The following is a 57,671-nucleotide window of genomic DNA, read 5'->3' as shown; positions in this document are numbered from 1 at the left end:
CGGAGCCGATTATCAAGGCCATGTCCGGTTTATCTGATCACAGCACTTCCAACCCCACTTCGATTGCTCAATATGCTGCAATTGCCGCACTTACCGGAACGCAGCAACCCGTCGAAGAGATGAAAAAAGCATTTAAAAAACGCCGCGATTATGTGGTTGAAAGGGTAAATGAAATCCCGGGATTCTCCTGTCAAAAACCCGATGGCGCTTTTTATGCCTTTATCAACATTCGGGAAGCGCTGAATCAATCGGGCAAATACCGCACACCGGAGGAATGGGCGGCCGCTCTCCTCGAAAAAGAGCTGGTTGCTGTTGTTCCGGGGGGCGGTTTTGGCTCAAGCGATCACATTCGCATCTCCTATGCCACTTCACTGGAGCAATTGGAGCAGGCACTTGACCGGATTGAACGATTCGTCAAGGAAAATCGCTGAGCAAAAAAGCAGCAGCCAGGGTCATTGGTTGCTGCTTTTCCTTTTCATGTGAATTTGACTGGGACAAAGATCGGTGCTGCTGTTCCGCCGAAGGGTTGAACGGTGACGGCGATCATTTTGAAAGTGGCAGCAGTCCGGACCGGAAAAGACTGAATTACGGAATTTGATATATTCTAAAAACAAGGAATTTAAAGATAATTACCGAAGCTGAAGGATAGGGCGGTTGTTGAAAAAACCCTCACCGGATTGTGAGGGTTTTGAGTGTACGGGTGAGTCCTTCTGAAAAAAACGGGGTGCCTCTATATCACTTCGCGTATTAAACTGATCACTTTTCCCAGAATGGTTACCTCAGGGAGACGGATCGGTTCCAAACGATCATTTTCCGGTTGCAGGCGAATATGGTCTGCTTCTTTGAAAAAGCGTTTTACCGTCGCTTCTCCGTCAGGAGTCATGGCGACCACGATATCCCCGTTTTCTGCTACTCGCTGCTGACGGACGACGACATAATCCCCGTCGAGGATTCCTGCGTTGATCATGCTGTCGCCCCGGACGGATAACAGAAAGACGGTTTGATCCGGACCGACGAGACGCAACGGAAGCGGATAGTAATCTTCTATGTTTTCGATCGCCGTAATCGGTTCGCCGGCCGTCACTTTCCCCACCAGGGGAACCATGACCGTTTCTACCTGATTTTTAACGGATAGATCAGGGCGATTTAAAAGTTCGATCGCGCGTGGTTTGGTTGGATCCCGGCGTATGTACCCCTTTTTTTCCAGGCGGGCCAGGTGACCATGAACCGTTGAGCTTGAAGCCAGCCCCACCGCTTCCCCGATTTCGCGAACCGATGGCGGATATCCTTTTTCCAGTACCTCTTTTTGTATGTATTCCAAGATCGCTTTCTGTCGCGGCGAGAGTTTTTTCATGGTTTTCTCATCCCCCTATATGTACTGAGACACGTTCCCTCTTTTTTCTATTTTAAGTATACATGAAAACAGAAAAAAGAACAAACATTTGCCAGAATGTTTGTTCTCGAAACGGGAAGGCGATCAAATATTCAATCGGTCTAATGCGTCATCTTTTTCGGAATTGATGACGTGGGTATAGATCTGGGTGGTCTGAATGCTGGAATGGCCGAGGATCTCCTGAACCACGCGCAAATTTTCCCCGTTGGACAGGAGCAGTGTCGCCAGCGTGTGCCGCAGCTTGTGCGGGGAAATGTTGGCGGCTTTTGGGGGGAGATTGGCTTCGGCGACATATTTTTTGATGATTTCAGAAACCCCTTTACGGCTTAAGCGCTGAAGATTTTTATTTAAAAACAAGGCCTCACGGTCAGAGGGCGGAACCCCTTCTTCCGGCCTGAGCGCAAGATAATCATTCAGGGCGGACACCGCTGATTGATTCAATTTGAGCATCCGTTCTTTGCCGCCTTTACCGATAATGATGACGCGAATCAGATCCCCGTCGGCCTGAATGCTGTTGCGGTTGAGTCCGATCAATTCGGAGACCCGCATCCCGGTGTTGAGAAACATGAGAATAATCGCCAAATCCCTCATTTCCATCCAGTCGCGGCTTTTTCTGTTTTTTTTCTGATGATAGGAATGAACCGCTTCGATCAGCCGCAAGGCTTCTTCACGGGTCAAAAAGACCGGTACCTTCTGTCGGGAACGTGATTTTAAAGTGGCATCCTCATATTCTTCCATCGGGTCCCGTTCCAGGACATGCGTTTTCACCAGATAGCGGAACAGCGAGCGTAAAGAGGCCCGTTTCCTTTGTTTACCGCTGCGTGAGTTTTCGCGAAAATGCTTCCGCTTGACCCATTCTTCATTTATTTCCCCTGTTTTGGGGTCCTTTTTCTTCAATTTGACATAGACCGTTCGTTCATAACCGTTTTCAATATGGCGAAAGAATCGCTTGATAGTCATCGGATCCGTTTGGTATATCGTTTTGTTCCGCGACTTGAGAAAATCGAAGAACAGGGAGAAGTCATAAGCATAGTTGGCGATCGTTTGTTTGGAACGGTCCGCACTGATCATTTCCAAAAAAAACTCCTGCACTTCTTCGGGAAATTGGGCGACAATCCGGTTGATATTTTCCGGCAGGCGCCGTGAGACAATGACGGGTTCCAAATTGGCACCTCCTTCGGCAAGTGGAATTCGGAACTTGGTCTATTCATTACTAAATCACTTATGTAGAAAACGGGATGAAATGTCATATAAAAAGCCCGCCAAGGTCATGAGAGACGGGTTATGTCCATTTTAACACGGATTGCAAAAAGCGAAACGCCTCGCAAAGTCGAAAAATTTTTTTTCATCCACTGTATTTTGCGTCTTTATCTTCGGCGTGTACGAACATATTTTCGTCTTGTCGCCTCCCTGGCAGGAAATTATAACCAATACCGAGAAATAAAATTAAATACAAAAAAAGGAGGGAAGCAGATGAATCGGGTATCAAAAGAAGAATTGAATGAATTTGATTGTTTCTATGTCGAGACAAGGTTAAGAGAGCAATATAAAATAGAAAAAATTGAAACGGGTTTCCGTTTATGCCGGGTGGCCCCCTCCTCATTTACAGTGCCGATCACGGATTACGGCAGTCGGAAAGCGAACGGAAAGCATCTTTCCCAATCCGGGGAGTCTTTGATCGACGGGATTGTGAAAGGAGCTTTTTTCGCTTTTAGGTCATCTTCGGATTCACGAAGCGGCTGGACGGAATCAAAAGGGAAAATCGAACGTTGCTTTGTTAAACAACGGATCGGAAAACTGGAGATGATCGTTCATCTGCTCCGGGTTCCGGGACGAAAAGTGCCGCTTGCCGACTATATGGGAGATGATTTTACCATTCATACAAAAAACGGATCATATCCTTTCAAAATCAAAGGAGAAGAATGCTTCTTTGAAGGCTTAAAAGTTCACTCCATTTTAACCATTCTTCGTCCCATGAAACTGGAGATGGATCCGCTGGAACTGATATTGGGAGAGAAGAAATTGGAGAGGGCATTGGAAGTCGTGATGCCGACTCATCTTTACTATAACCGTCCTTTTTTGGTGATTGCAGAAAAGGCAGATGGGAAAGCCGATTTCCGCTTTGTGTTTGAGGAGATCAAGGAGATTCGCGTCAATCAGCCGGAAAAAGCGTTCATATAACTTTGTTTTGTCCGCTTTCATCTTTTTTTGAAGCGGACCATTTTCTGCTGAAGGCATAAAATATGATAAGCAATCCATGCTAATAAAAAAGAGACTGTCGGGTTGGAAATAGTCGGATTTTGTCCGTTACATAAAGACATTTTGCGGAAGATGTGTTAGAATGTCTTTAAAATCCTTTACATATCAATATTTTCGCTCTGGCTGATTGTCTTTCTATCACGGACAGATGTACATTTCCTTAAAAGGGGGATCTGCTTGTGGCAAGCAAAAAATTAGCTGCTTTTTTACAGGAGAATTTGGAGGATCTCAAGAGCAGGGGGCTTTACAATGTGATCGACCCGCTGGAAAGCCCTAACGGCCCCGTGATCAAGATTGGCGGCCGTGAGTTGATCAACTTGTCTTCAAACAACTATCTGGGGTTGGCGACTGATGAACGGCTGAAAAAAGCGGCCATTGAAGCCGTCAAAGAATACGGGGTGGGTGCTGGCGCTGTTCGCACCATCAACGGAACATTGGAAATCCATGTGAACCTGGAGAAAAAGATTGCCGAATTTAAACACACAGAAGCTGCGATCGCCTTTCAATCTGGATTTAACTGCAATATGGCAGCGATTTCAGCAGTGATGGATAAAAACGATGCCATTCTGTCCGATGAGTTAAACCATGCTTCGATCATTGACGGCTGTCGCCTTTCCAAAGCGAAAATCATCCGCTTTAACCATTCCGATATGGATGATTTGCGGGCAAAGGCCAAAGAAGCGAAAGAATCAGGCCAATTCAACAAAATCATGGTCATCACTGACGGTGTGTTTTCCATGGACGGCGATATCGCCAAACTCCCTGAGATTGTCGAGATTGCCGAAGAATTCGATTTGATCACCTACGTTGATGATGCACATGGTTCCGGCGTGCTCGGGAACGGTGCCGGCACGGTGAAGCATTTTGGCTTATCCGATAAAATCGATTTCCAGATCGGTACTTTATCCAAAGCCATCGGGGTCATTGGCGGTTATGTGGCCGGAAAACAGGATCTGATTGATTGGCTGAAAGTGAGAAGCAGACCGTTCTTGTTCTCCACCGCGTTAACGCCGGCGGATGTGGCTGCCTGCACGAAAGCGATTGAAATTTTGATGGACAGCACGGAGTTGCAGGAAAAGCTGTGGAATAACGGCGATTATTTGAAAAAAGGATTGAAGGAACTGGGCTTTGACATCGGCCACAGCGAAACGCCGATTACACCGTGCATTATCGGAGACGAAGTATTGGCACAGCAGTTCAGCAAACGTTTAAACGAAGAAGGAGTTTACGCCAAGGCGATTGTTTTCCCGACGGTACCGAGGGGAACGGGCCGGGTGCGCAACATGCCGACGGCGGCACACACCAGGGAAATGCTGGATCAAGCGATCTCCATCTATGAAAAAGTGGGGAAAGAGCTGGGAATTATTTAAATCGAATTCGCAGGTTGGGTTGGTGGAAGTGTTATGAAGAGAATTCTTGTTACAGGTGCATTGGGGCAAATCGGATCTGAACTCGTCCTGAAGTTGCGCAAGTTGTACGGGGCGGACAATGTGATCGCGACCGATATCAGAAAAAACGATACGGAGATTGTCCATTCCGGTCCGTTTGAACTTCTGGATGTGACCGATGCCGACGCCATGTATCAGATTGCGAAAAAAAATCAAGTGGATACGATTATTCATCTGGCTGCCTTGTTATCGGCCACGGCTGAGTCCAAACCGCTGATCGCCTGGAACTTGAACATGGGCGGACTCGTGAATGCGCTTGAAGTGGCCAGGGAACTGAAGTGTCAGTTCTTTACCCCCAGTTCGATCGGGGCATTCGGGCCGACCACGCCAAAAGATCATACTCCGCAGGATACGATCCAAAGACCGACGACAATGTACGGGGTAAACAAGGTGGCGGGCGAGTTATTGTGCGACTACTATTACCATAAGTTCGGCGTCGATACGAGAGGGCTTCGCTTCCCGGGGCTGATCTCCTACATGACCCCGCCGGGAGGGGGAACCACGGACTATGCAGTGGAGATCTATTATGAAGCGCTTCGTTCCGGGAAATATACTTCTTATATTGCCAAAGGGACTTATATGGATATGATGTACATGCCGGATGCACTCAATGCAATCGTTGCGCTGATGGAGGCCGATCCTGCAAAGTTGAAACACCGCAATTCGTTTAATGTGACGGCGATGAGTTTTGAACCTGAGGAGATTGCTGCCGAAATCAGAAAACATCTTCCGCACTTTCAATTGGATTATGATGTTGACCCTGTTCGGCAGGCGATTGCAGACAGCTGGCCTAATTCGATTGATGCCACTGCGGCAAAAGAAGAGTGGGGATTTAAGGCGGAGTACGATTTGCAGAAGATGACGGAAGACATGCTCGCCCGGCTTGAACAAAAAATCAGTCCGGTGGGCACGTGAAAGAAATGAAAACCACAGGTGAAGGGTTAAGAGGCAAATCTCTTAACCCTTTTTCTGTTGCCGTGAAAGAGAAGCCGCTTTCACTTGCGAAGAAAGCCGCCTTCTGAATGAATCGTTTGTCCGGTGATCCACCCGGCCTGATCGCTGGCCAGAAATCCGATGAGCCGGGCCGCATCTTCGGGAAGGCCGATTCGTCCCATCAGAAATTGGGGGCGCAACTGTTCTTTTATTTCTTCTGTCATCCACCCGGTATCTGTTGGGCCGGGATTGACTGCGTTCACGGTGATGCCAAGCGGAGCAAGTTCAGCGGAGAGAGTAAGGGTGAAGGCCTCGATGGCTCCTTTGCTGGCGACATAGGCCAATTCGCCGGGCATCGGCCCCTGTCCTTGTCCGGAAATGAGGTTGATAATTCGTCCCCAGTTTTGCTTCGCCTGCTGCAAGCGGCGTGCAAACTCCACAGAAAGCAGACAGGTGGCCCGCACATTTACATAGTAATGGTCATCCAGTGTTTTTGCATCCAGTGCCATAAAACCGTCCCGGGTGGAATGAGCGGCATTGTTTACCAAAATGGACGGAAGGCCCAAATTTTCTACCACAGCATCCAGAAGGCGGTCCGGTGCATTGGGATCAGCCAAATCCAGTTCCAAATGGCGGCATTTGACTCCGAGGGATTGAATCTCGCTGCACAAGCGATCGGGCCATTTTTCAGACTCCATACCATCATGATCCTGCCAGTAAGTGAAAAAGATATCTGCTCCCTGACCGGCCAATTGGCGGCATATCGCGGTTCCGATGCTTTTCTTACGTCCCGCACCGGTGACGAGGGCAATTTTTCCATTTAACTTAAGATTCATGATTTTCACCTCATTAACCTAGGAACCGGCTATCCACATTATAATCGATTGATGCAGATAAAAACGAGAGACGGAACAAAAGAACCTGCTTCGCCGGGAAGCAGGCTCTCGCTTTATCCTTCGTATTTGACCAAATCTTTTTCCTCGCACTCTTTGGAACAGTAACCTTGATATTTTTCTTCGCAGTCGGGGCAGCAGATGTGCTGCTTATGGCACATGTCATATTCACAGTTGATATAGCGGTCAGCCGGTTGGCCGCAGTGATAGCATTTGCCGACCACCACTTGTTCCGTTTGGTTGATCGGTACGGAAATCCGTTCGTCAAAGACATAGCATTTTCCGTCCCACAACTTTCCTTTGACTTCGGGATCCTTACCGTAGGTTACAATGCCCCCGTCCAGCTGGTAAACATCCTGAAAGCCTTCTTTCAGCATAAAGGCAGTCAGTTTTTCGCAGCGAATTCCACCCGTGCAATACGTGATAATCGGTTTATCCTTGTACTGGCTCATGTTCTGGCGAATCCATTCCGGAAATTCGCGGGTGGTTTTTACTCCGGGACGAATGGCCCCGCGGAAGTGCCCGATATCATATTCATAATCATTGCGCCCGTCCAGTACGATCACATCATCCCGTTGCAGCATTTCATAAAACTCTTTGGGCGACAGCTTTTTGCCCGTTAATTGATTGGGATCAACGTTGTCCTCAGGATTGAGTCTCCAGGTAACCAGCTCTTTCTTGGGGCGGACAAATAATTTTTTGAAAGCATGTTTTTCATGCTCGTCCACCTTAAAAGGCATGTCGTGGAACAAGGGATGCTGTTTCATATAGTCCATATATTTTTGCGTCTGTTCGACCGTGCCGGAAAGCGTGCCATTAATCCCTTCCTTGGCGACGAGGATCCGCCCCCGTACCCCCAATTCCCGGCAAAAAGCCCGATGTTCATCGGCAAATTTTTCCGGGTCTTCAATTGGAACATATTTATAATATAAGAGGATGCGATATGGTTTTGTGTTTGGTGTGGTCATCAGATCCACCTGCTTTCTTATCTGATCTCAAGTTTTGGAAAAAGTCCTGCCTTATAGTATAACAACATCGCAAGTGGAAAGCAAAGCAGAATGGAAGGAAGAGGCAGGAACATGCATAAAGAGAATGAACATTTATGCAAACGATCTTTGCCGTCGTCTCTATCATGGGAATTTCATGCATGAACGTTAAAAAGACCGGACCAACAGGGAGAAAGACAGAACATCGTGGGACTTCTATCCGGGGGGTTAGACTGAATGGTTATAACAGTAACAATTGCAGTTGTGGCAGGGAAAATTCAGCCCGGTTGCGAATGCTAATCCCTGTCATAAAGATTATTATTTATTAAAATATAAGAATTCGTTAAAATAGGGGTGAAAACGTTTTCCTGTTCCTGTTTGAATATTCATAAGGAAATCTGAATCATGGTCAGGGAGGGAAGATTTTGGCAAAGATCAAAACAGGAATCATTGGCACAGGTTTTTCGGCACAGTCCCATATGGAAGCATTGAGCCGGGTTTCGGATGCAGAGGTAATTGCCATTGCTTCACGCAACCGGGAGAAGGCGGAAGCGCTTGCTGAACGTTACGGCATAAAGAAAGCGTATGGCCGGTATGAGGATTTAATTCATGATCCGGAAGTGGAGGTGATTCATAATTGCACCGCAAACCACCTTCATTTTTCGTTGAACAAAATGATTTTGGAAGCGGGAAAACATCTGTTGTCTGAAAAGCCGCTGGCCATTTCCAGCGAAGAATCAGCCGAATTGGCACAGTTGGCGGAGCAAAAAAAGAAGGTTCACGGCGTTTGCTTCAATTACCGTCATTACCCGATGGTGGAGGAAGCAAGACAGGCGATCCAAAGTGGACACCTCGGGGAAATCCAGCTTGTTTTCGGAGGTTACTTACAAGATTGGCTTTTATATCCGACTGATTATAATTGGCGTCTGGATCCGGAAAAAAACGGGCCTTCCCGGGCCATGGCAGATATCGGGTCACATTGGTGCGATACCGTGCAACACGTATTGGGCCACAAAGTGACTGAAGTGTTTGCTGATCTGAAAACCGTACATCCGATCCGGAAAAAACCGAAACGGGATGTGGAGACTTTCCATCAGCCAGCAGAAGCGGATGTGGAGGATGTCCGCGTAACAACCGAGGACTGCGGAGTCGTACTGGTTCATTTTGCCAATGGAGCCTTGGGATCCTTTACGATCTCCCAAGTAAATGCCGGGCGGAAGAACAAATTATTTTTTGAAATAGCCGGAACAAAATCGGCGCTCGCCTGGGATCAGGAAAAACCAAACGAATTGTGGCAGGGTTTCCGCAATGAAGCCAACCGGCACTTGCTGAGGGATCCTGCACTGCTCTCCGGCTCCGCCGCGTCTTTGGCTCATTATCCGGGCGGACATCAGGAAGGGTGGCCGGACGGTTTGAAAAATTTATTGATCCGGTTTTATCAGTCTGTGCAGATGGCGAACAGGGGAGAAGATTGGAAACGGAGCCGAACTTTTGCCGATTTCCATGATGGTCATCAAATCATGAAGATCATTGATGCCATCCTGAAAAGCGATCGGGAAAAACGTTGGGTTACCGTAAGTGAATAGAAATATGCATTTTATCAGCCATGAGCCGAGGAATTTCAGCCTCATTAAACGCTCATGGCTTTCTGGCAAATTTGCAATCTGTTGTGTTACCGGTTTCATAGAGGTATAATCAGAGAAGTGAATGATGGTGTGATTTGTATTTAGCAAGGAGTTGTTTTTATGTCATATGTATTAGGGGTAGACATCGGTACAACCAGTACAAAGGCGGTCTTGTTCGATCTGAACGGGCGGGTGATCGCCAGTCATTCTGTGTCTTATCCGCTCAATCAACCGCACCCTTCCTGGGCAGAACAAGATCCCGAAGAAATTCTCCACGCCTTTGTTCAATCCGTCAAAACGGCGATTCTTAAAGCGGGTGTTTCTTCTGACGCTATTATTGGAATCGGTTTCAGTACCGCGATGCATTCCCTGATGGTGATGGATCAGGATCATCGGCCGCTCACCCCGGTGATCACCTGGGCAGACAGCCGCAGCGTCGAACAGGCGGAACGATTAAAACAAATGACAGAGGGAACCCTTTTTTACCGCCGTACGGGTACGCCGATTCATCCAATGTCGCCGCTCACCAAGATCATGTGGCTGAGGGAGCAACAGCCCGATTTATTTCAGCGCGCGGCAAAATTTATCTCTATTAAGGAATATGTGCTGCATCGTTTGTTCGGAGAGTATGTGGTTGACCATTCCATCGCTTCAGCCACAGGGATGTTTCACTTGGAGCGGAAAGAGTGGGATGAGGAGATCATTGACTTTTTGGGCATCCGAGATGATCAATTGTCCCGCCTGGTTCCCACCACTACCGTATTAAAAGGCATGGATCAAAGCCTTGCTGCGGAAATGAATTTGCATCCGGACATACCGTTTGTCATCGGTGCGAGCGATGGCGTTTTGGCCAATGTCGGAGTTGGAGCAACCCGGCCCGGTGAGGTGGCCCTGACCATTGGGACGAGCGGAGCGGTTCGCACAAGTACTGATCGGCCGGTAACCGATGAAAAGGGACGGATCTTCTGCTATGCCCTGACCGAGGAAAAATGGGTGATCGGTGGAGCTACCAATAACGGTGGAATCCTGATGAATTGGTTCCGGGATCAATTTGCCAAAGAAGACTGGGAGAAAGTGAAGCAGCAAGTCGGAAATCCTTTTGACCTCATCCTGAAAGAGGTGCAAGGAATTCCGGCCGGAGCGGAGGGCCTTCTCTGTCTGCCGTTCTTTACAGGGGAACGCGCTCCATATTGGGATGCGGACATGCGCGGCAGTTTCTTCGGAGTAAATTTGCGACACGGCAAAGCCCATTTTTTACGCGCGATTCTCGAAGGAATCTGTTTCAGCCTGCATTCCGTCACCTCCGTTTTGGAAGAACTGGCGGGTTCCATTCATGAAGTGAGGGCATCCGGCGGGTTTGTCCGCTCTTCTGTCTGGTTGCAAATCCTGTCCGATGTTTTGGGCAAAACGGTATTTGTCCCGCAAAGTCCGGAAGCCTCGGCGCTGGGGGCGGCGGCTTTGGTTCAATTGAGTCTGGGTGAAATCTCTGATCTTGAAGAAGTGAAGAAAAGGATATCCGTATCGAGCGAGCTTTTGCCGGACCAGAACAATCACGAGGTTTATCGGTCTCTTTACGCCATTTACGATCAGCTGGCTCACAAAATGAAGGATGAGTTCCGCCAAATTGCCGATTTTCAACGCAGTCATGAGAAGAGAGGTTGATTTTAACAATGTTGTTAGTCGTCATATTCGTAGCAATCGTTGCCCTTTTATTGATGATCACATGGCTTAAGCTCAACCCGTTCATTAGCTTGATCATCACCGCGGTCGGTGTCGGTCTGGCTGCGGGTATGCCGTTAGATAAAGTGATTGATTCGATCAAGACCGGATTGGGGAATACCCTCGGTTTTATCGCCATCGTTTTGGCCTTTGGCACGATGCTGGGAAAAATGATGGCGGAATCAGGTGGAGCCGAGCGGATCGCCCAAACGCTGATTAAGCGCTTTGGACAAAAAAATATTCATTGGGCTATGATGTTTGTTGCTTTTATTGTAGGTATTCCTGTATTTTTTCAAGTTGGATTTGTCCTGTTAATTCCGCTTGTTTTTACCATTGCCGTTGAAACAGGAATGTCTCTCGTTCCCATCGGACTTTCGCTTGTTGCAGGACTTTCGATCGTCCATGGGATCGTCCCTCCCCATCCGGCTGCGATGGCAACGGTGGGAATCTTCAAGGCAGATACGGGTCTGACCATTTTGTACGCTTTGATCGTCGGTTTGCCGGCTGCGATGATCGCAGGGCCCCTTTATGGTAAATGGATTGGGAAGCGCATTCATAAAACGGTTCCGGAATCGATGGCCAAACAATTGGTGACGCGTGAGCAAAAAGAATTGCCCGGATTTGGCAATACGATTTTCACCATTATCCTTCCGGTTATCCTGATGCTCTTATCCACTTTTGCCGATCTTTGGATCTCTGCCGGCAGTCAGCTCCATCGAATTTTGAAATTTATCGGGGACCCGGTGGTCGCCCTCCTGCTCGCCACGCTTTATTCCTTTGTCAGCTTGGGTAAACTGCGAGGATTTAATCGCGATCTGATTTTGAAGTTTTCCAATGATTGTCTGGCCCCGACAGCAAGCATTCTCCTGGTGATCGGTGGAGGGGGAGCCTTTAACAAGGTCCTGCTCGATTCGGGCGTGGGTGATTCGATTGCCGATGTGGCCAAACACTCCCATCTGTCCCCGATCCTGCTCGCCTGGCTGGTTGCGGCTCTTATTCGAGTCTCTACGGGATCCGCGACCGTTGCCATGCTGACCTCGGCTGGAATTGTCGCACCAATCGCAGCGGCCATTCCGGGAACCAGTCCGGAGCTGCTGGTGTTGGCGACAGGGGCCGGATCATTGATTCTGTCTCATGTAAACGATTCCGGCTTCTGGATGATTAAAGAGTACTTTGGCATGTCGGTAAAAGAAACCTTATTGACCTGGACGGTGATGGAAACGATCCTCTCCGTCGTCGGCCTGATTATAACTTTGTTGCTTTCCCTGGTTGTATAAATTTTTGCTCCCCCATCTTCCTCGGTGAAGATGGGGATTTTTTCTTGGAAAAATATTTGTCTATCGAAATATCTCTCTATATAATAGTCGTAACCATACAGAAAAGAGGTTGAGGAGGGGGGTTTTGTGAAAAAAGAATGGTCTTGCGTCATCCGGGAGGGAAGGGCAGACGATGCCGGCCGGATTCTTTCCTACATCCGGAAAATGGCGGGTGAAAGTGATTTTATTACATTTTCCCCGGACGAGTTTTGCATGAGCATGGAGGAAGAGCGTGCGTTTATCGAGGAATGTGCCAACAGCAGGAATCATTTGTTTCTGATTGCGGAAGTTGAGGGAGAAATTGCAGGCAACCTCGTATTCCGCGGAGGAAAATATTCACGTACTGCACACGCGGGTGAATTTGGGATCAGTGTCTTGAAAAAGTATTGGGGATGTTCGATTGGCAGGCGTTTGCTCCAGTATTTGATCGATTGGGCGAAGAAATCACATGTAGTCCGGAAAATCAATCTGAGGGTACGGGTCGACAATGAGCGGGCCATCCGCCTGTATGAACGAATGGGATTTGCCATAGAGGGACGATTGAAACGGGATTTTTACATAGGGGGAAAATGGTTCGATTCTTATCTCATGGGAATGAGCATCGACCCGGATGATGGTTGTGCAGAATTAAAGGAGCTGAAGTAAATGGATTCAATTGCCAAAACTCCTGAGCCTCCATACTATGCCGTGATTTTTGTTTCGGAGCGAACCGGAGAGGAGCGCAGGTATCAGGCCATGGCTGCCAAGATGGCAGAGCTGGCTCAGGAAATGCCGTGATTTTTGGGGATCGAGAGTACACGTGATGCCGAGGGTTTCGGAATAACGGTCTCTTATTGGGAATCGGAAGAAGCGATCCGCAGATGGAGGGAACATTCTTACCACCGAATCGCCCAGGAACGGGGGCGGATGGAATGGTATCTTCGCTATAAGACACGGGTTTGCAAAGTGGAAAGAGAAATGATTTTCAACGGCAGAAATAATCAGGAAAAGTAAAATCTGGATCGATCTGAATAAAGGAGAGGAGATGGACAGGAGTGGAATCGGTTGGGCAAGGAAAGCGCATCAGCGCCCTCACCTTGCAAAAAGCGAAGGTATGGACGTTCAGTTTTACCCATATGATCAATGATCTGGTTACGACCGGAATCGTGCCGGCCCTGTTGCCGATGTATCGTGACGCTTTCTCCCTGAGTTATACGCAGACTGGATTAATTGTGCTGTTTTCGTATATTACCTCTTCCGTGATGCAGCCTCTGTTCGGAGCGTGGACGGATCGAAAGCCGAAGGTGTGGATGTTGCCGTTCGGTGTCTTTTTATCCGTTCTCGGTCTTGCCTTGACCGGCATTGCTCCTTCCTACGGATGGGTATTATTTTTGATTGCCTTGTCGGGTTTGGGTTCAGGAGCTTTTCACCCCGAGGCTTCCCGGGGAACGCATTATGCATCGGGGAATGCAAAAGGATTGGCGCAAGCGATTTTTCAAGTCGGCGGCAATGCCGGGCAAGCGCTGGGCCCGCTCATGATTCCTCTGTTTTTGATTTCAACCGGGCGCAGCGGCCTGCTTTGGTTTGTGCTCATCGGTCTGATCGCGTTTTTGTTGGCAGCCCGCCAGGTTCCGTGGTATCGGGAGCGCCTGGAAGATCATGGGCGCAAGCAACAGCAGATGACCGGAAAAAACCATTGGTGGGGCGTATTTTTGCTCGTTTGTGTGATTATTCTGCGGTCTTGGTGCCAAATCGGTGTATCCGCCTTTTTGCCTTTTTTCTTTTTGCATCAAATGAACATGTCTTACGGCCATGCTGAATTATTAAATTTTCTGTTCCTCGGTGCCGGTGCTCTGGGGACGTTTATCGGCGGAGCGATCTCGGACAAAATCGGGATGAAACGGTTATTGGTCGGTTCCATGCTCTTTTCCATTCCTTTCGCTCTGCTGCTCCCTTATGCAAAAGGGGGCTATGCGTGGCTGATCCTGTTATTGTTCGGTTTTTTTGTTTTGTCCTCATTTGCCGTCACCGTCGTCTACATGCAGAGATTGCTGCCCCGCAACATCGCGATGGCTTCCGGATTGGCGATCGGGTTTGGTGTCGGTGCGGGCGGAATTGGTGCGACCCTGATGGGGTATTTAACCGACCTGTACGGGATCATGAGCATTATGTCGGTGATCTCGGTTTTGCCCATTGTTGCATCAGTGCTGGCCTTTCTGTTGCCAAGTGATCGAAAAGCTGTATGATGAACATGAAAAAGAGCAGGTTCCGAATGCGGAAGGCCTGCTCTTTTTTTACTTCGTTGTTCAAACGTCTCTCTCCATTTTCCTGCGGAGGTTTATCGAATATCGGGGGTTTTGTCGTTCAGCATGGAGGAGAGCATTTCATTTGTCAACCTGCATCCGACATAAAAAGAGCCAAATTCTCCAAAACGGGCACTTACTTCATCAAACCTCATTTCCGTAATCAATTTCTTAAAGTACAATGGATCGTCGGAAAACAGGGAAACCCCCCATTCCCAGTCATCCAGGCCGATTGATCCCGTAATGATTTGCCGAACTTTTCCTGAGTAAGAACGTCCAATAACCCCATGGCTTTTCATCATTTTCTTCCGTTCATCAACGGAGATCCTGTACCAATTGTCTTCTCCAAGCCTTCTCTTGTTCATGGGATAGAAACAGGTATATTGGGTTTTTGGCAAGATTGGCTGGAGACGTTCCCGGAAAGCGGGGTCGCTTAGGGGGTCCGTATCTGGATCGATCGTGTAAGAGCTGAGTTCCACGACAGAAAGATAGGAATACGGATTGGAAGTGATACCGGCAAAGCCCAGTTTATTAAACTTCGTTTTGATATCATTTAATTCGTCGATATTCGGGCGAAGGTGGAGAAACAACAGATCCGCTTTATGACCAAGAATGGCGTATTGCCCAAAACTGCCCTCATTATTGTTTTCCACCGATGAAAACTCCGCGATCGCATCAAGCAACTCCAGAATGATTTCCTGCCTCCCGGAAGGGGAGATTGATTTCCATTTGTTCCAGTCTATTTTGCGAAAATCGTGATAGGCAAACCATCCTTCGTAAGTTTTTACAGCTTGGCTCATTTTTTTCACTTCCTCTTCAACGATTGATTTTCCCATAACCCCTTTAAAGGTTATATTCCTTCATCCTCTCTTTTTCTTGAAAGAAGGATGTTTTTAATCCCAGCAAACCTAAAGAACCCACCATTAAGGTTGCGATCGATACATGGAGAAGAAAGGCAACCAGGTTTAACTTCGTCATAATGAGCAGCGCACCGCTCAACATCTGAAAAATCACGAGAATGAGGGTTTGAAGGCTTACTGCCCGTAAATCCTTTCTTTGCCCGCGAAACCGGGAGGTGAAGAGATACAGCTTCAGAATCAAAACAAACAACACCAAAGCCATGAACCTGTGTGTCAAATCAATCAATAAAGCAGACCCGGCCTGAGTGTAAGCTTCGGTTGGAAAGGGCCATCCCTGGAAATAGCCTCCTGCCCCGGTGAACGTAACATAGGATCCAAAATAAACAACCAAAAAACTGTAAATGAGTGTTCCCCATGTCCATCTTTTCATCTGTTTGACAGGGGCGGCATCTTGGAGGTCAAATCGCCGGTATTTGCCGGTTTCGATTTGCCGGAGTGTGGCTGTCCACAAATACAGCGAGGTAAACGCGATGAGTGACATTCCCATATGGAGAGCCAGCACCGAAGGGGGATTGTCAGTCAAGACACTGATTGCTCCCAGAAACCCTTCCCCGGCAAAGGCCAAAAAGCTGATGCCCATCAAAATCCGGATATCTTTTCTTCCCCGATATCTCCGGTATGTGGCTGCGATCAGGAAGAGCAGCAAAAGAAGATCAGCGAGTACAACCAATCGATGGATAAACTCGATCGCGATATGAGTGTTCCACACTTCCGGAATGATCTTCCCGTTGCAAAGAGGCCAATCCCTCCCGCAGCCAAATGCGGAACCGGTTTGGGTATCAATAAAACCCAGGAGATTGACCAAAAACAACCCCAAGAGTGTGGCAAAAGCGAGCGGATAAATGTTTGTTCTCCTTATGTCGGGCTTTGCCATATCTTAACACCTCTCCTTCTTTGAGGAGAAAACCAATACTAAATGAGAGAATCAACGGCCATAGTGGCAAATAAAACAGTCAAGTACATAAGGGAAGCATAAAATGCTCGTCCTGCCCACTCCGTGCGATCGTCGTTTTCACGCCACATGCGTAACTGATAGTACAAAAAGTACAAGCCGGAAAGAATGGCGATTGTCAAATAGATCCCGCCTGTATAACCGGTGAAATACAGTCCGCAGGAAGCGAGCAACAGAATGAAAGTGTAAACCAGGCATTGTTTTTTCGTCGTTCTAAAGCCCCGGACCGCCGGCATCATCGGTATGCCTGCACGCACATATTCATCATTTTTCACGATCGCCAGCGGCCAGAAATGGGGAGGGGTCCACAAGAAAATAATCGCAAACATGATCACGGCGGGCCAACCGATATCTCCGGTCACTGCCGCCCAGCCGATCACTGGAGGAATCGCACCTGCTCCGCCCCCGATTACAATATTTTGCGGTGTTTTTCTTTTCAACAACATGGTGTAAAGCACGGTGTAATACAAAAAACCGGTCAGTGACAGAATGGCGGTAAGAGCGTTCACAAACACCAGAAACCAAATCAAGGACAACAATCCCAAACCCAGCCCGAGAAATAAAGCTGTTTGCGGACGAAGCTGCCCGGCGGGAAGCGGCCTGTTCATCGTTCGTTCCATGATTTTGTCGATATCCTGGTCATACCACATGTTGATCGCAGCAGACCCGCCGGTGGAAAATGCCAAGCCTGTTGCCAGCGCAAACATGGTCCACATATCAGGCCAGCCTTGCTTGGCGACGATAGCCGCGCAGATTGCCGAAAAGATCATAAGGACGGCTATTCGTGGCTTGGTAAGCGACAAACAGGCTTTGAGTTTTTCCAAATCGGCCGACAAAAAGGTTCGTTTGGTTGATTGAACAGAATTTAACAATGGGTCAGGCATTTTTTCCCTCTCCCCTCAAACTTTCATCATTGAACTTGAGAGCCAAATGTCATCACCCAGATCGATCCGGCAACGACGGCAAACGTAAACAAAAACCCCAGCGCAATCGCAATCGAATGATAAGCCGGCCCGTTTTTTTCCGTGATATGCATGAAGAAGATTAATTGAATCAGGATTTGAAGGATGGCAAATCCCAATAAGATGGTGATGAGGCTCCCTTGTGAAAAGGGAGCTTTCACCGTAAACAGCAGTGCCAAAACCGTCAATACAATCGATCCGACATAACCGGTCACATGCGACCAAGGAAAAGTCCTTTTTGCTGGTTGCCCTATATTTTTCATTTCATCACCCCCATGAGATAAACGACCGTATAGATCATCACCCATACTACATCCAGAAAGTGCCAATATAATCCGGCGTTGAACAATTTTCGGGCTGTTGTGGGATGAATTCGGTCACGCAGCAACTGAATGCCTACGGAGATCATCCAAACAATCCCCAAAGAGACGTGAAGACCGTGTGTTCCCACCAGTGTGAAGAAACCGGACAGGAACGCGCTGCGTTGCATGGTGGCTCCTTCCGATGAGTAGGAAAGAAATTCACTCGCTTCGATCCCGACAAATATGAGACCGAGCAAAACGGTAACCGCAAGCCATCCGAGCAGTCTCCGCAGATTGTTGTAACGCATTTCACGAACGGCCAGCCCGCAGGTAAAACTGCTGGTTAACAGAATGAAGGTTTCAAGCGTAAACATGGGAATGTCAAACAGCTGTGCCGTTGTGGGCCCTCCATCCGTATGCGTGCGCAGAACGAGATAGGTGGCAAACAGGCAAGCGAACAGCACAAGGTCTGTAGAAAGGAAAATCCAAAAACCGAGAATGTTTTTTTCTTCTTCTTCCGTGCCGTGCAGGTGTTTGGATGACTTTGGATCTGGGATCGGGCGTCCGGTTGTTTCAACCATGTTACAACCCCCTTACTGCCGCTTCATTTTTCTTGATTTCTTCTACCGAAATATAATAGCCCGTGTCTTTTTCAAGCGATCGCCAGAGCATGCAAATCACTACACCGATCAGCCCGATCGTGGCTATGGTGAATTGGTTAAAGACCAAACCGAATCCGCAGATGAAAAACGCCAATCCCATGAAGAAAGGCAGGGATGAAGGGCTTGGCATGTGAATCGGCTTCAATGGTTCCTTCTGTGGCTGAATGCCTTCTTTTTGCTGCTGTTTCATTTTCCACCAGGCATCCATGTCATCGACCACAGGAATTTGGGCGAAATTGTAATGAGGGACGGGAGACGGAAGAGACCATTCCAACGTACGACCGTCCCATGGATCTCCGGTCGTGTCGCGTTCTCCATGGCGAATGCTGTAAAGGATTTGTGCCACGATAAAGAGGAATCCGATCCCCATCATAAACGCGCCGATGGTGGAGACGAAATTGAGCGTTCCCCAGCCTGATTCAGCCGGATAAGTGTACACACGCCGGGTCATGCCCATGAATCCCAACGCGTATTGCGGCATAAAGCAGACATAAAATCCAAGGTTAAAGAACCAAAACGCCCATTTGCCGAGAGTTTCATTCAGTTTAAATCCTAAAATCTTGGGCCACCAGAAATACATTCCTGCAAGCAGCCCGTACACAACCCCACCGATCAAGACCTGATGGAAGTGAGCGATGAGGAAGTAACTGTTGTGAAACTGGTAATCTGCTGGAGCCACTGCGAGCATGATCCCGGTTGCTCCGCCGACGGCAAAGCAAGGGATAAATGCAAGCGTCCAAAGCATCGGCAAGGTGATTCGGATCCGGCCCCTGAACATCGTAAACAGCCAGTTGAATACCTTCACGCCTGTGGGAATCCCAACGGCCATTGATGCCACGGCAAAGAAGCTGTTTACTCCCGGACCGGCACCCATCGTGAAGAAATGGTGCACCCAGACGAAATAGCTGATAATACTAATCATCATGAGTGAAACCACCATGGACTTGTAACCGAAAATATATTTCCGACAGAAGGTGCTGACCACTTCAGAGAAAATACCGTATGCCGGCAGGATGACAATGTAAACCTCAGGATGTCCCCAAACCCAGAAGAGATTGATGTACATCATCGGGTTCCCGCCATGCAGCATCGTAAAGAAGTGGGTTCCAAAAATCCGGTCCATCCCCAAAAGGGCAAGCGCAACGGTCAAAGCAGGGAAAGCAAAGATAATCACAATACAGGATGCAAGAACAGACCAGGTAAAGAGCGGCATCCGCATCAGGGTCATGCCGGGAGCGCGCATTTTCAGGATTGTGACGATAAAGTTGATTCCCGTCGCAATGCTTCCGATCCCGGATATTTGAATGCCCAGAACATAATAGTTGACACCCGGTCCCGGGCTATACGGCAGTTCAGACAGCGGCGGATAGCCCACCCAACCGGCATCGGGGGAACCCCCCAGCACGAAGGACAGGTTAAACAGCATTGCACCGAAGAAAAACAGCCAAAAACTTACGGCGTTTAAGAAGGGAAAAGCAACATCGCGTGCGCCGATTTGAAGAGGAACCACCAGGTTAAACATGGCAAAGATAAAAGGCATGGCCATGAACAGAATCATGATGGTTCCGTGAGTGGTAAAGATTTCATCGTAGTGTTGTGCGTTTAAAAAATGCAGATTCGGGAAAGCCAGTTGCGTTCTCATCAACAGGGCGTCGACGCCGCCGCGAAAGAACATCAACAGCGCGCAAACCAGATACATGATCCCGATCTTTTTATGATCGACGGTTGTGATCCATTCGCGCCACAACCATCCCCATTTTTTGAAATACGTCAAAGCGAACACGATCCCGACCAATGTCAAGATGATCGCAACTGCTGAGATCTGTATCATGAGATTCGCGTTCTGCAAGTACGAAATCAGACTCTTTAACATCCGCCATTCCCACCTTTCTTGTCAGTTTTCCATTGGCATTTGATGAGGCTCATTCATTGGCATTGGATGGTGCCAATATATCCCGCCGTTTTTATTTACGGTATTTTGATAAAGTGCAGGCGGGTAAGATGAATAAGACTGTTTGTTGACAACGCTCGGCTTGGCAAGTAGATCGTATTTCTCCTGGGTTAAAGAGGGAGCAGATCCCTTGACCTTTTTGACCCATGACGCAAATTCAGACTGCGGTTTGGCAACCACCTGAAAGTTCATGTGGGCAAATCCTTTTCCGGTAAAGTTTGCGCCGCGCCCTTCAAACACTCCCTCGCGGTCTGCCTGCAGCCAGAGTCGCATCTCCATTCCCGGCATGGTGTATTCTTGCCCGCCCAACTGCGGAACCCAGAAGGAGTTCATGGGGGCATCTGCGGTTAACACAAATTGAACCGGTACCCCTGTGGGAATTTCACAGTAGTTGACAGTGGCAATATTCGAATCAGGATAGAGAAACAACCATTTCCAATCCAGCGAGACAACCTGTATGGTGATGGGTTTTTGCTCACTGGGAGGACGGGTCAACGCGAACGTGTCGCGAACAGTGGCGAACCCCAATATGGCAACGATCAGAATGGGGATTCCCCACCAAATAACCTCCAAAATTTTGCTGTCTGTCCAATTTGGCTGATAAGGCGCCTGATTTCCCGGACGTTCTCGGTAACGAATCACGATAAAGACAAGAAGAACGATGACAGGAATCACGACGATCGCAACCAAAATGGCGGAAAGTAAGATGAGTCTGTGCTCTGTCTGTGCTACCGGGCCGGCAGGATTGAGCAGGATATATTTGTCGCTGCATCCGGTCAATAAGAATAAAAGAGGGGAACACAAAAGAAGTTTTTTCAGCCGGCTTGAGATCCCCGTTTTCTTCACTGGTTTCACACCCCCATGGTCAGATTGAAATTTTCTCTGCGTAAAAGAATGTAAGCGGAAACGGACAAAGAAAATGTGATTAATTTCACAAAAAGGGGCGAGTTCACGGAAAGTTGACATTAACGTCGATGTTTTGTCACTTGACTTTCCGTGACTGCTCCGAAAGTGATGTTGGAGTTCCTGTCCGAGCGGTTGTTATCGAGGTGCTACCGGTGTCGGCTTGATTTTGCTGTCGGAGAACGGCTGTTTCAATTGCTCTTTCATGCTGGTTTCCCACAACTCTTCAAGCTTCTTCATTTCCTCTTCCGTAAGCGGAGTTTTGTCAGGCGCCTCGGCAAATTCACGCAAGTTTTCTTCAGTGGTGATATTGGGGAGCACTGATTTGATCGATGGATTGGCTAACGAGAAGAGAATGGACGCTTGGCCAATCGTCCGGTCAGTTCCTTCGTACAGGAATTTCAATTGTTGAACTGCGGCCAGACCAGCTTTCATCCACTTGACCGGCCGGTGATCGCGATGGTCATGTTTGTTGAAATGTTTGTCCGGGTCATAGGTGCCGTCAAGGAGCCCCGATGCATGCGGGACACGGACAATCAAGGCTTTGTTCCGCTTTTCCGCCTCCCGGATCAGTTCTCTGGCGGGATCCTGTTCCAGCATGTTGTTGATGATTTGCGCCATGTCATACCGCTCATCGCGGAGGGTGGCCAATCCTTCATCCTTCCAGCCGATGTCCGGCCCCAATGCGACACCGTAGGAGCGGATTTTTCCTTCCCCTTTCAATCGTTCCAGCGTCTCAAGCACTTCATCGCTTTGAATTGCTTCCATTCTTGGATTATGAAGTTGGTAGAGGTCGATCACATCCGTTTTCAATCGGCGCAAGCTTTCTTCGCAGGACTGGCGGATTGAGGCTGCATCCCACCGTTGGGGCAATTCGGAGTGTCTGCCGTGACGGTCGCCCCGCTTGGCATAGATGTCGTAGCCGAATTTGGTGGCAATCACCACGTTGTCACGAAGTCCTTCCAGTGCTTCTGACAAGAGTGTTTCTCCTTTGCCTTGGCCGTACACATCGCCGGTATCAAAAAATGTAATGCCGTAATCTTCGTATGCCATGCGCAGCAGGCGTTTGCCGAGCTTGTCGTCATTTACGCCCCACCACGGAGTGGCAACGGACCAAACACCGAAGCCAACTTCGGAAACCGGCTTGTCAATACCGGGCATGTTGCGGTATTTCATTGGATAACCTCCATTCGTATAACAAGAGCGATTTAATTTATCCGTGCTTACAACCAGTGTATGAGGTGTTGAACGAAATGAATGTGATTTATTTCACAAAATGAGTTGTGTCACAAAAAATCCACAGAATGATTGTCTTTTGACACTTGGCTGCGCAAAGCGATCTCGTGTAAAAAGAAGTTAGTTACAAAAAACGGATGAAGTTGTTTTCGGGCGATAAGGGTTCTGTCCGTTTCGTGCGAGACAGAGCCGGAGCGGGATCGGTTACAACATCTTAAGGCCTGATTTTTTGGTGATTCTGCTTAAGCTTGCGAACGATTTAACAATGTGGGGGCGGTTTGGATGGATCATAAATTTGAGGTTGTTAAACATGTTCCCGTGTTTAGCGGGTTGAACGAGGAAGAATTGAAAAAGGTTTCCGGAATAGCGTTTTTGCGTCATTATCGAAAGCATTCAACCGTTTTTACAGAAGGTCAGGAACGGAGCGCCGTTTATTTCATTCATTCGGGAATCATTAAGGTTACGAAGGTTGACAATAACGGAAACGAACAGGTTATCTGCCTTTTGCCAAAGGGGGAAATGTTTCCTCACGTGGGATTTTTCGATGACATCCCGTATCCAGGAACAGCGCAAACTGTCACGGATTGTGAATTGCTGGCAATCCCGCTGGGAAGTTTTAATCAGTTGCTGAGTTCAAACCCGCAAATAGCCAAGTCAGTCATGAAAATGATGGATAAAAGGCTCCTTCAGATGCAAAGGCGTTTACACGGGGTGATCTCGGGCGATATTCATCGAAAAATGATCGTGTCATTATTGCAGTTGGTGGAGGAGTACGGAAATGAAAAGGATGGTGGCGTTTATATCTCAATCCCATTAACAAACCAGGATTTTGCAAATATGTTGGGAATGTCAAGGGAATCGGTCAACCGGGTGTTAAATCAGCTTAAAAAGGATCAACTGCTCGAGATCAGCCGGAAAGGCATCTTTATTTACAATCTGGATGCACTGAAAAGTTTGCTTTCCTCCAGTTGAGAATGATACAAATGCAGCCCTGTTTGTGAAACAAATCACATGATTGTTTACGTTTGCTCATCTTCAAATTTGTCTTGTTGTATTTTGTGGAAATTATGTGACAGAGGGGAAGGAGTGATATCGCTCACAGCGGAATGTTAAGTCACCAAAGTATAATTGGGCATGAAAAAGTAAGAGTTTGGATGTTGCATCTCTTTGGCTTTTTCGCGTGGGAGCAACTTGGGATGGGTTGCATCTTTCTTGAAACCTGCATCGTGGAAATGGAGGGAAAAAGAACGATGAATGAGATGCCTTTTCATTGCGGTCACATGATGGGGGGAGATGTTCCTTTGTGCCCTGCCCTGCAGCAATTCAAGCAAGAACATGTGACATTGAGGGAGCAAATGGAGCAGCTGTTTCAGTTGGCCGAAGCAGCAAGGGAACATCCAATTGACTGGCCCGGTTTAAAGGAGAAAGCCATTCGCTTCGAGCAGGAGCTGACTGCACATTCAGAACGGGAAGAAGAGTTTCTCTTCACATTGATGGCTCAGTACATCGGCAGAGAAACGGGTCCGATCGCAGTGATGGAATATGAGCATCAGCAAGGGAAGAAAAATCTGCAAACTTTTATCGAAAAGCTCAATCAGGCGGACGCATCTGTTCATATTGAAAAGGCAAAGGAAATCACCGCGTTTATGATTGAAGCTTATCATGTTTTGTCCCAGCATTTTATGAAAGAAGAAAATGTTCTTTTTCCCATGGCGGAACGGTTGCTTTCGTCCGAGGAAAAAGATTTTCTCGCAAAAAAACTGAAGCTTGCTTAAGCATTGGTACACAAGCTTTGGAAAAATCCGCAATAAGGAGCAGATCAGGATGTCAAGACCAAAGTATCAACCAAAACTGGATTTAACAGATTGGCAAAAAACGAATGTGAGTGAATCGGAAAAAATTTTGGGGATCGTCGCGCCTGAACTGCATTCTTTCATCGAAGAACACGCTTCATTAAGCCAATGGATGGATCGGGTAAGAGAAGGATATAACACCGAACTTTATGACAAAGTTTTAGGTGAAATCGGCCATGAATTGGATCACCACTTTTTATATGAAGAAAAATATATTCTTTCGCGTTTGGTAAAACACATTCCGGAAACCGAAGTGGGCCCGATTTACAAATTGAAGAGTGAGCATGAGATCATTCGCAAACATTATGAAGAAGCCAAGATAATGTTTAAAAATCATGATCCCGAAAATCCTTCGCATGAGCTGATCCAGAAGATGGGATTGCTTGCATATCTGTTGAAAAAACATATTGAAAAAGAGGATCATTATCTATTTCCGCTGTTCAGTCTCGTTTTGTCCAAGGATGAAAAAGAGGAAATTGCCAGAGACGTGAAAGCAGAGGAGATGCGAAGAGGAATGGAATCTGAGTAAAATCATCGTTCAGAATTGAAGGGGGATGATCTTATGTCAGTAGTGGAGATCAAAAACCAATTAAGCGGGGAGAAAGGGGTTGCCCGGTCCAAGTTGCTCGATTTTGAAGAAGGAGCGGTCATGAACCTGCAGTTAAAGGCTGGCAAAAAGATTCCCCGTCATCATGCAAACTGCCATGTGATCGTTTATGTTATAGAAGGGGAAGTCTTGTTCGGCGTGTCCGAACAGAAATTTCATATGAAATCGGGTTCATTGCTGCATATGAATCCTTTTCAGGAACATGACATCGCGGCAATAGAAGATGCGAATTTACTGTTGATTAAAGTGGGTTCACATTAGGGGCGGAATTCGCAGCAAGTATTTCTCGGGAACTTGAAGGATGAAGGATGGTTTCGCCGCTGTCTATTTGTGATCTGTTTCACAATTTGCTGTCTCCGCTTTGATATAACGATAAAGCAAGGAGCCTGAATATCGGAAGCACAGAATAAGCAACATATCAAACAGAGGAGGTATTACGATGAACAGCAGAACGATTCAGATCGTCAAAGCGACGGCACCGATCCTTCAAAAGCACAGTGAAGCCATTGGGAAACGGTTTTATCAGTTGCTTTTCGGAAGTCATCCCGAACTGTACAATTTGTTTAACCAAACGAATCAACGGCGGGGGATTCAGCAGAAAGCGCTGGCCCATTCCGTTTACGCGGCCGGAGAACATATCGACAATCTGGACGCGATCCGGCCCATCATCACACGGATTGCCCATAAACATCGGGCGATCGGAGTGGTTCCTGAGCAATATCCGATTGTGGGAGAAAATTTGATCCAAGCAGTGCATGATGTGTTGGGGAACCAGGTAAACGCGGAAATCCTCGAGGCATGGAGTGAAGCGTATCAGTACCTCTCCGATCTTTTCATGAAAATAGAACGGGAGTTGTATGAACAGGCAGAATCCCAACCAGGAGGATGGAGTGGATTCAGGGATTTCGTGGTGGATCGCAAAGTGAAAGAAAGTGACGTCATTACATCTTTTTACTTAAAGCCTGCGGATGGGAAGGAGATTGCAAGCTATTTGCCCGGACAATATCTGACCTTGAGAGCAAGGATTCCGGGTGAGAAGTACGAACATATCCGGCATTACAGCCTGTCTGATGTACCGGACAAAGATTACTACCGGATTACGGTGAAAAGAGAAGATGCGCACCATGGAAATCCGCCGGGGATTGTGTCCAATTACCTTCATCACCAGATAAATGAAGGGGATCTTCTGGCTTTCAGCGCACCGGCCGGAGACTTTGTTTTGAATACGGATGATCCGGCCCCGCTTGTTCTGATCAGTGGCGGTGTGGGATTGACGCCATTGATGAGTATGCTGAAAACAACAGCGGAACGGCAGCCGGAACGAAAGGTGACTTTCATTCACGCAGCCATCAACGGAAACGTACACGCCATGAAAGATGAAGTCTCCCGATTGGCAAACGAAAACCCCAATATCAAGTCTTATGTCTGTTATGAAAAACCGACGGAAAAAGATCGTCAGGCAGGAAGCTTTGACAAGGAAGGATTTATCGATCGCAGTTGGTTGGAATCCATTCTCCCCCATGCGGATGGAATGTTTTATTTTTGCGGACCCCTTCCATTCATGAAGGCGATTTACCGGGGATTATTGGAAATGGAAATTCCGAAAAAACGAATTCACTTTGAGGCGTTTAGCCCGATCAGTGTATTGGATGAGAAGCCGGCTGAAGTGATTCCTGCACGATAAATCGCTAATGATACTTCATATTGTGATTGGCAGTGAGGCACAAGTCAGTTGCTTCTTTCCTCACTCCCAATCACCCCAAATATTTCATGGGTCAGCCGACAAAACCATTCCGCTGCAAGAGAATCAAGCTGAAAGCGGGGATGGTGGTGCGGATAGACTGGTTTATTTGAATCTCCTGCTCCAACAAAGCAAAAAAGCGCCCGGAGCTTTTTTGAGATAATAAGAAAAATCCTCGCCGACCATGTTCGGCTTTGTCATCCTTGTATTTTCGGAGCCGAACACCTCTCTTGCCACATCCATGATCACGTCCACTTCCCGATTGTGGTTTACCACTGCAGGATCCCCCCGCTGATCATCAATCTTAATCGTTGCATCATGGATTTTTGCCAGCCCGTCTGTTAACTCCCTCAGTTTCTTTTGCGGTGTTTCCCTTACTTCTGGAGTGAAACTTCGTGTTGTTTCTTCCAAAACAGCCTTGTCGGCAATAATGATGAAAGCTGTTCCCGGTTTTTGATCCAGTAATTTTTCTATCTCCTTTATTTCTTGGCTAGATATCATGGAATCTACATGTCTTTCAATTGAAGTTCTTGTTCCACGATCAATCGAGCACGTATACTCAAAATTATTAAAATATTTAATTAAGTAAACGTCAAGTGATGAGACAGAAATCTTAAACTTGAACCGAATAAATTAATAGACAAGCAATAAGGAGGTATCCTATTATCAGAAAATTATGGGTTCTTATTGGTGGAATTGCTTTGGCGTCAGCTTTGTTTAGTCCTTCCCCGAGCTTTGCAAAAGAAAAAGAATTGATCTACTTTGAAAGTGCCCGATGGCTTCCTGACGACGATCGGATGGATACTGGAGTTTACAGAATGAACCCGGACGGTACTAACATTAAGCGAATCACCGACGGTCGAACTCCGGATCTTTCACCAGATGGAAAGAAATTGCTCTATAGCACCAATAATGGCGATATTATGGTTTCCGATCCTAATGGAAAAAATCCTGTAAAGATCGGAACAGGTTCGTACGCCAGATGGTCAAAGGATGGAAGTAAAATTGTGTTTGAAAGACATTTCGATATATGGCTGATGAATGCAGATGGCAGCGATCCGGTGCAACTCACACAAACTGAGCCTTTCTATAATTCCTCTCCGGACATCTCTCCCGATGGCACGAAAATTGTGTTTCACTCCGACCGGGATGGAAGAAACCATATCTACGTTATGAACATTGATGGATCTGATGTGAAGCAATTAACCGGAGACGCAAGTAATGAAACGGCTGAGTTTGATGCCCGTTGGTCTCCCGATGGTTCCAAGATTCTTTACACTCGTTATGCCTTTGATGGAACCGATGTGTATGTCATGGACGCAGATGGAAGTAATCCAACGAATCTTACATCTCAAATCAACGAGGATTTAGATGGTCCCGTCTGGTCCCCTGATGGAACCCGTATCACTTTCTCGGGGCCAAATGTTTTTGATGGAAACGAAAACCAGGTATGGACGATGAATGCAGACGGTTCCAATGTCCAGACCTTTGAGACATATCTGCCGAATGTTGTACTCACCGATTGGGCAGCGAAGAAAAAAGATTGAAACCAAACACTACAATAAATAACTTGAACCCTCTATGGGTTCAAGTTATTTATTTGTAAATGGGCAGCCAATTGCTGTTTGTTCATCAAAAAAATGTTTCTATATTTTTAAATCAGAATTCTATTGCTATAATGAACAGGGGGTGGATCAATGAAAATAGGAATTATCCAAACCATCATTAAATGGGTGTATCAGCTTTTTACAGGTCGAAAGAAGACTTCCAGGAAGACAAGAAAGCCCAAAAAGGGACGTCTGGTCGTAAAGCAAGCGGAAGCCATTGATGGAGATACCATTCGGGGGATCGTGAGAGGTGAAAAGGTAAAAATCCGCCTGATTTTAGTAGATTGCCCGGAGACCCGTCACGCCCAAAAGGGGAAACAGCCGTATGGAGAAGAAGCCAAACAATTTACGAAGCGGAGAATCTCTCAGGCTAAACTTGTTGAAGTTGAATTACACGGTACAGGTGCAAAAGACAAATATGGCCGTCTGATTGGTCATGTGTTTGTGAACGGCCAAAATTTAAACCGCTTATTATTAAAGAATGGATACGCCCGGGTGGCTTATGCCTACGGAAAATATGCTTATGAAGATATATACCGGAAAGCAGAAGCTGATGCGAGAGAGAAACGTCTGAGAATTTGGTCGATGAAGGGATATGTTCAAGAGGATGGATTTCATCCAGAAGTCATGCCCAAGAAAGATATTGTAGCTGATACATAAGGAAATCAGGTTGTGACGTTCGTTTATCCGTGATTTGTAAAAACGATGGATAGCAGGAAACGAATTTCACCAGGCTTGTCTATGTTGATGAGTAGAAATTAAAAAAGATTTGTCTCTAAACAGGGAAACTGAAAACCAACAACACCACGACGGATTGATATACTTACCACCGCCTGCTGAGGCGGTTTTTTTGTTCAAAAAACCTCAAAACAACAAAAAAGAGGCGTCTAGAAGCCTCATAGAGCGATGAAATTTTATTTCGAATACCCTAGGTACCCCCAAAATGAAATAGGGCATAAAAATCGAAAAATCTAAAAGTGTTCTCATTTCTTGTGATATGGAGATTTAAGATTTGTTGAGTTTACTCATCAAACCGGATCAGTTGTGGATTTTCCCGGTTCCCTGAACCCAAAATTTGTCCTTTGTGTTTTTGGTCACGATAAAATAAACAGGCGTTTTGTTATCAAAACCAATATGTCTGATGGTTCCACCGCACTCAGATATATTTTTACGGGCTATTGTGGTATCCCGTCCCCAGGAAACATTGTGTTTGACCTCTACTTTCATGGTTTGATTTTTTCGGCAAGTGACGGATTTAAAGGTAAGCGTCAAATCATGATAGCCTTTAAATTTGAAATCACGGCTTCTTATCGATTTGTTGAAGTCGTAAACAAAACTGTGGGTAGCAGCATAACTGACTAGCGGAAGCGCTAATAAAACGAGGCATACCAAGACTGAAACTGTTCTTTTCAACAAAGAAAACACCTCTTTTTTGTTTTTTTTGATTGCTAAACCTTTCACTTTCCTCTTTCTTGAATCCCCTCCTCCTTCCATTTTATTGGAAATGGATGGTAAATTCACGCTATTTTTACACAAACAAAAATTCGTATTTTATCCTCTTTATAACTTATGATAATATAAAATTATCCGAAGTTAGAAATGAGTGATCACATGAAATCATTTCGAATTCCGATTATCAAAACCGAGATAGTCGGTAATGAAAATTCAACTCCAACCCTTTATGAAAGTAGAGCAAAAAAGTATATGGAATCATCCAAATCGGCCAATACCCGAAAAGCCTATCGGACAGATTGGCAGCACTTTTTGGGTTGGTGTCAAGAACGCGACGTTAACCCGATCCCGGCTGATCCACAAAACGTATCCGACTACATCGCCGATCTTGCCGATCAAGGCTATAAAGCCTCTACCATTCAGCGCCGCATCGCTTCCATCAGTCAGGCGCATCAAATGGCAGGGTTTGAAAGCCCGACTCACACCGCAAAAGTACGCGCCACCTGGCAAGGGATTCGCCGAGAGCTGGGGACCGCACCAAAGCAAAAGAAAGCCGCCAGCATCGAAATCATCAAAGCCATGTGCCAAACTATTCCGGATACATTACTTGGCCACCGAAACCGCGCTTTGCTTTTAATTGGTTTTGCTTCTGGTTCCCGCCGCTCTGAATTGGTTTCCCTCGATGTCGAAGATGTCGAGTTTAGCGATGAAGGCGTTTTACTCCATATCCGCCGTTCCAAAACGGATCAGGAAGGCCGTGGTCGCAAAGTGGGAATCAAATATGGTTCGCATCCGCAAACTTGCCCAGTTCGTTCCCTTCAGAAATGGATCAGCGAATCCGGCATTACCACCGGAGCACTCTTTCGCAAAGTCGACCGCCACGGCAATGTCAAAGGACGCCTTACCGGAGATGGCGTTGCCTATATTATCAAGCGAATCTGTCAACAAGCAGGATTCGATCCCAAAGACTTCGCTGGTCATAGTCTCCGACGTGGATTCATTACGACTGCCCATCGCAACAAAAAAAGCGAGTACGCCATCATGAAGCAAACTGGTCATAAGTCCATTCAGACCATACGCCGATATATCGAAGACGCAGATGTATTCGCTGACAATGCAACAGACGGCATTGGTTTATAAAGTGACCAATATCCTGGCATCAATTCTTTGGGGGATGTCCGGAATCAATACAAATCTGGCCATATGAATTCTGCGTCACTTTTTTGATTCATTAATCATCAGAAATCTAAAGCAAGTGCCTCAAAGTAAAAGTGACACAGAATTCATGATCTACAACAGTTCAAATGTTGGAGGACTAAATGAAAAGGCATATATTCTCTTGGATTATTCGCTTACTGTTTGTGCTCTTATTAAGTTCCGTTGGATATTTTGGCTTTTTGCTTTGGATGAAATACGGAAAGTCCTTTTCAGGTGAGGTAAATGCTGCGATTATTGGCGGTGTTATTGCTATCGTTACAATGGTCGTCTCCAGTATAACTACTTACTATACAACGCAAAGATCAGCTATGATAACGGTTCGAGATGAATTGTTTCGAAAGAGGTTAGAAGCCTATAACAACCTACACGGCATCTTAAACAGCATCATTAGAGCCAATATCAATTATTTTCGCTACATGAGAACAGAAGAAAAGGATAGGATCGAAAAAGGCGCTGCTGAGTTTGCGACATATTATGATAAAAATACTTTTTACTTATCCGAAAAATGAGAAAGTTATGTCATAATACAAAATATTTCCTAATTGCCTTGGTTGAATTCATAAACAATCGAGATGTGAAGTGGATTGATCATTTTTTAAAGCCTGAAACCATGATTCGGCATTCAGAGATTGTCAAGAGTTGGGGAGAATTTAAAGAATCAAAGGAGTTTGAACAGGAGATTTTAACTTCAACATCCATCATTATTGCTGTTCAGGAATACTGTTTTCCGATCATATATCAAATGAACGATGAATTAGGTCTTCCCGTAATCGAAAAGGAAATACATCAATTAAATGAAGAAAGATGAAGCTTAAATCGGGGTATGGGGAGCAGTGGAACAAAAAACCGGATCAAACTTCAGATAATGATATCAGGAAAAAGGGAATTAAAAGATTAAGAAGATAGTTAACGGACGCATCGGCCTAATATAAAAAAGCCAAGGACTGAATTAAACGTCCCTGGCTTTTTTATTTGGATAAACTCTATTCCATGTGGCGAAGTTACTCCTTCAAGATCTCGCCGCACTCAACCTTGATCCACTCATTCAGGAACTTCATTTCCTGCCGATATCCTTTGTACTTGTAGGATACATAGCGATACCCGGTTCCTGTTTGATCTCGATGATCTCCCCCGGCGATCTTCTGAAATATCCCCGAAGTTCCGTCATGTCCTTTAAGATACGATCCATCACTTGATCTATCATCCATCCATAAACATCGGCCATCTTCAGATGCGAGAGCTGCTTTCGATCACGGGATAATGCCGATAGCAGAACCTCCAGATGGACATATCGCTTCAATTTCAGCATGAATTCTTGATGGCCATCATCCAGCAGCATGATGATCACCTTCAAACAAGAACGACTGGAAGATCGGTATCCGAATCATACCCCGTTTCGTCCATCCTCGCGACTTCACCCTCATCCGAATCTGCGGGTCCAAATAGAGAAAATCTTTATCTTCGCCAATCTTCCCATGCTGGACAATGGACCACACTGCGCCTTCCGAACATCTGGCGGCGGAGGAAATTCGATCAACCCTGCCGGTCGCACCCGTCCGCTAGAATCTCACCGCTTTCCACACGAATATACTCTTTCAAATACATTGCCATACTCCCTTTTTGTCTCGATGATCCTGCCTGGAGATTGCCTGAAGTAACGGCGTAATTCGGCCATTTCTTTCATGATTATGATTTTGTCCAAGACTTGCCTATAAATATCTGCAAACTTCAGATGCCCCATATGATTCCAATCATAAAACTTTCAGCAACATTATCCTTGAGTGTCTTCGTCACTTTTGTATTCTAAAATATCTCCAGGCTGACATTCTAAAGCCTTACAAATCGCATCTAAAGTTGATAATCGAATCGCTTTTGTCTTTCCATTTTTCAATATAGAAAGATTAGCCATCGTTATTCCAACCCTCTCCGAAAGTTCGGAGAGGCTCATTTTTCTTTTAGCCAGCATCACATCAAGATTGATTATAATTGCCACGGTATTTACCTTAGACCGTTAAATCATTTTCTGATTTTATATCCATGGCATTTTTTAACAGTTTTTGAAGAATAGAAGCAAAGACTCCATTCACAATGGAAGCAAAAATAATGACCAATCCAAATAACATGACACCTGGGGCACCCGCTCCCTTCGCCCAGAGATAGAACATTGGTAAGGCTGACACATACAACATACTGAATGTGAATGCACAGTATTTTATATACTTTAAAGACCTAACAGATAATTCCGAGAAAGCAATGTTCTTATCAATATAGCTTAAAAGTCTTAAAGTATGATACAATGCAACGAAAAACGGTATTGCCGATGCATACAAATCTATTACAAACAAAACTAACAACCAATCCAACCCTTTTGCTAATTCATTTGCTATAAAAGGCGACGCAATTATAGACAAAGCAAGTACCGTTATTCCAATAAGACAAACAACTATCTTTAAAAAGAGTGTTTCTGATTTCATATAAAGCACCTCCACTTATTTTTTGTCAACTTGATTTTAATGCACAATTTATCGTTTTACAATATATTTTTATCCTTTTGCGATATTTTTTATGTAGAGGCCGTGTTTTGGACAGCTTCCAGCGCATGGATTCGGTAAATAAAAAAGAAACCATCTGTTAAACAGATGATCTCTCAAATACAAACTCTTGAAACACCGGCAGTCGTATCATTCCCCGTTTCGTCCAGCCACGGGACTTTACTTTCATCCGGATCTGCGGGTCAAGGTAGATAAAATCCTTAATGAACCCCAAAAGTCCAGACATTTTAAGCCGCATTTGAGGTAAAACGTTGACGGAACTCCTTTGGAGACAGGTACCCCAAGGCAGAGTGTGGCCGCTCTGCATTGTAGAACCAGATGTAGCGGTCGATGTCTTTTTTGGCTTCCAGGAAGGTGGTGTATTCCTGGAGCCATACGGTTTCCTCTTTCAGAGTCCGGAACCAGCGCTCGATGTACGCATCGGCATCGGGGTTGTTGTAGCCTGTACGCTCTTGCTTGATTCCGGCGTCTTGTAAAGCTTTGACATAACGGCGGCTGGTCATTTGGCATCCATTGTCACTGCGGATCGTCAGGCCACGGCCTTTGACCCCATGAGGAAAACGGTTTTCCAACGCCTGGTTGACAGCAGAAAGAAGCTCATCGGTTCTGCAGAACCGTGAGAAGGAATAGCCTACGATTTCTTTGTCATAAGCGTCGATGACGGCAAACAGGTAACCCCAGCCATCACGCCCACACCATATCTTCGTCATGTCGACTTGAAAATGCTGATTAGAGCCGGTGACCGGGATCCGACCCGATTGCTTTTTTCTACTCGCCGTAACTGGTGATGAAATTGATGATGTTATTGGCCAGACGAACCGGATGATTATATAAGGGTTTCCCCTCTTTTTCCTGGTACATGGGAATCCCCTCTTGATCAAACGCCGTGTGTTTCGGAATCAAATCTGCGGGTTTGGGCAATCGGTAGACCTCCGTCGCTTCTGCCCTTTCTGTCCAAACGGTTCCGATTCCCAGACATTTTATTGCCGTCAAATGAGAGATCAAAGGTTCCCGGAGAAAAAACGGAAGCGGGGAGGGGGCAAAGGTTTTGCCGGAGAGGTGCTTGGATGTCATCAGAGAGGATTGTCCTTGAGGGGGAAATGCCCATGCTGCCGATAACCTAAGACAGGATTATCTCACTGATGGAAAGCGAATCGTAGAGCAAGGGTCGCACGAAGAACCTTTTATGCCGGATTCGCAGATAGAACAACACAACAAAGAACCTGGAACATGATTGTCCAGGTTTCCTTTTAACCCTGACATCAACTCTCTTGTCCCCGGTTGGTGCCAAACATCCAAAGCCTGATACAAAGATCGAGTAAAAATAAATCATCCGGGTTATCAAGGAGCGCCCTGTGATGGATTCGATCTTTTTCAGCCGATATAACAGGGTATGCCTGTGGAGACCCAAAGCACGTGATGTTTGGCTCACGTTACCTAGTTGAGGATGTAAAGGGACAGGGTTTGAAGCAAGTCAAGCTTCCGCTTGCGATCATAATCCACTAATGTGCCAATTGTAGATTGGATAATCTCCTGCATGTCGAGATTGTTGGCAAGAGTTAAAAGAACCCGGTAAATGCCGGTGTTTGCATAGGTGCTGCGATGTCCCGCCCCTTTCTGGCGGCGGCCGAGATCCAGTGCAATTCTCGCCTCGTCGAAACTGTCATGGAACGTTTTCACTCCGGCATGGTTTTCACCAATGCCCCAGGAAATGACCAGGCCCGGCAGCAGTTTATTTAGCCTTTTGTCTGCAAGGTCAAGAAAGTGATTCACTGAGTCATTAATCCGGTTTAGAGGTGTTTCCAGAAAGATAATCAGTTTATCCTGTTGATAGGTGGTCATTGTTTTCCGTTGCAAGGCTTCCCCGGCTTTTTTCAGTTGTTCTTCGATCAAGCGAATGATTTGGGGCAGCCAGTGTTCGAAGGATGGTTGATCTGATCTTTCCTTGTACAGTTTTTTCCAAATTTTCAGTAAAATCCAAGTATGCAAACATAGGGAACCTGGAGGTTAAAATCGAGAGACTTTGCCCGTGATAAAACCATGTCCCAAGAGTCGACTTCACCCTTGGCCAAGTTCCAGACAAACTCATCCTTCAGTCGCATCTCTGTTTCCAATATCGCGTGTTCGCGTTGAAACCATAATGCGATTGCAGTCAAGATGTGTTCTGAAACAGATTCCTTGTCATAGCTTCGAACCGATTCTGCTGATGGTCCATCCCGGGGAGTAATAAGCAAATAGCCTTGCAGCTTGTCTTCAGATTTGATTTTTAATTGCACCATGGAATTTTCCGGCAGATGAGGCGGGCATTTCTCTTGGGTTAATTTACCTGGGGAGTGAGAACGGAAGTCCCATTTCTCCAACCAGTCATTGGCATCATGGCTTTTGCCTTTAATCGTTCCGTCTTTATCCATGATTACAACAGGGCTGCCAATCTCTTGACGGATTACATCGGCGGCGTCCGACAGGGAACCTCTGTTAAGAAAAAGGTGCAGCAATTGCTTTTGCAAATCCCCGGAACGTTTTAATAACCCACGATGCCAATGGTGAATGCCACTCAATACAGCTTGAATAATATCAGTAAAGCGGATGCTCCAGGGCAATTCAACAATGGGAAACTCATGTTCTTCAGCCAGTTGCAGCACTTCCTGGGGTATTTTCTGAACATATCGGCCCAAAGCGATGGCCATCCCTGAGGCACCGGATTCAATCACATCCCGTACAAAGTTTTGAAAAACAGTGAGATCCTCGTTGCATCCGATTGCTGTACTCAAGACAAATTCATTTTTACGAATATATTTTTCGACTGGATATTCCATCACAGAAATCCACTTGACAGGATAGTTCTTTAGTTGATTTACGGCTGTTCTTACTTTTGCAGGTTTTAAAATGTCGAGTTCCAACACTTCTTTCATTGTAAACTGCATAAGGAACCTCCGTATTTATTTTTGGTTGAGTATCACCCCGGTTGTCCAAAGCTTGATGCTGAGTTCCAGCAAAAACAGATCATCCGGATCAACCAGGGAACGGCCTGTCAATGATTCGATCTTGCGGAGCCGATAAAGGAGGGATTGCCGGTGAAGGTTCAGGGCCCGTGCGGTTTGGCTGACATTTCCCTGATTGCGGATGTAGGCGGTCAGTGTATTCATAAGATCCAGGCCTCGCTGATTCTCATAATCAATCAGGGCTCCGATGGTGGATAATGTGATCTCCTGCATTTCCGGATTGCTTGCCAGGGTTAGCAATGCCCTGAAAAGTCCTGTATTGGCGTAGGTACTCCGGTGGCCGGGTCCTTTTTGACGGCGCCCGATATCGAGTGCAATTCGGGCATCGTTAAAGCTTTCACGAAAAGTCCTCACTCCGGCGTGATTTTCACCGATTCCCCATGACATGACCAGTCCGGGCAAAAGTTTTACCAGCCTTTTCTCCACCAGGTCAAGAAATTCTTCCACTGTCTGCTGGATCTGATCTGGCGGCACTTCCAGAAAGAGAATAAACCGGTCCCGTTGATGAGTGATCATTGTTTTTCGTTGCAGTGCTTCCCCGGCTTGGATCATCAACTCTTCCATGGAACGGGTCATTCCGAAAAACCAGTGTTCAAATGATGTCTCATCTGATTTCGCCTCTTTGAAGATCGCTTCCATGTTTTCAGGAAAGCCGAGAATGCAGACGTAGGGAAGTAAGACATTATAATCGAGTGACTTGGCCCGTGAAAGAACCTTGTCCCAGGAGTCGAAATCCCCTTGGGCCAGAGTCCAGACAAAATCATCTTTCAATCGCATCTTGGTTTCTTCGATGGCGTCTTCCCGTTGAAACCACAGTGCGACAGCGGTTAAAGAATGTTTCCAAAGAGGATCTTTCTCAATGGCCAAAAAAGAGTCTGCCGGGATTTCGGAAGGAAGGGAAAAGAGTAGATATCCCTGCAATTTGTTGGAGGTTTGGATCTTCAATTGCATGATGGAATCTTCAATTGCATGAAGGTTTCCAACTTCACTTTCAGGAGCGGAAGGAGGGAAGCAACGTTCCCATTTGTTCAGCAATGGTTCTGATTCACTGCTCTTTCCTTTGACCGTTCCTTTTTTATCGACGATGACAACCGGACTCCCCAATTCCTGATGAATGGCTTCTGCGGCATCGGAAAGGGTTGCCCCGTGGAGAAAAAAGTTGAGCAGTTTTTTTTGCAATTCTTCGGAACGTTTTAACGAGGCCCTGTACCAATTGTGCAAAACGCTTAACACGGATTGGGTTATATCCGCAAACCGGATTTCCCACGGAATTTCAATGATCGGGAATTTGCAGGTTTCCGCGAGATGGAGAATTTCCTCCGGAATCTCCGTGACGTGGCGTCCTGTGGCAATCACAAGGGCTGCCGCTTGTGAATGGATTATATCCTGCACAAACTTCAGAAACAGATTGACATCCTTTCCACAGCTGATTGCGGTTGTCAGGACAAGTTCGTTTTTTTGTACGAAATCCTCGACCGGCATTTCAATGACCGAGACGGACACCACGGGTCGCATGTGCAACAGGTTTTCGGCCGTCCGTACTTTTGCGCCTTTTATCACGTCGATGTTCATCACGTCTCTGACGGTTAATTGCATAACAAATCCCACCTTTCAGGCGGTATTTCCGTAAAAATCCGTATCATTCAGTTGAGTTGCAAACGGATAAAAGGTGAGGTTGCTTTCAAATGGACGGCAAGATCCACGTTGCAACCGGTCAGAACAACAGCGATCCGTCCGCCGGGTTTGGTTATCTTTTTATTTAAAAGAGCGCCGACTCCCACCGCGGCGGCCCCTTCAACCACCATGCGATGTTTCTCAAAAATACAGGCCATACCTTCAGCGATCGCCTCTTCCGGAACAAGCACCGCCTCATCCATATATTGCTGAACCATGTAAAACGTGTATTTGTTATCTTTGCCGATTCCTCCCAACAGACTGTCGGCAAGGGTATCCTGTTCTTCGATTACCAAAGGTTTCCCTGCTTTCAGGCTTTCGTACATCACCGCACTGTGTTCCATTGATACACCGATAACCTTGATGTCAGGATTGTTTGTTTTGAGAGCCAGTCCCAAACCGGAAATCAATCCCCCTCCGGATAAACCGGCAATCGCCAGATCCAAGTCCGGAAGATCATCCAATAATTCAAGGCCGATCGTTCCCTGGCCGGCAATGATATGGGGATCATCAAAAGGTTCAATCACAGTGAGACCCCGCTCATTCTGCAGTTGGTAACAGCGAGTCCTGGCGTCATCCTGTCCGTCACCATAGATTTCAAGCTGAGCTCCTGTTTTGAGGATCGCATCCACTTTAGCTTTCGGAACCCGTTTGGAGATGCAGATGACCGCCTGAATGCCCAGTTGCCTTGCAATGTAAGCTACTGCCAGGCCATGGTTCCCGGTGGAATATGTGGTAATGCCGCGTTCTTGCTCATCCGGGCTGAGACTGAGTATTTTATTGGCCGCCCCTCTTATTTTGAAGGAGCCTGTTTGGTGCATGTTTTCCAGCTTCAGGTAGACGGAGGCATCCGTCAGTGAGGACAAAACGGGCGAGTAAATCAGAGGCGTCTTTTTTACAATCGTGGAAATGCGTTTACGTGCTTCCCATACATCCCGCATGGTCACGGGCTTGACTTGTTGTGAAGGCAGATGGTTCATGACGAAGCCCTCCTTGTATGGAATGGGTGAAGCTTTTGCTGTTGCGAGCATCAATAATTTTTATAAATAGAATAGTAATTATATAAGTTATCCGAATAATATGATTGTACATAATGATAATTATAGGGTCAATTATATAAATTGACTATAACAAATCAAAAACATTCTTACAAAATAGAAGATGAGATCCCGAGGTGGATCATTTATTATTCATTTAGAAAGTTATACTGGAGCAGACAGGAGAAAGGGAGTTGAACGATGCCGGCATTTCCTCTTTCTGAATATATGGAAAGAATCAAAAAGACCAAACAAAGGATGGCTTCACAAGGGATTGAAGTGTTAATCGTGACCGACCCGGCCAATATGAATTACCTCTCCGGGTATGATGGATGGTCTTTTTATGTTCACCAGTGCCTTTTGCTGATCATTGATGAGGAACAACCGTTTTGGATCGGCCGTGGGCAGGATGCCAATGCGGCTAAAGTAACCACATGGCTCACTTCCGACAATATCATTCCTTACAGCGATGATTACGTCCAATCGACAGCCAAGCATCCAATGGATTTTGTCTCAAACATTTTAAAAGAAATCGGACAGGCCAATCGAACTATCGGGGTGGAAATGGATACTTATTACTTTACGGCCAAATGTTATGAATCTCTCAGAAACGGTTTGCCGAACGCACGGTTTACTGATGCCACTTCGTTGGTAAATTGGGTGAGAATCGTCAAGTCGGAGCAGGAAATCAACTATATGAAAAAAGCGGCCAAGATCGTGGAAAACGCGATGCGGATTGGCCTTGAATCGATCGTAGAAGGATCAAGGGAGTGTGATGTGGTCGCAAAAATCAGTCAAGCGCAAATCAGTGGTACGGAAGAATTCGGAGGAGATTACCCGGCAATTGTCCCCCTGTTGCCATCCGGAGAAAAAACGTCAACTCCGCATCTGACATGGACCGATGAAAGATATAAAAAAGGAGACCCGGTGATCCTTGAGCTGGCAGGTTGCTATAAACGTTATCATTGCCCATTGGCGAGAACAGCGGTGATTGGGGAACCGCCGCAGAAAGTGAAGGATTTGGCCGATGTTGTAGTGGAAGGAATCCAAGCTGCATTAGATGTCATTCGGCCGGGAGTTACCTGTGAAGAAGTTGAAGCCGCCTGGAGAAAAAGCATTGCGAAAAACGGATTTAAAAAAGATTCCCGAATCGGTTACGCGATGGGGCTTAATTATCCTCCGGATTGGGGAGAGCATACGGCAAGCCTGAGACCGGGTGACAAAACGATTTTGGAACCGAACATGACGTTTCATATGATTCCGGGCATTTGGCTGGATCATTATGGAGTGGAGATAAGCGAATCTTTCCGGGTAACGGAAAACGGTTGTGAGGTATTGGCTGATTTTCCGCGTCAGCTGTTCATCAGGTAGGTTGATGAGTGAAAAGGTGGAGAAGGGGGTTGGATAAAGATGATCATCTTTCATGAACGGGAAATCCGTGAGGTTGTGCAAATCAACAACAGAGCCATTGCGGTTGTCGAAGAAGGATTCACCAGTCTTGCAACCCAAAAAGTGGCCATGCCCCCGATCATGCGGGTGGATGTTCCGGAGAACAACGGGGAAGTGGATGTAAAAACCGCCTATATTCCCGGATGGGATCAGTTTGCGATTAAGGTATCCTCGGGATTCTTCAACAATTATCAAAAAGGACTGCCGAGTCTGAGCGGGATGATGTTGCTGATGAACACGGAGACGGGGATACCGGAGGCCGTGCTGCTGGATAACGGTTACCTGACAGATGTACGCACTGCTGCTGCGGGAGCGATCGCGGCCAAGTATCTTGCCCGGGAAAATCCGGATACTGTAGGCGTAATTGGAGCCGGTGCCCAGGCTCGTTATCAGATGATGGCGCTGAAGCAAGTGCGCAATTTTAAGCGGATTATGGTCTACGGACCTACTCAAAGCCGGGTTGAGCAGTATGCCAAAGAGATGGAAGAGATGCTGGGTGTGAAGGTGAAAATCGCCCGCAGCCCGGAAGAGGTAGTCAAAGAAAGTGAAGTGGTGGTAACGACAACACCTTCCAGATCGCCCGTGATCAAAGCTGAATGGCTTCATCCCGGCCTTCATATTACCGCGATGGGTTCCGATGCCGAGCATAAACAGGAACTGGAGGCCAGTGTCTTCAGTCAGGCGGATTTGTTGGTCTGCGATGTGAAATCCCAATGCTTCCGCCTTGGCGAACTTCATCACGGGTTAGAGCAAGGCACGATTTCTCGGGAAAGCGAGATTGTCGAACTTGCAGAAATCACTTCCGGTATGAAAAGTGGACGAACCGATGAGCGTCAGATCACGGTTTGCGACTTGACGGGAACGGGCGTACAAGATACCGCGATTGCAGTGTTCGCCTATGACCAGCTGTCGGCAAGGGGACTCGGGATGCGGTTTGACTAATCGGGAAAAAAAGATAAATGATCAGGGAGAGAAGACAAATGGAGCAGAAGTTTAATGAAGTGCAAGTTGGTACAAAAGCGGTCTGGGCAGGGGAAAAAGAAGTTCTTGTTCACGGAGCGACGCAAGTTCCGGTTGTGGTCAGTGTCGCTTATAACTACGATGACATGGATCACTGGTACGATGTAGCGGTTGGAAAAGCGCCAGGACACATCTATGGACGCAATACCAATCCGACTGTACAGGCATTTGAAGAAAAAGTCCGTGTGCTGGAAGGAGCAGAAGCCGCGACAAGCTTTTCGACCGGGATGGCAGCGATCAGCAACACGCTCTACACCTTTCTGCGGCCGGGAGATCGCATTGTTTCCATCAAAGACACTTATGGCGGTACAAACAAAATCTTCACCGAATTTCTGCCGCAGATGGGGATCGAAGCGGTTTTATGCACTACAGGTGACCATGAGGAAATCGAGGCAGAGGTGGCAAAAGGATGCAAGATCCTGTACCTCGAATCTCCGACCAATCCAACAGTAAAGATCACAGACATCAAACGAATGGCGAAGGCCGGGAAAGAAGTCGGCGCACTCGTTGTTGTGGACAATACTTTTGCCACTCCGATTAACCAAAACCCGTTGCAATTGGGAGCCGATCTCGTCATCCACAGTGCTACCAAATTTTTGGGCGGTCACGCTGACGCCTTGGGCGGAGTCGTTTGCGGTTCAAAAGAGCTTGTCCAAAAAATTTATCACTATCGCGAAATCAACGGGGCAACGATGGACCCGTGGGCTGCCTACCTCATCTTGAGAGGAATGAAGACGCTGAAACTTCGCGTGAAGCAGCAGGAGAAGAATGCGATGTCTCTGGCCCGGTGGCTGCAAAAACAAGAGTTGGTGGAATCCGTCTACTATCCGGGCTTGACGGACCATGTCCATCATGAGATCGCGAAGAAGCAAATGCGCGGATTCGGAGGGATGCTCAGCTTTGCCTTAAAGGGCGGCATGGATGCAGTAAGAATCCTGCTGCCCAGATTGAAATATGCCAACAGGGCCGCAAATCTGGGAGCCGTGGAAACAACATACGGTCCGGCACGCACGACAAGCCATGTGGAGTGCACACCTGAAGAACGCGCCGCAATGGGGATCCCCGACGGTCTTGTTCGCATCTCGGCGGGTATTGAAGAAACCGAGGATCTTATTGCAGATCTTGAGCAGGCATTTAAATATTTGGAAAGCCATTTTCAACCTTCATCTGTGGAATAAAAGTTCAAAACGGGCAGCAGGTGGACTGCCCGTGAACCCTAATATCCCAACTAAAGTTTCAAGGGGAGAGGCCCATTGGCAACAAGAGTTCCATCCATGGCCGAAAGAGCAGAGGCCATTTCCGACCGAATCACACAGTGGCGGCGAAGAATTCATGCGAATCCGGAACTTAGTTTTCATGAGTTTGAAACATCGAGATTAGTAGCCGACATTTTAAAAGAAATACCAGGAATGCAAGTAAAAACGGGTGAGGGTCTGCCGACGGCTGTTGTCGGCACATTGACAACGGGACAAGGTCCTGTGATTGCGATTCGGGCAGACATGGATGCCTTGCCGATCCGTGAAGATACGAACCATGCTTTTCGTTCCCGGAATGAGGGGGTGATGCATGCCTGTGGTCATGATGCCCATACCGCAATCCTCTTGGGAGTGGCGCATCTGTTATCAGATAGCTTTCAAAATGAAAAGATTCAGGGAACCGTAAAATTTATTTTCCAACCGGCGGAAGAAACGACCGATGACAAAGGCCTGACCGGTGCCCGGTACATGATGAAAGCCGGTGTTCTGGATGGAGTGGACTGTGCGATTGCCCTGCACATGTGTCCGGAAAACCCCGTGGGGGAAGTCCGGGTGCATGATGGGTACAGCATGGCCAATGTCGATGTATTTGAAGCAACCATTTTTGGTACGGGAGGCCACGGAGCGTATCCGCATTTGGGGACAGATCCTGTCTGGATGCTCGGACCTGTACTTCAGGCCTTGCATGGAATTGTGTCCCGAAAAGTTTCCCCGCTTGAACCGGCTGTAATCAGCGTCGGGCAAATACATGCCGGCTCGGCCAGCAATATCATACCGTCCGAGGTATACATCCAGGGAACGATGCGCAGCTATGATCCTGCTGTGAGGGAATTATTGATTTCGGAATTGGACAAGGCCTTTTCCGTTGTCACTCTCCTGGGCGGAGAGTATAAGTTGGACGTCAACCGGGGAGAACCGGCTTTAAAGAACGATCCGGCCGTAAACCGATGGATTGAAACGACGATTCGGGACTTGTATCCGGAATGCCGGTTGATTAAAACTCCCTTTGGATTGGGCGGAGAGGATTTTTCCTGGATGACACAAGCGATTCCGGGAGCGATGTTTTTTTTGGGATGTGCCTTGCCGGACGGAGTGAAAAAAGAGCTTCATACACCGATATTTGACATCGATGAAAGATGCCTTCCGATCGGGGCAGCGATCTTGGCCGAAACGGCCAGACGCTTTTTGACAGGGCACTATCTATTGGAGAAATGATGCTGAAGAGGTGGATCAGGTGGCACACAAAATTGCGTTGATCGGTTTTGGAACAGTGGGGCAGGGACTGGCTGAAATCCTTCGCGACAAAGGGGAGATTTTGCGCGAAAGTCTCGGATTTGATGCGAAAATTGTTGCCATATCCGATCTGATGAAAGGTTCTGTTTATCAACCTGACGGACTGGATTTGAATGAAGTCTTGCGGGCGGTTAAAGAGACGGGCAGAGTGGATGCTTACCCGGACAAGCCGGGGTTGGTGAGAGGATGGGACAGTTTTCGAACCATTCGTGAGAGCAATGCTGATACGATCGTTGAGATTACTTTCACCGATGTGAAAACCGGACAACCGGCCATCGATCATTGCAAAGCAGCCTTCGAATGCGGCAAGAATGTCGTGATGAGCAATAAAGGACCGGTCGCTTTAGCGTATCAGGAATTGGTTGAATTGGCGAAAAAGAACGGTGTGCGCTGGGGATTTGAAGGGACTGTCATGAGTGGGACTCCTGCCTTGCGAATGCCGCTCGTCTGCCTGGCCGGAAATGATATTCGTCAAGTGAAAGGGATTTTGAACGGAACGACCAACTATATTCTGACCAAAATGGAAGATGGCTTAACCTATCAAGAAGCTTTGGCCGAAGCACAAGCTCTTGGCTATGCGGAAGCGAATCCGGTAAACGATGTCGAAGGCTATGATGCTCAGTATAAAATTACGATTCTGGCCAATCTGGTCATGAATGTGCCGCTGAGAAAAGAACAGGTGGAATGTACGGGAATCTCCCATTTGACGCCGGAAGATATCATGTGGGCAAAATCACGGGGCAAGCGCTGGAAACTGATCGCTTCGGCAAGAAAAGAAGGTGATCAGGTGGTGGCAAAGGTAGAGCCGGAAACGATTCCGCTCCACGATCCGCTGGCCGGGATCATGGGCGCAACCAATGCGGTTACCTTTGATTGTGATCTGGCAGGCCCGATTACCCTTGTAGGTGCAGGAGCGGGCCGTACGGAAACCGGGTTTTCCATTTTGATTGATTTGATCAACATCGACCGTGGACAAATCTAGATTGGTGATGTTTGTAAAAACAGAAATGAAAGGTGGTTCAAAAGTGGTCATGTCTGTGGCGAAAATCCAGGGTAAAAAGATGTTTCTCGCAGGCGAATGGGTCCATCGGCACCGTCTCATCGAGGTTCGCGATCCAAAGGATAACAGTTTGATCACAACCGTTCCGGCTGCCGGGGCAAACGATGTCCTGTATGCGATCGAAGAGGCAAAAGAGGGAGCGAAAATTGCCGCAGCCATGCCGGTTCATGAGCGAATCGCCGTGTTAAACCGTGCGGCCGATCGGATTGCCGCAAACAAGGAAGAATACGCGCTGACCATCGCCCGTGAAGGAAGCAAGACAATCAAGGAAGCAAGAAAAGAGGTTGCCCGTTGCATCGAGACGCTTCGCCTCAGCGCGGAAGAAGCGAGACGGATCAATGGGGAAACGATCCCTTTTGACCAGATGCCGGGAAATGAAAACCGCATTGGATATTATTACCGCTTTCCGATCGGGATTATTGCGGCGATCACTCCGTTTAATGATCCTCTGAATTTGGTGGCACATAAAGTCGGTCCGGCCATCGCCGGGGGAAATGCCATTATCGTCAAGCCGGCCACTGTTACGCCGCTCAGTGCATTGCTGTTGGCTGAAGCTTTTGATCAGGCCGGGCTGCCTCCCAAAGTGCTGTCCGTGATTACAGGCTACGCAAATGAAATCGGTGATCCGCTGGTGACGCACCCGGACGTTCGCATGATCTCTTTCACAGGTGGAATGTCCACTGGAGAGGCAATTGCCCGGAAGGCGGGTTTGAAAAAGATCGCCATGGAGCTCGGTTCCAATTCTCCTGTGATCGTATTGAGCGATGCTGAAATTGATGATGCTGTCGAGTCAACGGTTTCGGGCGCTTTTTGGGCTGCCGGGCAAAATTGTCTCGGTGTGCAGAGAGTTTATGTCGAAGAAGCGGTCTTTGAAGAGTTTAAAGAGAAATTTGTGGAGCGGACCAAGCAATACCGGATTGGCGATAAGTTGCTTGAAGATACGGATATGGGCCCGATGATCACTGACAAAGAAGCGATTCGGGTTGAAAACTGGGTCAATGAGGCTCTGGACAAGGGAGCGACCCTGTTGTGCGGCGGCAAACGCGAAGGAGCCTTTTATATGCCGACGGTTCTGACTGATTTGCCGGACAATTGCACACTGGCCAAAGAAGAAGTGTTTGGTCCGGTTGTCACGCTGTATCCTGTTCGGGATCTGAATGAGGCAATACAGGAATCCAACCGTGTCCACTACGGTCTGCAGGCCGGTATTTTCACCCGTGATTTGGAAAAAGCTTTTGAGGCGATCCAACGAATGGAAGTCGGTGGCATTATGGTCAACGACAGCAGTGATTACCGGATCGATGCCATGCCGTTTGGAGGCGTGAAAGGTTCCGGACTGGGTCGTGAGGGAATCAAGTTTGCCCTTCAGGAAATGACAGAACCGAAAGTCGTTTGTTTCAAATTGGCCAAAAATAAATTATAAAAATGGTTTCTGCCGTTAATGTGTATGGTTTGCCTCAGTCAAAGACAGCGGCCCCCGTATCTGCGTGCGGTTTTCGGCCGTGATCAGAAAGCGCTTTCATGGCTCTTGAGCTAAGATGCAAAATCACTGAATCTAAGCTGATCCGCTGTAGAGCCATTGTAAAACCCGCATCGTTTGGCAATACATTCCGAACAGGGGTTTTACCATGGCTCACTTCTTTTTACGGGCCCATGATTTGACCGATTCTATTGTATAAATTGTCGGGTATTCATTTTTTGTTTTCATACAATTTACAGATTGATTTGTATTTTTGCTGCCTGTATTCTATGTTAAAAGAATATTTGAATAACGACAAATAATCAATCCTGTGAAGGAGGTATGAATCTTACGGAAATATCATAAAGGTTGCGTTTTCGTCCTGACCCGGCAAAGTCACATCCTTTTGTCATCGGACAGATGCTGGTGATGAATCATCAGTTTTTACTGACAAAAAAATGTAAACGCTTTCTCTCTGGTTTATCACGAATTCATCCCTTCTCAACGGGGAGAGGGATCGTGAAATCTCCAATGAAAGGATGAAGGCAATGTCAACGTCTTTAGTCGATGATGCTCCCCTGACATCATTTCATAAAAGGTTAACCCTTTATACCACCGGAGGCCCGTTTTTGGATGGTTATATTTTAAGTATTATCGGAGTTGCTTTGATGCAACTTGGCCCGCAGTTTCATTTAACTGCTTTTTGGTCCGGACTCATTGGAACATCCACCTTGGTCGGTCTTTTCTTGGGCGGATTGATTTTTGGCTATGTAACGGATTTGGTTGGTCGCCATGTGATGTACACGATCGATTTGGCGGTTATTTTAATTTTTTCCATATGGCAAGCATTTGCGGACAGCCCTTTGGAACTGGCCATTCTCCGATTTATCCTTGGCGTCGCGGTAGGAGCGGATTATCCAATTGCTACATCGTTGTTGGCCGAATTTGCTCCACGGAAACATCGTGGAATGATGTTGGGAATTTTACAGGCCATGTGGTATTTTGGAGCTTTGGTCGCTTATCTCGTCGGTTACTTATTATTGGCGACAGGACCGGATGCCTGGCGCTGGATGTTGGCAAGCAGTGCGATTCCGGCATTTGCTCTCATCTTTATGCGTTGGGGTACTCCTGAATCTCCGCGATGGCTTATCAAGAAAAATCGGATCGATGAGGCACGCGAGGTTGTTAAAAAGGTGTACGGACCGGATGCGGATATCACGGATCTGGAATCACAAACGAAAAAATGGGGATTTAGAGCATTGTTTCAACGGGAGTATTTAAAACGAACGCTCTATGTCGGGTTGTTTTGGATGCTTCTGATTACACCGTCGTTTGCGTTATCCACATTCGGGCCGGAAATCTTGCAGGTTCTGAATATGAAACAACAAGGGGCACCTTTCATTGGAACAGCCGTTATCAGCTTGTTTTTTCTCCTTGGTGATATTCCGGCGTTATGGTTAATCAATAAACTGGGCCGGCGTCGTCTCGTGATCTGGAGTTTTGCCATCATGACATTGGGACTGCTTATTATTGGTGTACTTCCGGATGCTTCAGCATGGATTATTTTTACAGGGTTTGTTATATATGCATTTTTTTCCGGCGGGCCAAGCATATTAACCTGGATTTATCCAAACGAACTTTTCCCAACCGAAGTCCGGGCTTCAGCCGTCGGTGTCGCAACGGCAATCAGTCGTATCGGATCATTTATTGGAACCTTTCTTGTGCCGTTTGGCATTGTTTCCATAGGTATTGGTCCAATGGTACTGATCGGTGCCGGTTTAACGTTTTTGGGGTTCCTGATCTCAGTCGCATGGGCTCCTGAAACAACTGGCCAAACACTTGATGAAGCAAGTTCAGCGGAAAATCCAAATTCCTTATCCCAAAAAGAGAGAGTTTTAAGCGGCAATCAGACCAAATAGTTAATCGGAAGGGCGTTGGCAGGGAAATAGAATGGAACAATCCGTTTGACCACATCCAGACGGTTTTTTTTGACCATATTTTCCTCCGAAAACCATAAACATTAATGAAGCCTTCTTCTTAAGCGGAAGAAAAGGAGGGAGAGGATGGTCGCTCTAAATCCGGATCAGATGCTTTCCATCGTTCGCAGTGGTTTGGGTCGAACTGAAAAACCGAAAAAGGTTTTGATTGTCGGCGCCGGCATGGCAGGGTTGGTAGCCGGTCTCTTGCTGAGGGAAGCAGGGCATCTGGTAAAGATTCTGGAAGCTTCGGAGAAGGTAGGTGGAAGGGTTCTCACATTTCGTTCTCCGTTTACCCCCGATTTGTATTTTAATGCCGGGGCGATGCGGATTCCCAGTACGCATCGCCTCATTTTTGAATATATACGGAGATTTAATCTGTCTGTAATTCCGTTCATTAATTCGACTCCGGAAGACTGGATCTACGTAAACGGCGTTCAGATTCGACGCAGGCAGTATCAAGAAAATCCGGATCTCCTCGGAATCCCGGTGGCCCCGAAAGAGCGGGGGAAAACCGCCGAGCAATTGGTAAGAGGAATTTTGCGCTCCGTTGAGTCGGTTTTACGGCGGTCTCCTCAAAAAGACGGGCGGAATATAACCAAACAAATGGGAATGTTTCCATTCGATACATTTTTGAAGATAAACCCTTATGGGATCACATTGTCTTCCGAAGCCGTCGAAATGATCCGAATCATTTTGGATGTGCAGGGTTTGTCTGAGCACTCTTTTCTGGATGTTATCCGGATTTTGAATGATTTTTTGGATCCACGCATCCGGTATTTGCATATTGAAGGCGGAATGGATCGACTTCCTTATATGTTTTATCAACAGTTGAAGAACCACATTCATTTTCATCGGAAAATGACCCGGATTGTGTATAGTGAGAACAAGATCACCATCCATACCCAACATACAAAAACGTTTAAACCATCCAAATACACAGCCGATTATGCGATCATCGCGATCCCGTTTTCTACGCTGCGCATGGTGGAGGTCGAACCTTTTCACGCTTTTTCATACTTCAAAAGGAAGGCGATTCGCGAATTACACTATGCTCCGGCGACCAAGATCGGAATCGAATTTCAATCCCGTTTCTGGGAATATGAAGGGATATGCGGTGGGCAAACCATTACGGATCTTCCGATTCGTTTCACATATTATCCAAGTGACAGAATGGGACATTCGGAACCGGGTGTCTTATTGTCCAGCTATACATGGGAAGATGATACGTTGGTGTGGGACAGTTTGCCTGAAGAGGAGAGAATAAGCCAAACGCTGGAAAATTTGTCGGTTATTCATGGGAATCTGGTTTACCAGGAGTTTGTAACGGGTATATCCAAAAGCTGGACTCAGGATCCCTATCTCGCCGGTGGATTTGTTCTCTTTAAACCGGGGCAGGAATCCGAGATCGAGCCATATATCTCCTCGCCGGAAGGAAGAGTGCATTTCGCGGGTGAGCACACTTCCGGGACGCGCGCCTGGATCGAAGGGGCGATTGAATCAGGAGTCAGGGCCGCTTATGAAGTTCATCACGCGAGGGAGTAAAGGCGATGGAGAGCTTTGCCTATTGACAGAGTGACAATGACAACTCGTTGGTTCGGAACGAAGTCATTTAAATTAAATTCGGGATGGAACAATGATATGATAGAAAAAAAAGGGGAGGTTTGAAATGGAAGAGATCGCTTTAACTTTTAAACCAACCATGTCCATTGAGGAAATTGGCGGCGTCATTGAGGGCTATGTGACCGTTCGGTGGAAGAAAGTACTCGAGGAAAATTACGATGTGTTTTTGCAGTCCTTTGAAAAAATAGGGGAACCCACATACGGCCTTTATGTCAAAAAACTGATGACCCCGGTGTTTGAAAAATTGCAAAAATCGGGTTTTATGGTCAAAGGACCCCTCAATCTGCATGATTCCCTGGAAGAATGGGGGACGATGGAAAAACGCGAGCGCATGCTTTGGAGTGTTGTCAAGGATCAGCATCAAGCCCCGATCGGCACTTTTATCCTCGATCTGTTTCACAACCATACCCAATTTGAGATTCCATCCATGCCACGAATTTTGGTTACGGAAGAAACCGGCAGGGAAAAGATTATTGAAGTGATACGGAAGATGAAAGAAAAGAGGCAAGGAGACTGACTTTGGTTGAACTTGAACATGTGTGAAAAGACAGCGGCAGAAACTGTGTGATTATAGCGGTTTTTGCCGCCGTTTTTGTTTCCATGTATGATGCTGCCCCTGAACGGGAAGGCGATCCGAAATGGTGGAGAAATATTCGATGGAATCGGCTTTTTTCATTGCATTGACCTTTGTTGCGGTTTATCATGAAGAGGGCTTGAACAGGAAAATCAGGGAAATCTTACATTTTGGAATGAGGAGTTTTCCGGTTACTCCGTAAACGTATATCTTAATACCAAGTTGTCGACGCGCCTCCCGGCATCAGGATTCAAGCTGGAAGGCGAACAAGCACAGATTGCCGGTACAGCTGAAAGATTCTGCTGTTTACTGATCCGAAACAGGGGAATATAGTAAAAGAAATTAATAAAAGGAGAAATGCTCTTTGAAAGCAGGATTAAAAATTTTGATCCATGCGAGTACTTGGTTTGCTCCGGTTCTTGTGCCGATTATTACCTGGCTTGTGGTCAAGGAACATGAGATTCGCAAACTTTCCTTGCAGGCGCTCGTGTTTCACATTGCTATGGTGGTGCTGATCGGACTTTCTGCTGTCTTATCCTTCCTTTTGATCGGGATTCCATTTTTGATCATTTTTGGCTTGATGGCCCTGATTGCCCCGATCATTGGAATTATTCGGGCTCTTACTGATGAACGGTTTGATTATCCGATTGCCAAATGGTTTATCCGCTAGTTTTTGCCAATTATATTGACAAATGTTTGCCCCGTGTTAAGATAAATGTCGAAAAAACTTCTGCAACTGAATAATTGACCAATCCACTGGGGGAGCCTTGTTGGAGGCTGAGATTAAAGCGTGACTTTAAGACCCTTGGAACCTGATCTGGTTAAGACCAGCGTAGGGAAGTGGAGTATTGGTACGGTATGCCTTTGGACTGATACGACCGCTTTCTCCGCTGTGGGAAGCGGTCTTTTTATTGTCTGTCCAGGCTGGACCCGTGACCCCCGGGAGTCAATGACGTTCATGGGTGCAGGACGATTGAAAGGAGTAAGAACAGCATGAAAAAAGGTCTGAAATTGACCGATATTTTGGTCACAATCGTGATTTCCATTGTATTCGGCATCATCTACAAGGTTTGGGGTCCGTTGTATTATGCCATTAAACCGTTTGGCCTCCATCTGGATCAGTTTATTTACGGGATGTGGTTCATCGCTGCAAACGTGGCCTATCTCATCATCCGCAAGCCCGGTGTGGCGCTGTTGGCTGAAATTGCGGCTTCCTCCGGAGAATTTATCATGGGGTCCGAGTGGGGGCTGGAAGTGCTTCTGTACGGGGTGGTTCAAGGATTGTTTGCTGAGTTGGTTTTTGCCGCATTCCGATACAAGCGGTTTGGTTTGATCGTGCTCTCCTTGGCAGCAGCAGCCGCTGCGGTGGGTTCGCTGATCATGGATCAGTACAAAGGATACATCGGGGATTTGGCCTTATGGAATCTGGTTCTGTATATCGTGGTTCGCCTGATCGGGGCGATTGTCATTTCGGGCGTATTTGGCCATTATCTGGTGAAAGCGCTCGAAGCGACGGGAGTGACCAACCTGGTCCGGCCGGCCTCGCAAAAAGATTATGATGCATTGCAATAGAGGAGGGATTCCCATGAATCCGGCGGCACAGGTGGTACGGTTGCGCTTGAAGTTCCCGGGAAGCGAATCCCTTTTGTTCAAGGATGTGTCCGTTTCATTTCAACAGGGGGAAAAAGTTCTTCTGCTCGGACCGTCCGGGTGTGGCAAATCGACATTGCTCCAGGTTTTATGCGGACTGATCCCCCATTCGATCGAAGTTCCGATGAAGGCGGACAAAGTGGTGATACCCCGTTCATGGGGGTATGTTTTTCAGGATCCGGATTCGCAATTTTGCATGCCCTATGCGGATGAAGAAATCGCCTTTGTTTTGGAAAACCTGCAAGTGCCCAGGAAGAAGATGCAGGAAAAAATACAAAAACTGCTGCAAGCGGTCGGTTTGGAGTTCTCCGATCCGCATGTCCCGATTCAAACTTTGTCCGGGGGAATGAAACAACGGCTGGCTCTTGCTTCCGCACTGGCTTTGGAGCCGGATGTGCTGTTTCTGGACGAGCCGACGGCGATGCTGGATCCCGCTGGCACAAAAGAGATTTGGGAGTTGGTGAAAAAGGTCGGGCACGAGAAAACGTTGATCATTGTGGAGCACAAAATCGACCACGTCCTCGATTTTGTCGGGCGCATCTGCTTGTTTGACGACAAGGGCAACATCATCGCTGACGGGCCGAAAGAACATATCTTTTCTCAGTATCGTGATACGCTTGAAAAAGACGGGATCTGGTATCCCGGTGTATGGGAAACGTATTTGCGGGATCATCAGGATCAGTTTCAATCGCCTTATCCCGCTGCTCGCGAAGTGCTGAAACTGGAGAATTTCAGAGGTTACCGGAAAAGAGAAGCCAAAATTGAAATCAGTCAAGCGCACGTGAACCAAGGCGAATGGATTGCCATCACGGGTAAAAACGGTGCGGGAAAAAGCACATTCTTGCAGGCGCTCATGCAATTGCTCAAGACATCGGGAACCTGCCATCTGAATGGGCGGCCGGTCGCAAAAATCAAAAATCTCACGGATCTGTTGACATTTGTTTTCCAAAATCCTGAGTTTCAATTTGTGACCCATTCCGTTTATGACGAGATTGCCTATTCGCTGCGCCTGAAACGGATGTCTGAAGAAGAGATCCGTGAAAAAGTGGAGGAAATGTTGCGGTTGTTTCATCTGAAGGGACAGGAAATGCAGCATCCTTATCAGCTGTCAATGGGGCAAAAAAGAAGATTGAGCGTCGCCGCGTCCATCGTCAATAAACAACCTGTTTTGCTTCTGGATGAACCGACGTTTGGCCAGGATGCAAAAAATACCTTTCGGTTGCTGGAACTCCTGGAGCATTACCGGAAGCAGGGGACGGCCATTTTGATGGTCACGCATGATGAGCGGATCGCCAGACAGATTGCGACGAGAAGATGGGTGATCGAAGACGGCAGGTTGGTGAAAGATATTGTGAATTCCCCCCGGAGTTTGGAGGCGGTCGATCATGCCGTTTGAGTTGGAAGTAAAAGAGACATGGCTGCACAAAGCCAATCCCAGCGTGAAGCTTGTTACGATGCTGGTCTTGTTTGTGGTCGTGTTGCTGACTCACGATCTCAACTTTTTGATCAACGGAACCATTGCCGCTTTTGTATTGTTCGCCTTTTTTACCGGACATAAGGTCAAGCGGTTGCTGCTGTTCATACTTCCCTTTCTGCTCATCTTTCTTTCCACCTCAACCTCGATGATTTTTTTCGGTGATGGTAAGACGACCTGGTTTGCATGGGGATGGATTCACATCACGAAAGAGAGCTTCTACCGCGGATTGCACCTGGGGTTTCGGGCATTGGATTTTGCCTTTCTCGGGTTGGTTTTTTCCCTGACGACCCGACCGGTCTTTTTGTTTTACTCCCTGATGCAACAGCTCCGTTTAAAACCGAAATACGCCTACAGTTTCATGGCCGGCGTCCGTTTGATTCCGATCATGATGGAAGAACTCCAGACAATTGGCCAGGCCATGGCTGTCAGGGGAATGGTGCGGGAAAAGGGATTGGCTTCTTTTTTTCGCAAACTGAAAGCCTACTCCATTCCGCTCCTGTCGCAAAGCATCCGCCGGGCTCACCGGATTGCGGTCTCCATGGAGGCAAAAAGATTTTCCGAAAGCGGAGAACGGACTTATTATTATGAGCTGGGGTTTTCCCGGTTTGATTTGTTGCTGGTTGCCTACTTTTCTGTTTCTCTCCTGCTCGGCGACTATTTGGCGCACATCTTTCCCTATTTCTCCGTGACAGATGTGCGCGGATCTTGAGCAGAAAGGGATTTTATGTGGAATCCGATTTTTTCATATGATTAATTTCTATAATACAAATTGGTTTGCAGAACAAACGAAATGGCAGTCAGAGAAACATCAGCATATAACGGGTTCTTAAGACTTGGCTCAACCCGTGATCAGGATCTTTTGTCAGGGGCAGAAGGAGCATCCATTCTAAGGGATTAAAATGAGACGGATGCTCCTTCTGCTTTGATCGGTCGATGACTTTGATTCCATACCGGTTTCTTCCCCAAAGCGTTTATCCCGATGAAGAGGTTCGGTGTCAGTACCGCGTGTATCAAAATGTCCAATTCGACATCTTTGAGGGCGTTCTTTTTTACTATCCAAAGGACGACAACTGGTCGAACGGGGGAGGGGCGTTGCCCATATTCATAAACCCAAAAAATACGAATAAATGAACCAAGCGCCAGAAACAAAAATGTTCCCCCGGAACAGTTAAAGCTGCCCTTTTTTTGAGGCAGCTCTTTTTCTTTTCCGGCTTTAACAAGTGCTTCATTTATTAAATGTTCTCAAACCGTTTCATCATTTTTTTGACTTAAAAGCCAGGACATTTTTTAACGGCTTTTGAAGTGCATCCACAATGGCTGCGATGATACTTGTTGCTAAAATTCCCATCAGACTTATTGATATGGGACCTGCTGCGTCGTCTCCTGTGGTTTTGGCAAGCACCATTAAGCTTACTATTCCCAACAGAATGAAAAAAATGACTGTAAAAGCACATTTTTTTATAACATTCAAAGATTGAAGGGATGATTCAGAGAAGGCATTATTTTTTTCGATATTAGTCAGTAGTTTAAATGCTTGATACAACGCAACAGAAAAAGCAATACAGAATCCGTATGCACATATTAAAAAGGGGATCAGAAAATAAGCCGTATCCGGATGTACCTTTGCATCTTTAATGGCCATCTCAGGCAACCAATAGATACATAAAGCAAGGATTGCAATTCCAATCAGAAAAATCATTACCTTTAAGAAAGTGGTTGAACCATGTGTAATTTTCATTTAAAGCACCTCACTGATTTAATAACAAAATTACTTTAACACATGATTTATCGTTTTACAATAAACTAATATCGTTTTTCATTATATTATTATTGTTACAGCTTGTCGACCTGTCGGCGATCACAGACATTGTCCCTTGTCTTTTTAGCAGAAACCAAATGGAAAGCAAATCGGAAATCCGCATGCCAGTGTTCCTGTTCCTCCTTTCGCGGGTTAAGCAGGAATCGGATGCAAGTCGGTATCCATTGAACTTGCTCCGGAATTCTCATGACATCTTTATCGTTTATCCCATCGTTTCTATATTCAAGCAACCTCACTTTTGACCGGCCATCTGATCTCCCTCTGGTTCACCATCGTGGTAAAATAGGAGAAAAGCAAACCAAGAGGACTATTCGTGGAGGAAAATGAGCTAATTGATGCTTTAATCCTGGCAGAGAAACAAAGAATTGGGAGGAAGTTTAGTTGATTTTTGATAAAAATCAGCTGAGGGCCATTCTGGTCGATGAAGAACAAGTTGCTGATTATGAAGCCGATCTTATCATTGAACGTTTGGAAAAGGTGGATCATCCTCACTTGCAACAGTGTTTGGACCAGTGGTTGCAGAACCGGATAGTTTTGGATGCTACCCTTGAGAATATTATGGAAAAGAAAAAGCGTAACTTTTGTAGTGCATTGCTTACTTTGTCTGTGTTTATGGATCATCAGGAGAAGATGGAAGAAATTCTCTCAGTTCCCACGATAAAAAGAAAAAAACACCCATTTGGAAGAGGAGGATGAAGTTCGGGTTTATTTTTACATAACGAGTTGGGAAAAAGCTACATATGATAAAAAGCTAGCCGCCTGCAAGACTTGGGAAATGATTATGAGGCCGGACTAGGGAGAGCGCATTGTACGATTCAATCTGAAGAGTCAGATCCTGAAAGTAAGTGGGTACATGTCAGTAATAACATGTGTGTCAACATTATTTTGGTGATGATAGGGCATTATGCCATGAGCCATGACATCATCATGACAAAGAAGAATAATGTATTTCAATAAGGGATGTGCCTAATGTTACATTTTGATGAGGAGAAGCTGAAGCGGATCTTTATGGATGAATTAAAATATTTGGAGCAGAGAGCGGAACATGCGGTAAAAACGTTAAAAACACTGGATGAAAAGATGCAACCGATTTTGGATCAATGGATAAAAGATCGTACCTTGTCCGATCATGCAGTGAATGGAGTTACCATCGGCATGGTATTAAAGGATTTTAATGTCATTGATATTTTTGTAGCCTTTATTTATTTGAATGACTTTGCATGTGATCGAGAATACGCCGAAGATTACTTGAAAAATCCTGCGCAGTATACATGGTTAAGATAAAGAGAAATGAGGATTGATGATGATTTTCTTTTGGGGGATCTCCATGTTTCCAGGTGGAACACGTCACAGCATGTAAGATGAACGGCTCTTAAACAACTAGCTTATTATTATGCCGATCTTGATGGATGAGGGTCATGTGATGTAGAAATAATGTCAACGCCGGGATTAAATTGACCCACTTCAGCCGGTTTAAAATTGACCCACCCCGGTGCCTCATTTAGCCTTTGAAGGTTCCCCGTAAACTCC

59 protein-coding genes, 1 pseudogene and 1 riboswitch (1 of these 61 running past the window's edge) are annotated in these 57,671 nt (G+C 46.6%); of the genes and pseudogenes, 34 read left to right on the top strand and 26 right to left on the bottom strand.

Annotation, left to right across the window (positions count from 1 at the left end):
* Positions 1-431: the final stretch of a pyridoxal phosphate-dependent aminotransferase gene (locus I8U19_RS00290; protein WP_033101566.1), read on the top strand. 760 nt of this gene lie to the left of the window's left edge; the window shows 431 of its 1,191 coding nt (coding positions 761-1,191); its start codon lies beyond the left edge, outside the window; it ends in the stop codon at positions 429-431.
* A 299-nt stretch (positions 432-730) separates the two neighbouring features.
* On the opposite strand, the gene lexA is transcribed toward I8U19_RS00290, so the two are convergent.
* Positions 731-1,354: a transcriptional repressor LexA gene (gene lexA, locus I8U19_RS00285; RefSeq protein WP_033101567.1), complete on the bottom strand. Its 624-nt coding sequence runs from the start codon at positions 1,352-1,354 to the stop codon at positions 731-733.
* 123 nt (positions 1,355-1,477) lie between these two features.
* Complete coding sequence (locus I8U19_RS00280; RefSeq protein ID WP_198054896.1) at positions 1,478-2,557, bottom strand: tyrosine-type recombinase/integrase; 1,080 nt, start codon at positions 2,555-2,557, stop codon at positions 1,478-1,480.
* Positions 2,558-2,866: 309 nt separating this feature from the next.
* Between I8U19_RS00280 and I8U19_RS00275 the strand changes: the two genes are divergently transcribed.
* From I8U19_RS00275 to I8U19_RS00265, 3 genes are all read left to right on the top strand, one after another.
* Positions 2,867-3,574, top strand: coding sequence for a hypothetical protein (locus tag I8U19_RS00275; protein ID WP_033101569.1), 708 nt, complete (start codon positions 2,867-2,869; stop codon positions 3,572-3,574).
* Between the two features lie 257 nt (positions 3,575-3,831).
* Positions 3,832-5,022: a glycine C-acetyltransferase gene (locus tag I8U19_RS00270; RefSeq protein ID WP_198054895.1), complete on the top strand. Its 1,191-nt coding sequence runs from the start codon at positions 3,832-3,834 to the stop codon at positions 5,020-5,022.
* Positions 5,023-5,055: 33 nt separating this feature from the next.
* Positions 5,056-6,015, top strand: coding sequence for an L-threonine 3-dehydrogenase (locus I8U19_RS00265; RefSeq protein ID WP_033101571.1), 960 nt, complete (start codon positions 5,056-5,058; stop codon positions 6,013-6,015).
* Between the two features lie 80 nt (positions 6,016-6,095).
* Here the strand turns inward: I8U19_RS00265 and I8U19_RS00260 are convergent, their stop codons facing one another.
* On the bottom strand, positions 6,096-6,869 hold the full coding sequence (locus tag I8U19_RS00260) for an SDR family oxidoreductase (RefSeq protein WP_033101572.1): 774 nt from the start codon (positions 6,867-6,869) through the stop codon (positions 6,096-6,098).
* A 113-nt stretch (positions 6,870-6,982) separates the two neighbouring features.
* A complete protein-coding gene (gene trhO, locus I8U19_RS00255) occupies positions 6,983-7,894 on the bottom strand; it encodes an oxygen-dependent tRNA uridine(34) hydroxylase TrhO (RefSeq protein ID WP_033101573.1) in 912 nt (303 codons plus the stop codon).
* Positions 7,895-8,337: 443 nt separating this feature from the next.
* Between trhO and I8U19_RS00250 the strand changes: the two genes are divergently transcribed.
* From I8U19_RS00250 to I8U19_RS00225, 6 genes and pseudogenes are all read left to right on the top strand, one after another.
* Positions 8,338-9,498, top strand: a complete 1,161-nt coding sequence (locus I8U19_RS00250) for a Gfo/Idh/MocA family protein (RefSeq protein WP_033101574.1) — start codon at positions 8,338-8,340, stop codon at positions 9,496-9,498.
* A gap of 159 nt (positions 9,499-9,657) precedes the next feature.
* Positions 9,658-11,199 carry a gluconokinase gene (locus I8U19_RS00245; protein WP_198054894.1) on the top strand — a complete coding sequence of 514 codons (1,542 nt, stop codon included), beginning with the start codon at positions 9,658-9,660 and terminating at the stop codon, positions 11,197-11,199.
* Between the two features lie 8 nt (positions 11,200-11,207).
* Positions 11,208-12,533, top strand: coding sequence for a GntP family permease (locus I8U19_RS00240; RefSeq protein ID WP_198054893.1), 1,326 nt, complete (start codon positions 11,208-11,210; stop codon positions 12,531-12,533).
* Positions 12,534-12,659: 126 nt separating this feature from the next.
* Positions 12,660-13,217, top strand: coding sequence for a GNAT family N-acetyltransferase (locus I8U19_RS00235; protein WP_052154303.1), 558 nt, complete (start codon positions 12,660-12,662; stop codon positions 13,215-13,217).
* Positions 13,218-13,565: pseudogene (locus I8U19_RS00230) on the top strand (antibiotic biosynthesis monooxygenase family protein).
* A gap of 41 nt (positions 13,566-13,606) precedes the next feature.
* Positions 13,607-14,797, top strand: a complete 1,191-nt coding sequence (locus I8U19_RS00225; protein ID WP_370589274.1) for an MFS transporter — start codon at positions 13,607-13,609, stop codon at positions 14,795-14,797.
* Between the two features lie 92 nt (positions 14,798-14,889).
* On the opposite strand, the gene hemQ is transcribed toward I8U19_RS00225, so the two are convergent.
* The 8 genes from hemQ to I8U19_RS00185 all read right to left on the bottom strand — a co-directional run bounded on the left by hemQ (position 14,890) and on the right by I8U19_RS00185 (position 22,682).
* Positions 14,890-15,654: a hydrogen peroxide-dependent heme synthase gene (hemQ, locus tag I8U19_RS00220; RefSeq protein ID WP_033101592.1), complete on the bottom strand. Its 765-nt coding sequence runs from the start codon at positions 15,652-15,654 to the stop codon at positions 14,890-14,892.
* Between the two features lie 43 nt (positions 15,655-15,697).
* Entirely contained in the window at positions 15,698-16,648 is a 951-nt protein-coding gene (locus I8U19_RS00215; RefSeq protein ID WP_198054892.1) for a COX15/CtaA family protein, read from the bottom strand.
* Between the two features lie 38 nt (positions 16,649-16,686).
* Entirely contained in the window at positions 16,687-17,610 is a 924-nt protein-coding gene (locus I8U19_RS00210; RefSeq protein WP_198054891.1) for a heme o synthase, read from the bottom strand.
* Positions 17,611-17,636: 26 nt separating this feature from the next.
* On the bottom strand, positions 17,637-17,951 hold the full coding sequence (locus I8U19_RS00205) for a cytochrome o ubiquinol oxidase subunit IV (protein ID WP_033101578.1): 315 nt from the start codon (positions 17,949-17,951) through the stop codon (positions 17,637-17,639).
* Positions 17,948-18,571, bottom strand: a complete 624-nt coding sequence (qoxC, locus tag I8U19_RS00200; protein WP_033101579.1) for a cytochrome aa3 quinol oxidase subunit III — start codon at positions 18,569-18,571, stop codon at positions 17,948-17,950. The genes I8U19_RS00205 and qoxC overlap by 4 nt, the downstream gene beginning before the upstream one ends.
* A 1-nt stretch (position 18,572) precedes the next feature.
* Positions 18,573-20,525, bottom strand: coding sequence for a cytochrome aa3 quinol oxidase subunit I (qoxB, locus tag I8U19_RS00195; RefSeq protein ID WP_052154305.1), 1,953 nt, complete (start codon positions 20,523-20,525; stop codon positions 18,573-18,575).
* A 21-nt stretch (positions 20,526-20,546) separates the two neighbouring features.
* On the bottom strand, positions 20,547-21,449 hold the full coding sequence (locus I8U19_RS00190) for a ubiquinol oxidase subunit II (protein WP_235281685.1): 903 nt from the start codon (positions 21,447-21,449) through the stop codon (positions 20,547-20,549).
* A gap of 195 nt (positions 21,450-21,644) precedes the next feature.
* Entirely contained in the window at positions 21,645-22,682 is a 1,038-nt protein-coding gene (locus I8U19_RS00185; protein WP_198054890.1) for an aldo/keto reductase, read from the bottom strand.
* A gap of 342 nt (positions 22,683-23,024) precedes the next feature.
* On the opposite strand from I8U19_RS00185, the gene I8U19_RS00180 reads away from it, so the two are divergent.
* The 5 genes from I8U19_RS00180 to hmpA all read left to right on the top strand — a co-directional run bounded on the left by I8U19_RS00180 (position 23,025) and on the right by hmpA (position 26,886).
* A complete protein-coding gene (locus I8U19_RS00180) occupies positions 23,025-23,714 on the top strand; it encodes a Crp/Fnr family transcriptional regulator (protein WP_198054889.1) in 690 nt (229 codons plus the stop codon).
* 224 nt (positions 23,715-23,938) lie between these two features.
* A complete protein-coding gene (locus I8U19_RS00175; RefSeq protein WP_309485177.1) occupies positions 23,939-24,517 on the top strand; it encodes a hemerythrin domain-containing protein in 579 nt (192 codons plus the stop codon).
* Positions 24,518-24,566: 49 nt separating this feature from the next.
* Complete coding sequence (locus I8U19_RS00170; protein WP_033101582.1) at positions 24,567-25,124, top strand: hemerythrin domain-containing protein; 558 nt, start codon at positions 24,567-24,569, stop codon at positions 25,122-25,124.
* 33 nt (positions 25,125-25,157) lie between these two features.
* On the top strand, positions 25,158-25,463 hold the full coding sequence (locus tag I8U19_RS00165; RefSeq protein ID WP_198054888.1) for an AraC family ligand binding domain-containing protein: 306 nt from the start codon (positions 25,158-25,160) through the stop codon (positions 25,461-25,463).
* 178 nt (positions 25,464-25,641) lie between these two features.
* Positions 25,642-26,886 carry an NO-inducible flavohemoprotein gene (hmpA, locus tag I8U19_RS00160; protein ID WP_198054887.1) on the top strand — a complete coding sequence of 415 codons (1,245 nt, stop codon included), beginning with the start codon at positions 25,642-25,644 and terminating at the stop codon, positions 26,884-26,886.
* A 162-nt stretch (positions 26,887-27,048) separates the two neighbouring features.
* Here the strand turns inward: hmpA and I8U19_RS00155 are convergent, their stop codons facing one another.
* The gene (locus tag I8U19_RS00155) at positions 27,049-27,444 is read right to left on the bottom strand and encodes a M20/M25/M40 family metallo-hydrolase (protein WP_052154306.1); all 396 of its coding nucleotides are present in this window, start codon (positions 27,442-27,444) and stop codon (positions 27,049-27,051) included.
* Positions 27,445-27,644: 200 nt separating this feature from the next.
* Between I8U19_RS00155 and I8U19_RS00150 the strand changes: the two genes are divergently transcribed.
* Both I8U19_RS00150 and I8U19_RS00145 read left to right on the top strand, forming a co-directional pair.
* Positions 27,645-28,490: a TolB family protein gene (locus I8U19_RS00150; protein WP_198054886.1), complete on the top strand. Its 846-nt coding sequence runs from the start codon at positions 27,645-27,647 to the stop codon at positions 28,488-28,490.
* Positions 28,491-28,640: 150 nt separating this feature from the next.
* Positions 28,641-29,210 carry a thermonuclease family protein gene (locus I8U19_RS00145; RefSeq protein WP_052154480.1) on the top strand — a complete coding sequence of 190 codons (570 nt, stop codon included), beginning with the start codon at positions 28,641-28,643 and terminating at the stop codon, positions 29,208-29,210.
* A 378-nt stretch (positions 29,211-29,588) separates the two neighbouring features.
* Here I8U19_RS00145 and I8U19_RS00140 read toward each other — a convergent pair whose 3' ends face one another.
* Positions 29,589-30,071 (bottom strand): hypothetical protein, encoded by a 483-nt coding sequence (locus I8U19_RS00140; protein ID WP_198054885.1) that lies wholly within the window; start codon positions 30,069-30,071, stop codon positions 29,589-29,591.
* A gap of 90 nt (positions 30,072-30,161) precedes the next feature.
* On the opposite strand from I8U19_RS00140, the gene I8U19_RS00135 reads away from it, so the two are divergent.
* Entirely contained in the window at positions 30,162-31,142 is a 981-nt protein-coding gene (locus tag I8U19_RS00135) for a tyrosine-type recombinase/integrase (RefSeq protein WP_081944047.1), read from the top strand.
* A gap of 179 nt (positions 31,143-31,321) precedes the next feature.
* Positions 31,322-31,729, top strand: coding sequence for a hypothetical protein (locus I8U19_RS00130; protein WP_198054884.1), 408 nt, complete (start codon positions 31,322-31,324; stop codon positions 31,727-31,729).
* A gap of 545 nt (positions 31,730-32,274) precedes the next feature.
* Here I8U19_RS00130 and I8U19_RS00125 read toward each other — a convergent pair.
* From I8U19_RS00125 to eutB, 10 genes are all read right to left on the bottom strand, one after another.
* Entirely contained in the window at positions 32,275-32,559 is a 285-nt protein-coding gene (locus I8U19_RS00125; RefSeq protein ID WP_033102010.1) for a YhjD family protein, read from the bottom strand.
* 432 nt (positions 32,560-32,991) lie between these two features.
* Positions 32,992-33,213 (bottom strand): helix-turn-helix domain-containing protein, encoded by a 222-nt coding sequence (locus tag I8U19_RS00120; protein WP_198054883.1) that lies wholly within the window; start codon positions 33,211-33,213, stop codon positions 32,992-32,994.
* 10 nt (positions 33,214-33,223) lie between these two features.
* Positions 33,224-33,694: a DUF2975 domain-containing protein gene (locus tag I8U19_RS00115; RefSeq protein ID WP_033102007.1), complete on the bottom strand. Its 471-nt coding sequence runs from the start codon at positions 33,692-33,694 to the stop codon at positions 33,224-33,226.
* Between the two features lie 305 nt (positions 33,695-33,999).
* Positions 34,000-34,653 (bottom strand): IS3 family transposase, encoded by a 654-nt coding sequence (locus I8U19_RS00110; protein WP_255517775.1) that lies wholly within the window; start codon positions 34,651-34,653, stop codon positions 34,000-34,002.
* Entirely contained in the window at positions 34,541-34,846 is a 306-nt protein-coding gene (locus I8U19_RS00105; RefSeq protein WP_152568649.1) for a hypothetical protein, read from the bottom strand. The genes I8U19_RS00110 and I8U19_RS00105 overlap by 113 nt, the downstream gene beginning before the upstream one ends.
* Before the next feature lie 46 nt (positions 34,847-34,892).
* Positions 34,893-35,204 carry a helix-turn-helix domain-containing protein gene (locus tag I8U19_RS17165; RefSeq protein WP_370589262.1) on the bottom strand — a complete coding sequence of 104 codons (312 nt, stop codon included), beginning with the start codon at positions 35,202-35,204 and terminating at the stop codon, positions 34,893-34,895.
* 5 nt (positions 35,205-35,209) lie between these two features.
* Positions 35,210-35,761, bottom strand: a complete 552-nt coding sequence (locus I8U19_RS17160) for a PucR family transcriptional regulator (protein WP_232337193.1) — start codon at positions 35,759-35,761, stop codon at positions 35,210-35,212.
* The gene (locus I8U19_RS17155; protein WP_232337192.1) at positions 35,740-36,696 is read right to left on the bottom strand and encodes a PucR family transcriptional regulator; all 957 of its coding nucleotides are present in this window, start codon (positions 36,694-36,696) and stop codon (positions 35,740-35,742) included. Before I8U19_RS17155 ends, I8U19_RS17160 begins: the two co-directional genes overlap by 22 nt.
* 15 nt (positions 36,697-36,711) lie before the next feature.
* Positions 36,712-38,370 carry a PucR family transcriptional regulator gene (locus tag I8U19_RS00095; protein WP_198054881.1) on the bottom strand — a complete coding sequence of 553 codons (1,659 nt, stop codon included), beginning with the start codon at positions 38,368-38,370 and terminating at the stop codon, positions 36,712-36,714.
* Between the two features lie 47 nt (positions 38,371-38,417).
* Complete coding sequence (gene eutB, locus I8U19_RS00090) at positions 38,418-39,428, bottom strand: hydroxyectoine utilization dehydratase EutB (RefSeq protein WP_198054880.1); 1,011 nt, start codon at positions 39,426-39,428, stop codon at positions 38,418-38,420.
* Positions 39,429-39,686: 258 nt separating this feature from the next.
* Here eutB and I8U19_RS00085 point away from each other — a divergent pair, with 258 nt between their 5' ends.
* The 13 genes from I8U19_RS00085 to I8U19_RS00025 all read left to right on the top strand — a co-directional run bounded on the left by I8U19_RS00085 (position 39,687) and on the right by I8U19_RS00025 (position 55,031).
* Positions 39,687-40,856 (top strand): M24 family metallopeptidase, encoded by a 1,170-nt coding sequence (locus I8U19_RS00085; RefSeq protein WP_198054879.1) that lies wholly within the window; start codon positions 39,687-39,689, stop codon positions 40,854-40,856.
* Positions 40,857-40,895: 39 nt separating this feature from the next.
* Positions 40,896-41,876 (top strand): cyclodeaminase, encoded by a 981-nt coding sequence (locus tag I8U19_RS00080; protein WP_198054878.1) that lies wholly within the window; start codon positions 40,896-40,898, stop codon positions 41,874-41,876.
* Between the two features lie 38 nt (positions 41,877-41,914).
* Entirely contained in the window at positions 41,915-43,132 is a 1,218-nt protein-coding gene (locus tag I8U19_RS00075; RefSeq protein ID WP_198054877.1) for a cystathionine gamma-synthase family protein, read from the top strand.
* Positions 43,133-43,228: 96 nt separating this feature from the next.
* Positions 43,229-44,425, top strand: coding sequence for a M20 metallopeptidase family protein (locus tag I8U19_RS00070; protein ID WP_198055126.1), 1,197 nt, complete (start codon positions 43,229-43,231; stop codon positions 44,423-44,425).
* A gap of 19 nt (positions 44,426-44,444) precedes the next feature.
* Positions 44,445-45,485: a homoserine dehydrogenase gene (locus I8U19_RS00065; RefSeq protein ID WP_198054876.1), complete on the top strand. Its 1,041-nt coding sequence runs from the start codon at positions 44,445-44,447 to the stop codon at positions 45,483-45,485.
* Positions 45,486-45,534: 49 nt separating this feature from the next.
* Positions 45,535-46,986, top strand: coding sequence for an aldehyde dehydrogenase family protein (locus I8U19_RS00060; protein WP_232337191.1), 1,452 nt, complete (start codon positions 45,535-45,537; stop codon positions 46,984-46,986).
* Positions 46,987-47,651: 665 nt separating this feature from the next.
* A complete protein-coding gene (locus tag I8U19_RS00055; RefSeq protein ID WP_232337190.1) occupies positions 47,652-48,941 on the top strand; it encodes an MFS transporter in 1,290 nt (429 codons plus the stop codon).
* A 144-nt stretch (positions 48,942-49,085) separates the two neighbouring features.
* Positions 49,086-50,543 (top strand): flavin monoamine oxidase family protein, encoded by a 1,458-nt coding sequence (locus tag I8U19_RS00050; protein ID WP_198054874.1) that lies wholly within the window; start codon positions 49,086-49,088, stop codon positions 50,541-50,543.
* 124 nt (positions 50,544-50,667) lie between these two features.
* Complete coding sequence (locus I8U19_RS00045) at positions 50,668-51,138, top strand: DUF6022 family protein (RefSeq protein ID WP_198054873.1); 471 nt, start codon at positions 50,668-50,670, stop codon at positions 51,136-51,138.
* A 421-nt stretch (positions 51,139-51,559) separates the two neighbouring features.
* A complete protein-coding gene (locus I8U19_RS00040) occupies positions 51,560-51,865 on the top strand; it encodes a DUF4870 domain-containing protein (protein ID WP_198054872.1) in 306 nt (101 codons plus the stop codon).
* A 78-nt stretch (positions 51,866-51,943) separates the two neighbouring features.
* Positions 51,944-52,051, top strand: a riboswitch (TPP riboswitch).
* A 137-nt stretch (positions 52,052-52,188) separates the two neighbouring features.
* Positions 52,189-52,767 (top strand): ECF transporter S component, encoded by a 579-nt coding sequence (locus I8U19_RS00035; protein ID WP_198054871.1) that lies wholly within the window; start codon positions 52,189-52,191, stop codon positions 52,765-52,767.
* Positions 52,768-52,780: 13 nt separating this feature from the next.
* Entirely contained in the window at positions 52,781-54,241 is a 1,461-nt protein-coding gene (locus I8U19_RS00030) for an ABC transporter ATP-binding protein (protein WP_198054870.1), read from the top strand.
* The gene (locus tag I8U19_RS00025; RefSeq protein ID WP_198054869.1) at positions 54,231-55,031 is read left to right on the top strand and encodes an energy-coupling factor transporter transmembrane component T family protein; all 801 of its coding nucleotides are present in this window, start codon (positions 54,231-54,233) and stop codon (positions 55,029-55,031) included. Before I8U19_RS00030 ends, I8U19_RS00025 begins: the two co-directional genes overlap by 11 nt.
* A gap of 185 nt (positions 55,032-55,216) precedes the next feature.
* Here the strand turns inward: I8U19_RS00025 and I8U19_RS00020 are convergent, their stop codons facing one another.
* Together I8U19_RS00020 and I8U19_RS00015 are read right to left on the bottom strand one after the other, a co-directional pair.
* Positions 55,217-55,471, bottom strand: a complete 255-nt coding sequence (locus tag I8U19_RS00020; RefSeq protein WP_198054868.1) for a hypothetical protein — start codon at positions 55,469-55,471, stop codon at positions 55,217-55,219.
* A 106-nt stretch (positions 55,472-55,577) separates the two neighbouring features.
* A complete protein-coding gene (locus tag I8U19_RS00015) occupies positions 55,578-56,060 on the bottom strand; it encodes a DUF2975 domain-containing protein (RefSeq protein WP_198054867.1) in 483 nt (160 codons plus the stop codon).
* 462 nt (positions 56,061-56,522) lie between these two features.
* Between I8U19_RS00015 and I8U19_RS00010 the strand changes: the two genes are divergently transcribed.
* Together I8U19_RS00010 and I8U19_RS00005 are read left to right on the top strand one after the other, a co-directional pair.
* The gene (locus I8U19_RS00010) at positions 56,523-56,837 is read left to right on the top strand and encodes a hypothetical protein (RefSeq protein WP_198054866.1); all 315 of its coding nucleotides are present in this window, start codon (positions 56,523-56,525) and stop codon (positions 56,835-56,837) included.
* A 273-nt stretch (positions 56,838-57,110) separates the two neighbouring features.
* The gene (locus I8U19_RS00005; protein WP_198054865.1) at positions 57,111-57,425 is read left to right on the top strand and encodes a hypothetical protein; all 315 of its coding nucleotides are present in this window, start codon (positions 57,111-57,113) and stop codon (positions 57,423-57,425) included.
* Positions 57,426-57,671 lie beyond the last annotated feature (246 nt).

The organism is Thermoactinomyces sp. CICC 10523 (assembly GCF_016055105.1).
Lineage (GTDB): Bacteria > Bacillota > Bacilli > Thermoactinomycetales > Thermoactinomycetaceae > Thermoactinomyces_A > Thermoactinomyces_A daqus.
Note: the sequence above shows the minus strand (reverse complement) of the source record. Positions and strands in the feature narration are given on the sequence as shown.

Coding starts and splice junctions, on each gene's coding strand:
- lexA (WP_033101567.1), bottom strand. CDS start 1,354: ATGAAAAAACTCTCGCCGCGACAGAAAGCGATCTTGGAATACATACAA.
- I8U19_RS00275 (WP_033101569.1), top strand. CDS start 2,867: ATGAATCGGGTATCAAAAGAAGAATTGAATGAATTTGATTGTTTCTAT.
- I8U19_RS00265 (WP_033101571.1), top strand. CDS start 5,056: ATGAAGAGAATTCTTGTTACAGGTGCATTGGGGCAAATCGGATCTGAA.
- I8U19_RS00260 (WP_033101572.1), bottom strand. CDS start 6,869: ATGAATCTTAAGTTAAATGGAAAAATTGCCCTCGTCACCGGTGCGGGA.
- trhO (WP_033101573.1), bottom strand. CDS start 7,894: ATGACCACACCAAACACAAAACCATATCGCATCCTCTTATATTATAAA.
- I8U19_RS00245 (WP_198054894.1), top strand. CDS start 9,658: ATGTCATATGTATTAGGGGTAGACATCGGTACAACCAGTACAAAGGCG.
- I8U19_RS00240 (WP_198054893.1), top strand. CDS start 11,208: ATGTTGTTAGTCGTCATATTCGTAGCAATCGTTGCCCTTTTATTGATG.
- hemQ (WP_033101592.1), bottom strand. CDS start 15,654: ATGAGCCAAGCTGTAAAAACTTACGAAGGATGGTTTGCCTATCACGAT.
- I8U19_RS00215 (WP_198054892.1), bottom strand. CDS start 16,648: ATGGCAAAGCCCGACATAAGGAGAACAAACATTTATCCGCTCGCTTTT.
- I8U19_RS00210 (WP_198054891.1), bottom strand. CDS start 17,610: ATGCCTGACCCATTGTTAAATTCTGTTCAATCAACCAAACGAACCTTT.
- I8U19_RS00205 (WP_033101578.1), bottom strand. CDS start 17,951: ATGAAAAATATAGGGCAACCAGCAAAAAGGACTTTTCCTTGGTCGCAT.
- qoxC (WP_033101579.1), bottom strand. CDS start 18,571: ATGGTTGAAACAACCGGACGCCCGATCCCAGATCCAAAGTCATCCAAA.
- qoxB (WP_052154305.1), bottom strand. CDS start 20,525: ATGTTAAAGAGTCTGATTTCGTACTTGCAGAACGCGAATCTCATGATA.
- I8U19_RS00185 (WP_198054890.1), bottom strand. CDS start 22,682: ATGAAATACCGCAACATGCCCGGTATTGACAAGCCGGTTTCCGAAGTT.
- I8U19_RS00180 (WP_198054889.1), top strand. CDS start 23,025: ATGGATCATAAATTTGAGGTTGTTAAACATGTTCCCGTGTTTAGCGGG.
- I8U19_RS00175 (WP_309485177.1), top strand. CDS start 23,939: ATGGGTTGCATCTTTCTTGAAACCTGCATCGTGGAAATGGAGGGAAAA.
- I8U19_RS00170 (WP_033101582.1), top strand. CDS start 24,567: ATGTCAAGACCAAAGTATCAACCAAAACTGGATTTAACAGATTGGCAA.
- I8U19_RS00165 (WP_198054888.1), top strand. CDS start 25,158: ATGTCAGTAGTGGAGATCAAAAACCAATTAAGCGGGGAGAAAGGGGTT.
- hmpA (WP_198054887.1), top strand. CDS start 25,642: ATGAACAGCAGAACGATTCAGATCGTCAAAGCGACGGCACCGATCCTT.
- I8U19_RS00155 (WP_052154306.1), bottom strand. CDS start 27,444: ATGATATCTAGCCAAGAAATAAAGGAGATAGAAAAATTACTGGATCAA.
- I8U19_RS00145 (WP_052154480.1), top strand. CDS start 28,641: ATGAAAATAGGAATTATCCAAACCATCATTAAATGGGTGTATCAGCTT.
- I8U19_RS00135 (WP_081944047.1), top strand. CDS start 30,162: ATGAAATCATTTCGAATTCCGATTATCAAAACCGAGATAGTCGGTAAT.
- I8U19_RS00130 (WP_198054884.1), top strand. CDS start 31,322: ATGAAAAGGCATATATTCTCTTGGATTATTCGCTTACTGTTTGTGCTC.
- I8U19_RS00125 (WP_033102010.1), bottom strand. CDS start 32,559: ATGCTGCTGGATGATGGCCATCAAGAATTCATGCTGAAATTGAAGCGA.
- I8U19_RS00115 (WP_033102007.1), bottom strand. CDS start 33,694: ATGAAATCAGAAACACTCTTTTTAAAGATAGTTGTTTGTCTTATTGGA.
- I8U19_RS00105 (WP_152568649.1), bottom strand. CDS start 34,846: ATGACATCCAAGCACCTCTCCGGCAAAACCTTTGCCCCCTCCCCGCTT.
- I8U19_RS17155 (WP_232337192.1), bottom strand. CDS start 36,696: ATGCAGTTTACAATGAAAGAAGTGTTGGAACTCGACATTTTAAAACCT.
- I8U19_RS00095 (WP_198054881.1), bottom strand. CDS start 38,370: ATGCAATTAACCGTCAGAGACGTGATGAACATCGACGTGATAAAAGGC.
- eutB (WP_198054880.1), bottom strand. CDS start 39,428: ATGAACCATCTGCCTTCACAACAAGTCAAGCCCGTGACCATGCGGGAT.
- I8U19_RS00085 (WP_198054879.1), top strand. CDS start 39,687: ATGCCGGCATTTCCTCTTTCTGAATATATGGAAAGAATCAAAAAGACC.
- I8U19_RS00080 (WP_198054878.1), top strand. CDS start 40,896: ATGATCATCTTTCATGAACGGGAAATCCGTGAGGTTGTGCAAATCAAC.
- I8U19_RS00075 (WP_198054877.1), top strand. CDS start 41,915: ATGGAGCAGAAGTTTAATGAAGTGCAAGTTGGTACAAAAGCGGTCTGG.
- I8U19_RS00070 (WP_198055126.1), top strand. CDS start 43,229: ATGGCCGAAAGAGCAGAGGCCATTTCCGACCGAATCACACAGTGGCGG.
- I8U19_RS00060 (WP_232337191.1), top strand. CDS start 45,535: ATGTCTGTGGCGAAAATCCAGGGTAAAAAGATGTTTCTCGCAGGCGAA.
- I8U19_RS00050 (WP_198054874.1), top strand. CDS start 49,086: ATGGTCGCTCTAAATCCGGATCAGATGCTTTCCATCGTTCGCAGTGGT.
- I8U19_RS00045 (WP_198054873.1), top strand. CDS start 50,668: ATGGAAGAGATCGCTTTAACTTTTAAACCAACCATGTCCATTGAGGAA.
- I8U19_RS00035 (WP_198054871.1), top strand. CDS start 52,189: ATGAAAAAAGGTCTGAAATTGACCGATATTTTGGTCACAATCGTGATT.
- I8U19_RS00030 (WP_198054870.1), top strand. CDS start 52,781: ATGAATCCGGCGGCACAGGTGGTACGGTTGCGCTTGAAGTTCCCGGGA.
- I8U19_RS00025 (WP_198054869.1), top strand. CDS start 54,231: ATGCCGTTTGAGTTGGAAGTAAAAGAGACATGGCTGCACAAAGCCAAT.
- I8U19_RS00015 (WP_198054867.1), bottom strand. CDS start 56,060: ATGAAAATTACACATGGTTCAACCACTTTCTTAAAGGTAATGATTTTT.
- I8U19_RS00005 (WP_198054865.1), top strand. CDS start 57,111: ATGTTACATTTTGATGAGGAGAAGCTGAAGCGGATCTTTATGGATGAA.